Genomic DNA, 57,671 nt, shown 5'->3' with positions numbered 1-57,671 from the left:
GATTATTGTATTATTTGCAGGTCCAACAAACTTTATTATGAATTACTTCACTTCAACAATAGGTTCGTATATTCAGGAATTGCCAAGTATGAGTTTCCGTTTAAGTCCATTGGATGAAGGCGGAAATCAATGGATTCAGTCATGGACAATTTTCTATTGGGCATGGTGGATTGCATGGTCACCGTTCGTAGGTACGTTTATTGCTCGTGTTTCACGAGGTCGTACAATTCGTGAGTTTGTTATCGGTGTGTTACTTGTACCGACCGTAATCGGTGCGCTTTGGTTCTCCGTTTTCGGCGGGACTGGTATTCACATGGAGCTGTTTGGTGATGCACATATCTTTGAAAAAATTAAAGAGATGGGAACAGAAGTAGGATTGTTTGCTATGTTCGATCAGATGGGAAGCTTTGGATCAGCTTTATCTGTTTTAGCGATTCTTCTTATTTCTACATTCTTTATTACATCTGCAGACTCTGCAACATTTGTTTTAGGCATGTTAACGACACATGGTAGTTTAAACCCACCAAATCGTATTAAAATGATTTGGGGTATCGTTCTAGCCGCGATAGCTTCTACCTTATTATATATTGGCGGATTAGAAGCCTTACAAACGGCAGCTATCATTGCAGCATTCCCATTCGTCTTTGTTATTTTCTTTATGATGGCAGCATTATTTAAAGAGTTACAAAAAGAAGGACGTATGAAGCGTCATTAATAATAGAAGGAAAAGAGCTGATTTTATATCAGCTCTTTTTTTAATCCCTCTATTTGTCGGGCAGTAAGCCCCCCAACTCAAAAGTCAGCAAAAGCAAAGAAATCGGGCTGCCTGTAAAAGTCTGATTGGTGATGACTGATTAAAATCTCACTTTATATAGAAGGAATTTGAAATGCGGGTAGGGGAAATAAAATACTTTACCATATAAGTAGTATGCCTTTTATACGAAGAAAAAACGATAGGTTTCGACAATATTCGATCCCTTACGAATTCTATTCATATTTTTGACAAAAAATTGTCGGAAATGTGTTGTCACGTTTATATATATGTGCTATATTATTTCCTGTAAGCGATTTCAAATAGTTTTAAAGCGCATTCAAGGGGGACATCTAGAATAATGAAACGTTACGAAAGAAAGTGGAAGCATATTTGTTTGAAACGTGTGGCACATCGTAGTGTCCAAGAAAGCACGGAACCTAAGACTGAAACGCGCAAAGAACAGCAAGAGAAGCAATTGGTTCTACAAAAATAGCAATCACTTTTTCGTATATAAATGAAGGTCGATCGTTCGTTGGGGGATGGACGTGAAATTACTTTCAGCTAAGGGGTATTGTCTGATATATAATTTATACGGCAATAAATAAGCACAGAGCATACGGCGCTCTGTGCTTATTTTTATTATTTATCTTTTTTGAATCGAACTGTTTTATCCCAGCCAATGACTTGTTTCTTGCTCTTTGCACGTAAGTATAAGATTAAGCTACGAATAAATAAGTACGTAAAGAGCTGTGCGTACGTAAAGTACATAATAACGCTAATAAAAATATTAGTCGGTGTAAAGGTTCGTTCGACACTCTGGGCACTAAATAATTGAGAAACATATGTAATATATGCGACATACCACATAAATAGTAGCGGAATGCTATATTGAATTTGGAATATCCCGAGCAGCCCAATTACAAACCAAACGTTCGAAATGATTAGGAATAGCCAAAATACAACATACACTAGAACTTGTTGTAAGGAATGAACAAGCAGCTTTCCTTTAAAGAAACTTAATGATGAGAACATTTTTTCTAAAATATATAAATTTCCTTGGAGCCAACGTGTACGTTGTTTAATAAGAATTTTTAAATGCTCTGGTTCTTGTTCCCAAGTAACTGATTCTGGGACGATTGGTAAGAGATAACCTTTTTGTGTAATTCGTAATGTTAATTCAGCATCTTCTGCAATTGCGTAAGGGTCATAGCCACCAAGCTCTTCTAGTGCGGAGCGACGAAGAAGCATGTTTGTTCCTGTCAGCGAGCCCGTTTGGAATAGTAACCAGCGTCCAGATTGCATAAGGAGCTGGAAGATTTGGAATTCTAGCGAAATCATTCGCGTCAACCAGTTTCTTTTTTCGTTTACTGTACGAACGTGTCCAACAGCTCCAACAGCATCTTCAGTTGTTTCAGCGTGCTCTACAAGCATTCGCAGTGCGTGTGGTTCAGGTTGGTTATCTGCATCGTAAACACAGAAGTACTCACCATCTGAAATACTAAGCCCATAGTTTAGTACACGTGATTTACCCTTCGGTTCACCGGGAGGAACACGAATATGGCGAATATGAGCATAAGCTTTGTCGAAATCATCGCCGATTTCAGGTGTTTCATCTTGAGAGTTATCATTTAATAAATAAATAGTTAGCTTTCCTGGATATTCAATCTTTGCCATCGCCTCTAAAGTATCTTTAATAACGACGCCTTCATTATGGGCAGGTATGAAAATATCGACGCTCGGATAATGTTCTAGCGTACGATCTTTTCGTTTACTATTTCGGTGAATTAAGCCCGCGATTGTTAAGAAAGAGTAGTAAACGAGTAAGCCAGAGAATAGAAAGGCCGTAAAAATAAGTACATATTTAATTGAAAATGTGATACTAATCCAAAAAACGAGTACGCAAAACAGAAGGAATAAAAGAAGTATAACGAGAGTCATCATAACAGTGTCTGTCCTTTGTTTCCAATTTGCTCGCGTGAAATTTTTATATCTTTGATTGCTTTAGCAGCAAGCCATTGCTCCATTTTTGGTTTTAGGCGGTTCATTACAATGTCAGCACCAGCTTCATTTGTGTTTTGTAATAAAATAACTAGCGTATTATTATCATATTCAGCAGCAAGGTCAAAATCATTCCTTACCGTTTCAACTAATAAAGAAGCTACACGGTCCATAACACTTTCCTTTGTATATTTACTAAAGGAAGTGAAATCAAAGTAAACAATAATGCCTGTTTCATTACGACGATTCATTGCAGTCGTTAATAACGCTTGGCGTCTCTCAAATTCTTGTCTTGTTAGTAATTTGGATTCTCCAATATATTGTTCCAATGTTCTCACACGCTCAGTTAAAGCTTTATTTTCATGAACCACTTTTTTCAATAGGTGAGTTGTTATATATACAATGAAGAAGTTAGCTGCCATCAGGAAGTGGGTAATCATATATTGCCATTGATCTGATGTACTCCATAAGTGAAGCCATGCTTGATAGAACAAATAAAATACGGAAATAATGGTTCCTAGTATGAAGAAAACAAATGCTGTTTTGTCAGCTAAAAATAAGAATAGTACATTTACGATTACGTATATTATTGTAAAAATGAGAGCATGCTCATATTTCGTCACATATACAGTAGTAAAATAAAATACAATTTGTAAAATCCACATAGAGAGGATTTTATAGAACTTATCTTTCACAAAACTTTCCTCCTTAAAGCTATTTCATCAATAGATACTTGTAGTATGCGCAATTATTAAGAAATTGACTATGTCGTTAAACTCTTTTGAAGGGCAACAACAAGTAGTATCTCTATTTTCATAAGAAAAATAAAAAGACTTAAACATTATTGTATCATAATGTGCTTATATTTAGGATAAATTGATTAATAGATACATAAAAGACGTTTGGATTGCATGAAAAAAGTCTCCTCTTGTAGAAAGAGAAGACTCTATATAAGTTTATAGGAACATCATACCTGCAACTGCTGCGTTTAAGAAGTTCGCTAATGTACCAGCGATAACTGCTTTAATCCCTAATTGTGCAATTTGTTTACGGCGAGTAGGAGCTAACGTTCCTGTTACACCTAATTGAATTGCGATAGAAGAGAAGTTTGCAAATCCACAGATTGCAAATGTTAAAATTAGATTTGTTTTGTCAGAGAACTCTGCCATGTGTGGTCCTAAGTTTGCGTATGCAACGAATTCGTTGATTGCAAGTTTTTGACCGATAAAGCTTGCTGCTTGTATCGCTTCACCAGGAGAAACCCCAATTAAGATTGCGAATGGTGATAATAAGTAACCAAAGATTAAATCAAGGCTAAGTTTAATATCGAACAGAGAACCAACCCATCCTAATAATCCATTTAATAAAGCGATTAATGCGATGAAAGCCATTAACATTGCTGCTACGTTAATAACAAGTTGCATACCTTCAGATGCGCCGCGTGCAGCTGCATCAATAACATTTGCGTCTTCACGTTCTGTAGAAAGTTCAACGTTATTATCTACTTTTTCTGTCTCTGGCATGATTAGTTTCGCAATTAATAAGCTCGATGGAGCCGCCATAATTGCAGCTGCTAATAAGTGCTCTAACGGAATACCCATTGCTGCATAACCGACAAGAACGGATCCAGCAACAGCTGTCATACCGCTTACCATAATAGTGAAGAATTCACTATTTGTTAAGCGTGCTAAGTAAGGTTTAATTAAAATTGGAGCTTCAGTTTGTCCTAAAAATACAGTCGTTACTGAGTTTAGGCTTTCTGCTTTAGAAGTTCCAAGAAGTTTACTTAATGCACCACCAACGATGCTAACAAATTTCTGCATAATACCGAAATAATATAAGATTGCTACTAATGAACTAATAAATACGATTGGAAGTAGTGCTTGAATAAAGAATACAAATCCCCAAGGTCCCTTTGCGTTGACTAAATCCCCAGTAACGAACTTAATTCCCTCGTAAGAAAAATTAATTAATCCTTGAACACCGTCAGCAGCGTGTTTTAAACCTGCTTTACCAGCGTCCCATCGTAATACGATAAATGAAAATGACATTTGTAATGCTAGCGCAATTAAAATTGTGCGCCAATTAATAGCTTTGCGGTTGGAAGATAGTAAGAAAGCAATTGCTAATACTCCAATCACGCCGCCAATTCCCCATAAAAGATTCATGCAGTGTATGCTCCTTCCTCATAGTAAAAACAGTGTATAAACCAGTTGTCTATACGTTTGCGAATATAACATCTTTAGTAACTTATCATAATGGACATCGGAGGTCAAACGTCTAATGAAAAGTTTAAATAAAAAGAAAATTCTTCAAAAAAACACATATAAAATAAATAGACATGAAATAGGTTATGTTTTTTATGAAAATATATACATTATGATAACGTTATGCATTGTTTTTGCAGAATAAAGTGTATGAAATGGAAGAATGGATACATTATTTTTGTAGAGAGAAGGTAGGAGAAAGGGAGTAATATGTTGAACTCATAGCAAAAAAGCCTTCTAGTAAACTAGAAGGCTTTGAAACTATTAATTAAGGTGCTTTCGTGTATCCTAAGAAGTGGCTCTTCCAATAAGAGTTACTTAATGAAGCGATTGCGACACCCTTATCTCCAGCTTGGATAAACGATCCGCCTCCAAGGTAAATACCCATGTGTGAAGGACCAGATTTATAAGTGTTTTGGAAATAAATTAAGTCACCCGGTTGTGGACTTGAAGTTTTTGGTAGGCTACTCCAATATCCCGCAACACTTTGACGGCTAATGTTATGACCAAATTTCTTAAATACGTGGTAGATGTAGCCACTGCAGTCTACGCCGTTAGCAGAAGTTCCGCCCCAAACGTACGGTACACCTTGCATTGATTTTGCATATGCAAGTACGGAAGAACTGTCGCCGCTATTATTGCCTGTATTATTATTGTTGTTATTGTTTTGATTGTTATTTTGGTTATTGTTAGGCTTATTATCTACTGCGCCTCCAACTGGTGTTTTAGACAGGTAACGTGTTCCGATATAACCAGTTTGACCGTTGTAGTTAATTTTGCTCCATCCAGAGTTTTCAGAGATTACTTGAACCTTCTGTCCTTGTGGAAGTGCGCCTATGATTCTATAATTTGTACCTTCGCCGCTACGTACATTTAGTGCAGAAGCATTAATGTAGTAGTCGCCAATTGCACCTTGGTTAGGTTTTTCAGGTTGTTTTGGTTGCTCAGGAGTAGTAGTGCCACCTTTAACGAATTTCACAAATTCGCTACTAACAAAGCCTGTTTTTCCTTGGTAATTTACTTTAAACCAACCGTTTTCAGATCCAACTACGTTTAATGTTGTACCATTTAAAACGCCACCAATTACACTATGGTAAGCGGCAGGGCCTGTACGAACACGTAGAGATGTAGCGTTAACCACGTAAGAACCACCAGTTTGAATAGTTCCATTATTATTGTTTTGCTCTTGTTTGTTGCCTTCTGTAACGTTTTCGTTAGAACCGCCTTTTGTTACGTAGTCTTTGCTTACATAAGCAGTTTGTCCTGCGTAATTGATTTTGAACCAATCTTGAACTTCGCCAACAACTTGTACTACTTGTCCTTTTTTGACAGAACCTACAGTTGTATGAGAAGTGCTAGGACCTGTACGAACGCGAAGGGAAGATACATTTACTGTATAGTTTCCGCTTGCTGGTTTTACTTCTTGGTTGTTATTATTCGTATTGTTGTTTGAAGAACCTGCATTAGAAGAAACGCCAGATACGAATTCGCCACTTACATAACCTACTTGTCCATTATGGTTAATTTTCACCCAACCATTTTCTTGTCCAATTACGTTTAATGTTTGTCCTTCATATACACGCCCAGAAACAGAACTAGATGTGTTAGGAGCTGTACGTACACGTAATACATCAGCGGTAACTTTATTGTTTCCACCTGTACTTACATTGTTGTTTGCTGCGCCACTTTTTGATACAAATTCGCCACTAACAAAGCCTGTTTGTCCATTAATGTTAATTTTGAACCAACCGTTTTCTTCGCCAATCACGTTTAGTGATTGACCGTTATAAACGCGTGAGATGATGTCGTGAGAAGTGCTTGATCCCGCACGAACATGTAATACGCTCGCGTTTACCTTATAAGATGAGCTGTTTGATGCAGAAGCTTGGACAGTTGTAGCAGCTTTTTGTGTATTTTGTTCAGGTGCAGCTTGAACACTATCAAGTGTAGGTGCTGCTCCTCCTGCTACAGACACTGCCGCAAGACCGGCAAGATACTTTTTCATAATTTGTCGATTCCTTTCTGTCTGTAATGTAGTGAAGAAATATTTACCAACTGTTAAAAATTCTAAAGAGCATGTTGATTACTGTCAAGACTTATATAGGAATCTGAATATGACAAAAAGATTACAAGAAAAAAATCAAGGCATAAAATTACACCTTGATTTCCATTTAAATGCATATATTGAATATGAAAGGACAGAAATTATTCGTGTTTAAGAAGATGCCATATTGGATTGTAATAAGATTTGATTAAAAGATTTTTGCAGTTTTTTGGTGATAGGCCCAACTTGCCCATCTTGAATCGCGGTCCCATCAAGGTGGGTCATTGGTAAAATTTCAATCGTTGTGCCTGTAAAAAAGCATTCATCTGCTTGATAAACGTCACGAACGCTGAAAAGTTCTTCCTGCACAGGAATGTGAAGAGTATTCGCTAAAGAAAGGACATATTGACGAATAATGCCATTTAAAATAAGGTGATTGGCTGGATGTGTGTAAAGCGTTCCGTTTTTAATTAAAAAGAAGTTGGAATGGCTTCCTTCCGTTACAATACCGTTCCTTACGAGAAGTGCCTCTTTACAGCCTTTCCGTTCAGCTTTCGTAGCAGCTAGTACGTTTGGTAATAAATTTAATGATTTAATGTCACAGCGTAGCCATCGAGTATCGGGTTCTGATATAGCGCGTATACCATATTCAATCCATAAAGCTGGTCGTTCTTTTTTTGTAATATAGGCATAAATTGTCGGAGGGTTGTCATATGAAAATACATGTGTGCGAGCTTGTACACCACGAGATACTTGCAAATAAATGATGCCATCTTCGTGGAAATGGTTTCGTTCAATTAATTTGTAAAGTAAAGTGATGAGCTCAGCTTTTGAGAAAGGGAGCGATAATTCTACTTCTTCCATGGATCGATATAATCTCGTTATGTGCGGATCTAATAAATGAAAGTTCCCTTTATATAGGCGAATAACCTCATAGACACCATCTCCGAACTGCGAACCTCTCTCTTCAAGTTCTATGTACGTTTGTTGTTTTGTTGTATCAATAACTTCATCATTCCAAAGTACAAATTTTTCGTATGCCAATTTCCGTCCCATCCTTTCGTAAGTACGTAAGTAACGTGAAACTTCCATTCATGCGAGATAAAAATCACTATAGTAATTTTTATGTGAGCAATTCTCTACATATGACCGTATATGTATTTGTAAATCATAGAGAAATAAGGATGATTTACCCCGCATTAACGGTAGTAAAGCCCCTACTTACAAATTTGGGTAGAGCAAAGAAGTGAAGTGTGCGAATCACTGCCCGTAAATGCCCGATTGGTGAGGGCTGATTAAAGTTTCACTTTACAGCATTTTGTATATACAAATTCGAAAATAAGAAATGAGAATCCTGCTTTTAAATAAAAAAAAGCAACATTCTTATGGAATGCTGCACAAGGAGGGTAGCTATCTTTCATAGGGACATTGTCTCGTTGAATGCTTTGCGTATGGAAACAAAACAAGTTGAAAGACAATTATAAGAAAGTAGAAACAAAAGATTTACACATTTCTTTAAGGGATCTTACGAAAGATGAGAGATAAGAAATATGTAGAACCTCGTTTACATATTTTATTATAGAGATTCTTCATTAACACTATGTGAATATTTGGTAAAGGTTATGTAATTTTAAAGTTAATGAATATAAGTAGTTGTATGGAAGAAAATAAAAAAGAGGCTGAGATTACTCAGCGCTCTTCTTTTCTTCTTTAATAACTGTTTTTACTTCACCAGTTTTGATCTTATTACTTTCAGAGAAGCGAAGTAAGTCACCTTCAATGATTTTATCAGACATGTTCAATTCATTTTGGGCACGATCAATTAGTGGTTGAGATTCTTCTTTCGGTAATTGTACAACTTCACCAGTAGCACGGTCATAGAATGTACTGTTTGTGTACATGTATTTATCTGTAACGAAGCTACCGTCACGAAGAACAACAAATCCTTTATTATCAGGTGAGAATACATCATGACCGAATCGAACGTCATTTGTAGAATCTACACCAAGTAAGTTTAGAATAGTTGGTTTAATGTCAATTTCACCAGTTGGTTTCGAAATTGTTTTACCTTCTTTTTGACCTGGAACGTGAATAAACATCGGTGTTTTTTGTAAGTTCATATGGTCAAATGCAGTGATTTCTTCTTTTCCTAAGAACTGTGCCATTGCACGGTTATGGTTTTCAGAAATACCGTAGTGGTCACCGTAGAATACGATTACTGAGTTGTCGTAAATACCTTCTGCTTTTAGACGCTCAATAAAGTGTTTCATTGCTTCGTCTAAGTAACGAGCAGTTACCATGTAACGGTCAAATACTCCATCACCAGAATTATATTCGTCGATTAATTTTGTACTGTCATCGTAAGTGAATGGGTAATGATTCGTTAAAGTAAGGAAGCGAGTATAGAATGGTTGCTTCACTTGTTTTAACATATCAATAGATTGATCGAAGTATTCGATATCTTTTAATCCCCAATTTAATTTTGTTTCTGGCGTAATCTTGTAATCAAGCTCGTTGTAGTAACGATCATAACCAAGTGCTGGATACATAATGTTACGGTTCCAGAATGTTGCGTTGTTTGCGTGGAATACCGACGTGTGATACCCTTGCTGACGTAAAATTTCTGGAGTTGCTGTATATTCATTGTTACCGTGTGTAAAGAATACAGCACCGCGGTCTAGTGGATATAACGAAGTATCTACTAGGAATTCAGCATCAGATGTTTTACCTTGACCAGTTTGATGGAAGAAGTTATCAAAGTAATAACTTTCTTTCGTAAATTGGTTTAAGAATGGTGTAACTTCTTGTCCGTTAACTGTTGCACCAATTAAGAATGTTTGTAATGACTCAAGAGAGACAACAATTACGTTTTTCCCTTTTGCAGTACCGAACATATTTGGATCTGGTTTACTTTGTGTTGTTTTTACGTAGTTTTCTGTTTCTTGTAATTTACTACCGTCAGCGAACGCTTTTTGTGAACTTGATTTTGCTTGTAAGCCAAGATCGTATACTTGGTGTACATATAATCCTAAGTTTTTAACAAGCATAACGCGGTCGAATGAACGTGTTAATAGTTCTGGGCGTTCAGCTTCTGCAAGTCCTAAGTTTGCGAAGAAGATAGCAACTGTTGATACGAAGTATAGGGAACGCATCGGGCGTGCTACACGCTCTGTAGGTGCAAAGTTTTTCATTTTCTTCAACAGAACGAAGAATATGATAATGTCTGCAAATGCAAGGATAATTTTGTAGTTAAATAATTCTTTCACACTAGAACCTAAACTTCCGAAGTTAGATGTTTGTCCTAGCACCGGTAATGTAACGAAGTCATTGTAGAATCCGTAGAACATTACGTTACCAACAAGAACGATTGTTAAGACAAAATTAATTCCAAGTGCTATATAGTTACGTTTTTTCCCTTTTGCAAATAATGCAAGACCAACAAGCAGTAATGATGCTGCTAATGGGCTAAGGAATAAAATGAATTCTTGCATGAAAGATTCAAGTTTTAAATCAAAGCTTGTGCGTGTAATAAGGTAAGTTTTCAGCCATAAGGCTAAAGCTACGAATACAGTGAAACGCACATTTTGAAATTGTGATTTCAAGGTTTCTTTCATTCATTTCCACCCTTTCTCTATCAGGCTTGGTCGATTTTGGAGCGAAAAATGTTAAAATAAAAAATACATAGTTTTCTTGGCCATAATTAAAGGTTCTATATTCACCCATATACGACTATAACTATGCATACCCTTTTGGTTTCTTTTGTTGCTCATAAGCATAACGTCATTTCTGTATTATACAACAAAATTCATTTCTGAGAAACACTATAACATTTTACATTTTTTGTATAAGATTTGTCACTACCAGAGAAAACTTTAACATTCGTTTATATGTCCGTCAACTAGAAAATATAACAAAGGTAGAGCAGAATGTTAAGTGGAAGTGAAAATTTTCTTTGTTGAGAAATAAGAAATGAAGATGGGTAAGGGTTATCTAGAAATCTATTATATGAAGGAAATAGTGTGAAAATTAACGAACACTTGTTCTTTTTTAGTTTGTTTGTTACAATGAAAGTTCATTGATAGGTTTTGTGTAATTTCCATGAACTTTTACTGATAACATATTGTAGCTTATTTCTTTTTAAAAATAGGGAGGCTTTTACATGAAACAAAAATTTTCAGTTGAAGCGTTTTGGAAGAAAGTAAAACATGTTGCAAAGCAAGCAGGGCAGTCGGTCATTTATGCAAGTTTATTACTGTTTTACGTTTTACAAAGACCCGATGTTCCAAAACGAGTGAAAATTATTGTAATTGGAGCACTTGCTTATTTTATTGCACCGATTGATGCGATTCCAGATTTCATTGCTGGAATTGGCTATACGGATGATTTAGGGGCGTTAACGGCCGCACTAATACAGGTGTCGTTATACGTCAATGAAGATGTGAAAGATAAGGCACGTGTGAAGTTGGCAGAATGGTTTGGTTCGGATATAGACACAACATTTATCGATCAGAAATTAGGTCAATAGGTGAAATCTGTCATAAGGTGACAGGACGAACATAAGCGAGGAAGTGCATTATGCCATCAGGAAGAACGCATACGAAAATAAACTTAATATCCCTTCCGGTTGTTTTATTTTTGCTCTTTTCGTATGGATTAACAAATTTTGATTTTTTATTAACTTTTGCAATTGGTTTTTTAGTAGGTACTTCATTTTTAACACCAGATTTAGATACGTACAGTAATGCTTATAACAAATGGGGTTTCTTACGTATATTTTGGTATCCTTATAAGAAAGTAATGCCGCATCGATCTTTCTTTACGCATACGATTATACTTGGTGATGTGATTCGTATTGCGTACATGTTAATCGTCTTTTCTCCATTTTTATTACTATTAAATGTAATCGCACTGGATGGTAATTTAATAGAAATTGCGAAGAAGCATGAGGTTGAAATTGTAACGTTCTTAATGGGAATTGTTGTGGCAAGTACGCTCCACATTATAGCGGATAAAGTGAATACGCGCCGAAAGAAAATGATGAGAAAAAAGAAGAAACGCAGAAGATAAAGTGAACGAATTAGGAAAAGGGCCCCTTGCAAATTGCAAGGGGCCCTTTTTAAACAAACATTTGTTTAAAATTAAGCTTTCAGCACTTTAATTCCTTTTACAATGTTCCAGATGAAGTAGTATAAGCTGATGATTCCGCAAATAGCTAAGACAATCATTGATCCAATTCCAAGTGTTACATCTGGTTGATCAGATCCAAGACCCATAATTCCTAGAATAGTTACGCCAATGAATGTAGCGATACTTGGAATGATGTGTGTCCATAGAGCACGTTTTGCATGTGGTTTTGTTTCAGCGTCTCCCACGATCCAAACGATAATAGGGAATAAGATAGGGGCAAATAGTACACTAAAGTATGATAACGCAGCTAATATTTTATTTCCGTTCATATATATCACCTCATGAATAATTTCTGTTGTTATACTATTATTATGCAATAATTTTGGCAAACTTCCTATCGATGAACATTACAAGAACGTGACGATTTTGTAAGATTTTCTGTTAAATAATAAAATTTTCAAAAAAATCTTTTTTAATAGAAATTGTTATGGTACAGTATAAATGAAAGTTGTTGAAAACGTTTTCTTAAACGTTTTTTTATTTTAGGCTTAAAGGTATGATGACCTGATAGTCTATTGATGAGGTTATTCTATTTAAAAGGGGATTCTTTAGGGGGAGAGAACAATGAACACATGGACACAAGTTTATGATCCATTCGGAAACATTTGGATTTCGGCAGCGGTCGCACTTATTCCGATTATCTTTTTTTTCTTAGCTTTAGCAGTTTTCCGCATGAAGGGGTATGTGGCAGGATTTATTACAGTTGTACTTACAGTTTTAGTAGCGTTATTCGCTTATAAAATGCCGTTCACGATGGCAATGGCAGCAACCGGATACGGTTTTTTGTACGGGTTATGGCCAATTGCTTGGATTATCATTATGTCCGTATTTTTATATAAAATTTCTGTAAAAACAGGTCAATTTGATGTGATTCGTGCATCGGTATTATCGATTACGAACGATCATCGTCTACTCGTTATTTTAATTGGATTTTCATTTGGAGCATTTTTAGAAGGAGCGGCAGGATTTGGGGCACCAGTAGCGATTACAGCAGCGCTTCTTGCGGGTCTTGGGTTAAATCCTTTATACGCAGCAGGTCTTTGTTTGATTGCAAATACTGCACCAGTGGCGTTCGGAGCGATGGGAATTCCGATTACAGTTGCTGGACAAGTAACAGGTATTGATCCACATAAAATTGGACAAATGGCTGGGCATCAATTACCGTTCCTATCATTATTTGTTCCATTCTTTATCGTATTTTTAATGGATGGATTTAAAGGTATAAGACAAACGTGGCCTGCGTTACTTGTAGCGGGTAGTTCATTTGCGATTACGCAGTTCATTACAGCGACATTTTTAGGGCCGGAACTTCCGGATATTACATCGGCACTTGTAAGTTTAATTAGTTTAGCGCTGTTCTTAAAAGTTTGGCAGCCGAAAGAAACTTATCAATCCGGGCAAGCAAATAGTGAAGTAGCAGCAACAACGACAGTAGCATCGATGCCAAAATTAACGTTTGGAAAAGTAGTGAAGGCATGGTCCCCATTTATCGTATTAACGGTTATGGTAGTCATTTGGAGCCAAAGTTTCTTTAAGGCATTATTCGCTCCAGGAGGGGCTTTAGAAAGTCTTGTATTTAAGTTTGAAATTCCAGGTCTGCATAATCTAGTAATGAAAGCAGAGCCAATTGTAAATAAACCAACGCCTTACGAGGCAATTCTGAAGTTTGATGTATTATCGGCAACTGGAACAGCGATTTTAATTGCTTGTATCATTTCCATGTTTATTTTGAAAATGAATGTAAAAGATGCAGCAGTGACATTTAAAGAAACGTTAATCGAATTAAAAATGCCAATTCTATCTATCGGATTTGTACTAGGGTTTGCATTTATCGCAAACTATTCTGGTCTATCTTCTACGTTAGCGTTAGCATTAGCCGGAACTGGCGGACTATTCCCGTTCTTCTCACCATTCTTAGGCTGGATTGGCGTATTCCTAACAGGGTCTGATACGTCTGCGAATGCACTGTTCTCAAATTTACAAGCCATTACAGCGCAGCAAGTCGGCGTATCTGAAGTGCTTCTCGTTGCAGCAAATACAACAGGCGGTGTAACAGGGAAAATGATTTCCCCGCAGTCGATTGCAATCGCTTGTGCAGCAGTTGGTCTTGCTGGAAAAGAATCGGATTTGTTCCGTTTTACAGTGAAGCATAGCTTGTTCTTCGTCATAATTGTGGGGATTATGACTTATGTTCAGGCATATTATTTAAATTGGATGATTCCGTAAAGTGCAAAAGAAATAAACTTTTCATTTTTCAGATTATCGTGTATGATGGGAAAGTATTGAAAATTAAATCAGTGATAAACTAGGGGTGCCTAACGTATGCGTAGGCTGAGAGAGAAGCGCGTGAACTTCTTAACCCTTTGGACCTGATCTGGCTCGTACCAGCGTAGGGAAGTTAACGGCTTTACATAATGATGTCTTTATGAGCCAGGTCCTTATTTTTTTATGGACCTGGTTCTTTTTATTTTGGCATGCGCTGGCCATATCTCGTCCTTGTCACGAACAGGGGGGCAACAAAAATTATGAAACAATCTGTTTCAGCTGAGCAAATTGAATTGAAATCTAGTTTACCAGGGAGTAAGAAAGTATATGTGGATGGACCACGAGAAGGTATGAAAGTGCCGATGCGTGAGATTGAACAAAGTGAAACGAATGGCGTCCCAAATCCACCAATCCGTGTGTATGATACGAGCGGTCCTTATACAGATCCTGCGTATAAGGTCGAGTTGGAAAAAGGAATTCCAACGCCGCGCCACTCTTGGATTATGGGGCGTGGTGATGTAGAAGCATACGAAGGGCGTGAAGTGAAACCAGAGGATGACGGTGTGAAAGTAGCTTCGAAGCATACACCTGTTTTCCCGCAAATGGATCGCCAGCCGCTTAGAGCAAAGCAAGGTGCAAACGTTACGCAAATGCACTATGCACGTAATGGCATTATTACGTCTGAGATGGAATACGTTGCGATTCGTGAAGGGGTAGAGCCGGAGTTTGTTCGTAAGGAAATCGCAGAAGGCCGCGCTATTTTACCAGCGAATATTAATCATCCAGAAGCTGAACCGATGATCATCGGGCGTAATTTCCATGTGAAGGTAAATGCCAATATCGGAAACTCAGCTGTATCTTCTTCGATTGCAGAAGAAGTAGAGAAGATGACATGGGCAACGCGCTGGGGTGCAGATACGATTATGGATTTATCTACAGGTAAAAATATTCATACGACGCGGGAGTGGATTATTCGTAACGCGCCTGTACCAGTTGGAACTGTACCAATCTATCAAGCGCTGGAAAAAGTAAACGGAATTGCAGAAGATTTAACGTGGGAAGTATATCGTGATACGTTAATTGAGCAGGCGGAGCAAGGCGTTGATTACTTTACGATTCACGCTGGTGTATTGCTTCGTTACATTCCAATCACGGCAAAGCGTACGACAGGTATCGTTTCGCGCGGTGGTTCGATTATGGCGCAGTGGTGTCTATTCCATCATAAAGAAAACTTCCTATATACTCACTTTGAAGAGATTTGTGAAATTATGAAGCAGTACGATGTTTCGTTCTCTCTTGGAGATGGATTACGTCCAGGGTCTATTGCAGATGCCAATGACGAAGCACAGTTTTCTGAGCTTGAAACACTTGGTGAATTAACCAAAATTGCTTGGAAACATGATGTGCAAGTTATGATTGAAGGACCTGGACACGTACCGATGCACTTAATTAAAGAGAATATGGAGAAAGAGCTTGATATTTGTCAGGGCGCGCCGTTTTACACACTTGGGCCACTAACGACAGATATTGCACCAGGTTATGACCATATTACATCTGCAATTGGAGCTGCGATGATTGGCTGGTTTGGAACAGCGATGCTTTGTTATGTAACGCCGAAAGAACATTTAGGTTTGCCAAACAAAGATGATGTACGCACGGGTGTTATTACGTACAAAATTGCAGCGCATGCGGCTGATCTTGCGAAAGGACATAAAACGGCTCATCAGCGTGATGATGCACTTTCAAAAGCACGCTTCGAATTCCGTTGGCGCGATCAATTTAATTTATCTTTAGATCCTGAACGTGCGATGGAATATCATGATGAAACGTTGCCTGCAGAAGGGGCAAAGACAGCTCACTTCTGTTCAATGTGTGGACCGAAGTTTTGTAGTATGAGAATTTCACATGATATTCGTGAATATGCAAAAGAAAATGATTTAGAAACGACAGAAGCAATTGAAAAAGGAATGAAAGAGAAAGCAGAAGAATTTAAAGAAGCTGGTAGTCATTTATATCAATAACATGTTACACCTCTTTACTTGATTGATCACACTGTAGTACCTAACTTTATTATAGAAGAAGCCCCATTTGCTAAGACGGTAGCAAATGGGGCTTCTGTTGTTTATAAGGCGAAGAAGAGATGTACCCAGTAGAATAAGAGGAATAGTGTGACGACTGTTGTGAGCGGGATAACGATAAGGGATACACTTAAATAGTCTTTCCATTTTACTTTAATTTTGTTTTGTTTCAGAATATACATCCAAATGAGTGAAGCTAGCGTACCAATTGGTAGTAATAGTGAACCGATGTCACTACCAATGATGTTTGCAAGATAGATAGTTTTTAATGTGACTGGATCTAGTCCCATTTCTGTTAATGTGATTGTACCAATCATAAGGGCAGGATGGTTATTGAAGACGTTAGAGAGGATGGATACAAGTCCGCCCATCGCAAAGCTAGCATAGAGTAGATGCTGATTCACAAATGGCTCGAGCCATTGTACAAGTGCAGCTGTTAATCCTGCGTTGTGGAGTCCGTAAATAATGACGTACATAGAGAAGGCGAAAATTAAAATGTGCCACGGTGTCTTTTTCAAAATGTCGACAGGATTTGTTCGTAAGTAGTACCATCTCCAAATGAGCAGAACGAGTGAACCAAGTACCGCAACGATTTCAATTGGGATGGATAAGAAGGATGCAACGAATAGAAGACAGCGCATAAGGAAGACGAAACCTAATACTTTTAACATGAATCTTGTCCGTTTTTGTTTCGTATCAACAGAATTATTTCCTTTTAGTGGATGGAAGTTTTTCGTGAAGAAAATTTCTTCAATATCATATGAAGAAACAGGTAATTTTTTCGGAAGTTTTTTCTTCAAAACTGTATACATGAGCCATGACATAAATAATAAGCCTAATGTTGCAGGTACAAACATCATAGCAGTATGCATATAAAGAGTCATATGGACGATGTTTAATGCGATTAAATTTACGATATTACTTACACCAATTGGTGCACTAGATGCCGTAGCGATTAAAGCACCACTTAATAAATAAGGAATTTGTTGATGTGGTTTTAATTGAAGGTTTTTTAGAAGAAGAATTAAAATTGGAGTTGTAATTAAAATACTACCGTCGTTATTAAATAAAAGAGTCATAAGAAAACATAATAATTGAATATACCAGTATAAGCGGCGCCCAGAACCCTCTGCTAGATTTGCTAGTTTCGCTGCGGACCAATGGAAGAAGCCGAAGCTTTCTAATATAACTGCCATAACAATAGTTGCTAATATTGTTATGGAAGCACCGCCAATTTTACTTATAATATCCATGATGTCTGGTTTTGATACAAGTCCAGTAATTATGATGATACCAGCTCCGATTGCTGCTGGCCACGCCTCATTTAAACCTCTAGGCCGCCAAAAGATAACAATCATTGTTAAGAAGAATACAATAATAGTAATCCATATTTCAATGCTCATATTTTGCCTACCTTTCTATTTTCCCTTAAACAGATGTAGCTTGTCTCAAGTTTATATTGGTAGTATATTCAGCAAAAAATAAGAAGAACTAGACGTATAACGAGATGAAGTGAATATGTGTTTTTCAAGCTAAAGGACAAGTGTCACGAATAGTGAAATAACTATTATGAGAGGAGTCTATAAATTATTGGGGCAGTAAGATAGTAAATGAAATTTATATGGGCGATTATTGAGATATATTGGCGCAAGTTAAAATATATCAGCGATTATTGAGATATATCGGCGCAAGTTAAAATATATCAGCGATTATTGAAATATATCGGCGCAACTGAAAATATATCAGCGATTTTTAAAATGTATAGACTTATCGACAAAACATGAAAAAAGGAGCCTATCCCAAAATGCCTTTTGGAACAGACTCCAATGCTATATTATTTTTCCTTCAAAAAAGTACGATCCTTCAAGAATAAGTTCCAGAAGAAAATAAATCCTGGTAATAAAATTGCAATCCCAATTGCGTATAGAATGAGCAGTGCATAGAACGTTTCTTTCGTTGTAAAGCTTGTAAATACAGTTACGTCAGGATAAATAATATACGGTAAATGCGCGACCCCGTAAGCATAGCTTGCAAATGCATATTGAGCGACGACAGCTAAAACGGCAATGCGAGGGTATCCTAGTGTATTGTACTTTTTGTTTGTCCACCAAAGGGACGAGTATCCGATAACGAATAAAACAATAGAAACTGTAAACCACGGGAATTGCTTTATTAATCCTTGCATAAGCCAATGTGTTTCTGGATCCATTACAACGAGGGCAATAATTGCCGTAACGAGCGTTGCAGGACCAAGGATGATAGCATTTCTTCTATAAATTCTATACGTATCTTCTGAACTTTGTTCTCTCGAAAAATCAGCAAGAAAGAGAGAGGAGAGAAATAGTTCAGAAGTTAGTCCGAAGAGCATATAACAGTAGATAACTGGGCTAGAAAGAAGTTTTCCATATAGGAGTACTTCCTTTCCTTCAGACATTGTAATATAGGCTCCCTCTGTAACGGGTAAAACGGTAATTAATAGTGCTGGAATTAATAGACCAGTAATACCTGAAATAACCCGAAGAAGGTATTGATATTTTGGCAAGGAGTAAGCAAATACCATAAATGTACTACGTACTGCAATGAGCACTAAAATTAACATAACTGGTACGAACATTACTGTCGCAAGAGTAAAGGCCGCTTTCGGAAAGAAGCCGAGAAATGCGACAACGACGAAAACGAGAAACGTATTTGTTACTTCCCAAGTTGGTGATAAGTACCGATTCGCAAGTTTAGCAGCGAGCGTCGGATGTTTTGCGTATACCATGCCCCAAAAACCAGCGCCAAAATCAATGGACCCTAGTATACTGTATACGAAAATAAGGGCCCATAAGATGATGATTGCAATACTTTCCTCATGCATGAGAATCGCCTCCTTGGTGTTGTAAATCATTCTTTAATGGATGTCTTCTAAAGAATGTCCGTAGAACAATGACTGTTAAAATAGCGAGTCCAATATATAAAATGATGAACAAAACAAATAAAGGACCGACGAAATCGGCGTGTGTAGATGCATCGACGGTACGTTGCATACCATAAATTGTCCATGGTTGACGACCACTACAACTGAAAATCCATCCGAATTCAATACCGAGCATCATAATTGGTCCGCATGCGGCAGCCCCCAAAAGTAGCCACTTCGGTAGTTCTGTTCCTTTTTTTCGGTAAACGAAGTACCAATATAAGAGCGCAATTGCTGCAACAGCGAAGGTAAACGCAGCAGTGCCGACCATTAAGTTGAATAGTGTATGTGTATAAAATGGTGGCCATGTTTCTTGTGGGAATTCGTTTAGTCCTTTTACGACAGTGCTAGGGTCTAGTCCCACTAATAAGCTAAGCATGTTTGGAATTTCAAGTGCATAGTTTAGTTCAAGTGTATTAGGATCCACAACTCCACCAATGGATAGCGGTGCGTGTGATGTCGTTTCAAATAAAGCTTCAGCAGATGCAAGTTTTTCAGGTGAGTGTTTATGTAAGGCAATCGCTGATTCATGTCCTGAAAGCCACATCGTAGCGCCTGTAATAAATGTAACCACAAGCCCTAATAGCAGCCCTTTTTTATGATAAGCAATTTCACGTGTACTTAAATTTTTCTTCAATAATTTAAATCCAGCAATAGAAGCAATGACAGCCGCACCAGTTGCATAAGCCGTAATAACGACATGAAATGCACTTGTGCCAAAACTTGGATTAAAGAAAGCTTTCCACGGATCAACGTTAAAAACAGATCCATCTGGATTCATTGAAAAGCCTGCTGGTGTATTCATCCATGTATTTGCTGATGTAATAAGCACGGCGGATGCCGTGGCACCAAGCATGACGAAAAATAGCGAGATTAATCTCATAAATGGAGGAAGTTTATCGGCTGCATATACGTAAATCGACATGAATAAAGCCTCCAAAAAGAAGGCGAAAATCTCAATTTGGAAGGGAACAGAAATAACTTGCCCAACAATTTTGGCGAAACCAGGCCAAAGAAGTGAGATTTGCACACCAACAATTGTTCCAGTTGGAATTGCTACACCGAGAAGAATAGCAAACGCCTTTGTCCATCTTTTCGCCATAATGGCATAGTCGGAGTCTTTCTTCCAGTGATAGAGTATTTCGCTTATAAAAATCATCAATGAAAGTCCGACGCCAAGTGTTGCAAAAATAATGTGGAATGCTAATGAAGAACCAAAAAATGCTCTTGCTAATGTTACCGTATCCATATGTAAACTCCTCTTCTTTTTTGCCATTATTTTCTGATTGAATTGGAAGATTTATTCAAAAAAACTACCAAAAATATATATGTATTTAAAAAGTGAATATGATAATATAATGTTGTAATATTTCGAATAGAAAGAAATAAATAGTTTCTCATGTTTTGTTTGTTTTTTTTACAGGAATCTTTTATAATCTTTTATGCGAACATAAGTTCTGTTTTTCGGAAAGAAGAAATTTATGTGAAATGGAGAGGGTGTTTTATGTATCCTGAAGTCATTAAAAAGATGGCATTTTCAAAAGAGCATAGAGATTTATTATTGAAGCTATATAATAAAGAGATTACACGTCGTGAATATGATCGACTTGTACAATCGCTATATAAACCTTCTAAAGAGGTTTGCGAGGGATAGAAATGGGGGAGACAATCTAGTGGATTGTCTTTTTTAAATTTATGTATGTTCTGATAAAATTAAGGTTAGCCTTACTAGGGAGGTGAAAAGATTGCGGAAACGTTTATATATAGGGATTGGAGTTATCTTCTTAATCGCTTTAGGTGGAATTGTATTTTGGTCAGCTTTACAAGGAAACCGTACAGAAAATTTTATTTTAAGGCATATGGTGAATGACAATGGAACGCTTGCCACGTATCGTTTAGTAGATACTAAGGCAGGTACGGGTGAAGCAAAGGGACGTGAAGCTTTATCAGAATCAGCGGGATTATGGTTACAATATACACTTGATAAAGATGATCAGGCGTTATTTGATGAGCAAGTAAAGGTTATTCAAGATAATTTCGTATATAAGAATCATATCGTTTTATGGAAACTCTCTGAAAAGGGAGAGAGGCAGTCAGCTACAAATGCACTTATAGATGATCTTCGTATTATAGAACAATTATATCGTGCTTATGAAATGTATAAGGAAGAGCGTTATAAAAACCTTGCCGATCAATTAAGTGATGCTGTACTTCGTTATAATAAAAAAGATAATTATTATGTTGATTATTATGATGCAGATGTAGGGAAACAAAATAATTTTGTAACAACATCATACATAAATCCACGTGCATTCTCCTATATGAAGAAGTACGACAAAGTTTCTGCTCAGCAATACCAGGAAGTCGTTCAATTTTTAGCGGATTATCCAAGGCATGGCTGGGCATTCCCGAAAGAGTATAAAGAAGATGGTACATTTACGTACGATAAAGAAGTGAATCTTATTGACCAATCATACGTTGCATATCATCGAAGTTTAGGTGGTCTTTCATCAGCTGCTTATTTGGAATTTATAAAGAAGAAATTCCAGGAGGATGGAAAGCTATACGGTCGTTACAATTTAGAAACAGGAAAACAAACTGTGAATTATGAATCGCCAGCCGCATACGGATTAACGATTTTGTACGTACTACAAACAGGTGATAAAAAGTTTGCGAAAGAATTGTATGATCATATGGCCACATTCCGAAATGATAACGTATTTAGTAGATATTACGGTGGATATGTAACAGGTGAAAATAATAATACGCATATTTTTGATAATGTACTACCACTTTTAGCTGAAATGGAATTAAAAAAGAGTGAACAATAAAAGTTGCCACCATATGAGGGTGGCAACTTTTATTTGTTGATATAATTTTACGTCCTAATGTTGGAGAAGTAATCAATCACAAATTCACGGAATTGCTGAGCTGTTTTTGATAAGTAGCGTTTTTTTGACCAACTTAATCCGATGGTTCGCTGACAATTGGGTTCAATAATACGCAACTTGCTTGATGCTAAAGTAGAGTTTTTTAATAAAGTTAAACTTGGAACAAAAGCGATGCCGAGACCTTGCTTAATGAGGTCGCTAATCACGGTCGGTTCATCTACTTCAAAAGCAATATGCGGAGTGAAACCAGCTTCTTTGCAAAATCCATCCGTTAAGTGTCGAAATCCATAGCCAGTGTTCATACTAATAAACGGTTCGTTTTTTACTTCATGCAGGTGGATATTTTCTCGGCCTGATAAACGATGGCCTGAAGGGACGACTAAGAAAATTTCTTCTGTAATAAGTGGTTCCCAAACAATCTCCTCACCTTCAATTGGCACAGAGGAGATACAAAAGTCAATTTCTATATTATCTAGTTGTCGTTTCATAGAAGGAGTGGATGCAAGAAATTGTTGGAATCGAACGTTACGATGTTCTAGTAAAAAAGAGCCAAGTAGTTCTGGTAATATTCTCGGAATAGAAACGGCCAGCGTAATAGAGCTTTGTTGTAATTCGGCTAAATCTTTAATTTCTCGCTGCCCTTCGCTTAATTCATGAAAAATACGTTCTACTCGTTTTAAAAATACTTTTCCGAAAGAATTTAAAGTAATCTGTCGGCCTTGGCGATCAAATAAAGGGACTCCTAAATCCTTTTCGAGTCTAGCGATTGTTTTGCTGAGTGAAGGTTGCGCGATATGCAATTCTTCAGCTGCCTTTGTCATGTGTTCTAGTCGTGCAACTGTCTGAAAGTATTTTAACTGGAGCAGTTCCATTTCGAGTCTCCTTTCTATAGACCAAAAGGAATGAATTAATAATTAAAGATGTATTATACAGTATGTAAAGTGACGTGTATAGTAAATCTGTTAAACCATTCGAAGGGTGTTAAATTAGAAGAGGAGTATGTTTCATGAAGGGAATTAAACTTATATTTAAAGATTGGAAAGCGATGTGGCACCATAAACATGGACGTATCGCTTTAATTTTTTTATTAATCGTTCCGTTAATTTATTCAGGATTCTTTTTAGCTGGATATTGGGATCCGTACGGAAAATTAGATAAATTACCTGTTGCGGTTGTGAATTTAGATAAGGGCGCTGCGATGGATGAAAAAACAATTCATGCAGGAGACGATTTTGTTAAAAATTTAAAAGAAAATAAGGAATTGGCTTTTCATTTCGTATCAGAAAAAAATGCTGATGAAGGGTTAAAAGAAGATAAATATTATATGGTTGTTACGATTCCGGAAGATTTCTCTAAAAAGGTAAGTACACTTATGAATGAGAAACCAGAGCCAGCAAAGTTGCAGTACAAAGTAAATCCAGGTAAAAACTTTGTAGCGGCTCAAATTGGAACGACAGCTGTTGAAAATATGAAAACAAAAATCTCAAACAGTATTACGAAATCTTATACAGAAGGTGTCTTTTCAAAGTTTCAAGATTTGGCACAAGGGTTGAGTGATGCAAGTAACGGTGCGGGGAAATTACATGAAGGAACGACCGATGCAAAAAATGGAGCAAGTCAGCTTGCGAATGGTATTGATCGTTTAAGTGACGGGACATCGAAATTGAAAGAAGGAAGTGACAAGCTTGCGTCTAGCCAATCTGCCTTAACGGGGGGAGCAAATGAGCTGAGTCAAGGAGCGACATCACTTCATAGTGGTATGGAGTTATTAGCACAAGGTGAAAAAACGTTACAATCAGGAATTAGTGAATTAAGTGCTGGTACAAATGAATGGGTGAATGGAAATGAAAAACTTGCTGAAGGGCAAGCGAAAGCGGACAATGCGGCAAATAGTGTAAAACAACAATTAGAAGAGTACGTGAAAAATCATCCAGAAGTGCAGCAAGATCCCGCTTTTCAAAAAATTGTTGCTACGTCTAATGGACTAGCTAAAGCAACAAGTACTTTAAATAATAGCCAACAACAATTGACACAAGGTGCGAAGAAGCTAACTGATGGTCAACATAAGATTGAAGAAGGCATGAATACATTCGGATTTAAGTTAAATGAAGCTACTGCTGGAACGAAAAAGATAGCAGATGGTGCATCGAATTTGGCTGATGGATTTATGAAGTGGGGAAATGGATTTACATCCCTGCAAGAAGGTGTAAATCAGCTTGCGAGTGGTGGAACGGAGCTGAATAACGGTGCTAGTAAATTAACAAATGGACTTGTTAAACTTGATGATGGTGCGAAAGAACTTTCTACGAAATTAGGAGAGGGCGCAGAGAAGATAGCGGATGTTCGTAATGATGATGCACGCAATACGATGTTCTCAGAGCCAGTTCAGTTAGTGAAGTCAACAGTTTCTGACGTTCCTAACTACGGTTCAGGCATTGCACCATATTTCTTATCACTTGCATTTTATGTTGGCGGAATTATGGCATCGAATATTTTACCTCTTGGCCGCAGACAAAACATGAAGGTAAGCGGAACGGTACATTTTATTAATAAACTAGGATTGGTATATTTAATTGGGCTTATTCAAGCTCTACTCGTAGATGTAGTTGTGCTAGGTGTTATGAAATTAGAAGTCGCAAGTGTGCCACTCTTTGTTTTATCAAGTATTGTTATTTCCTTTACGTTTATGACATTTATTCTTATGCTAGTAACGGTATTTGGTCTTGTTGGAAAGTTCTTAGCGGTAACGCTTCTTGTCCTGCAATTAGCGACGAGCGGAGGTACTTTCCCAGGAGAATTAAACATAGCTGTTCTTAGCAAAATTGGACAGTTTCTCCCAATGTCTCATTCTCTTAGAGGATTACAAGATGTTATCTCTTTAGGAGATTGGTCGCAATTACAAATGCAAATTTTAATATTGTTATGTTATCTCGTTGTTGCCGGTGGAATTGCTTGGGTCACGAGCCATATACAGCATAGAGAAACGAATGCAGAACAAGTTTCTTAAAATGAAATAAGCTATCCGATTTTTTCGGATAGCTTATTTTTTATTTGCGTTCCATTACTGCAAAGTAATTATTTTCATTATCAGCAAAGTTGAATGCTCTACCAGTAGGTAAATCTACAACCTGTCCAACTGTGACATTTTTCTCAGAAAGATCTTTATATAGACGGTCTAAGTCATTTGAGAAGAACATAAGTGAAGGTGTATTTAGGTTTAGTTCAGGTTGCATCTTCGCGATTAACGCTTTATCGTGAAGGACGATGCTTGTTCCTGCTTCTTTCGCCGGTGCAATTTCAATCCAGCGGAATCCGTTTCCGTTATTTTCTTCCGCAATGATTTGGAACCCTACTTTTTCTGTCCAAAATTGTACTGTTTCGTCTTGGTTATTTACATATAGCATAATTTGTCCAACTTGATTAATCATAGGTGTCTCTCGCTTTCTTTTTATATGCGTATTATTATATCAAATATATGGCTTGAATAGTTTTTTATGATTTTTTCGTAATACAACCTTCGTCCATTTCATCTTTGTTGTAGGAGAAGGACCTGTAATCCAAGTATGAAATGGTATTGTGCTACAAATGACCATTGTTGAAATAGAGATAATAGCCGTTAACACAAATAGTAATAGGCTATATAATATAGTATTTTCTTGCAGCGTGAATAAGGAAAGAAGTTTTGTGCATAGTTGCAAGAAGAATAAATGAGCTAAATAAGCACCATACGTGTAATTTCCAATGAAACGTAACGTTTTATATAAGAAACCACGACGCTGTACTATCATAATAGATAACACATACAGTATGATAATTTCGCATACGATATATAAAAACATAGATGGTTTTAAATAGGTAGAAACAGTTAAATGAATAGAGTTTGCTCCGTAAAAACTAAACAACTCATAATTGATGAATAAAAATAAGATGAAAAATAATATTGTTATAAGCGGGATATGTTTCATGACGAATAGACGCCAAGTTTTTAGTGCTACAGCGGCAATGCCGCCCATAACGAAATAGAATGAGTAGAATAGAAATGATCGATCTGTATAATGTAAAATTGTTGAACTTGTTAATTTTTCTCCATTAAAAATATAGTGAGAAGAGAACCACATTAATAGAAAATATAGGCAAGCGAAAAAGGTCATATATTTATATATGTCTTTTTTATTTTCTGTTCGTTTTTGAAACCAATAAAAAAGTGTGCATAGTAAAGGGAACAATAAGTGAATTTGGAACATCATAATAACGTACCAAAGATGGGGCGCGGCTGTTCCGAGTAATAAACTTTTTATTCCACTTTGTAATGTAATAAGATCGTTTGTTGTTAATAAGTAAAGAATAGACCAAAAGAAATACGGAATGAGTAAGTGTATCGCTTTTTCAGAAATATATTCTTTATATACTAATTGCTTCGTATAGTGACGAATTAAGTGAAATCCAACGATAAATATGAATGCTGGTGCTGAGAATTTTGCAAGATTAAATAGCATGCCCATAATGAGGGATTCCTCAAGTAAGACATTTCCTTGATTCATTGTATATAATAAAGAACTTTGCAAAACGACAGCGAGAAATGCAATGCTTTGCAAAACTTTAAATTCTGGTGCGCTTTGAGTCATTAGATCCATCTCCTTTTCCATACATGATTATAGTACGGAGAATGGATAAGAGGTGTGGAATATTTGTGAAGGTTTTAACAAATTTGTGGCGGAATGGATTAACAACAAAGAAAGAGGATGCTCGTTTGGAGCATCCTCTTTCTATTTATTAAGCAAATTTGTTTTTGATCCAGTTCTTACCTTCTACAAGGCGAGCTGTCATTACGGCACAAGCGTTATCTGCTGTTACGTTTAACATCGTTGCAGGAGGATCAATGATTGTACTGATTGCTGCGATAATTGGCAATGCTTCTGGCGGGAAGCCATATAAAGAAACGATTAACATTTCACCAATCATACCGCCGCCTGGAATAGCGCCCATTACTGTTCCTACTAATAGAGAAACAACAAGTGCGATTGCTAATGTTTTCGGTCCTTCGAATTCCATGTTGAAAATACCGAATAAGAAAGCAATTTTTAATACGCCGCCTAAAACAGAGCCATCTTTATGAAGAGTAGAACCAAGAAGGACAACTGTTTCACGAACGTCTGAAGAAATACCCATTTTCTTTGTTGCTTCTAAGTTTGCTGGAATACTTGCGGCACTACTACAAGTTGCAAGTGATGTAACTGTAGGAGAGACCATGTTCTTCCAAAATACTTGTACACCTTGTTTGCGACCTGCAAGGTATGCATAGAATGTGAAGAATACAAAGAAATAAATTAGAGAAGCAGGATAGTATACCATTGCTGCTCGGAAGTAAGTTCCAAGAAGTTGTGGTCCGAATTCGCCAACTAATGCTGCGAAGTAAGCAGCAAGTCCGATTGGAGCGTAGTACATAATGAAAGATACAACCTTCATTGAAATCTCTGCACCAGCTTGTAGGAATGTAGCAAATGGCTTTCCTTTTTCGCCAACTGCTGAAGTTGCAATCCCCATTAAGATAGAGAAGAAAATAAGAGCTAACATATTTTCACGAGATAGTAACTTCGAGAAGTCAGATACTGTTAAAATACCGACGATTTGATCTGCAACACTAACAGCTTTACCGGCTTTGTCAGGTTGTGTTAGTTCTAGTACAACACCTTGTGCTGGCGGGAATACTTTCACGACAATAATCATAAAAATAGCAGCTAAAATACTTGTAAATAAGAAAGTCCCAGCCATACTAGACATAATTTTACCGAAACGTTTTAATCCATCCATATTAGCAATAGACGATGCGATGCTAAAGAACACTAGAGGTACAACAATCGTAAACATTAAGTTTAAGAAAATGTCACCAAGCGGCTTTAAAGCAACTGCATCGGCACCCATGAAATAACCAATGAAACCACCAATTAGGATAGAAGATAATAAAATAAGTGGAAAGCGATATGCCTTCATAAATATATCCTCCTATCAATTAAAAAAATCATACTGAATCATTATAGCGAGTTAGGGGTCTCTTTACTAGGAGAATACGGATAAATGGAATAGCGTGAAAATCAAGAAATTTTTGTTTTTAAGCTCGGCATACAGCAGGAAATCTAGACATATATATTTGTAACCTAGTGGTGGCAAGGAGTGCACCATAACTTAGGTAGAGAAAAAGGGGGAGGGAAGCGGGATGAATATTTTACTTTGCTGTGCAGCGGGAATGTCTTCCAGTTTGATTGTTACAAAGATGGAGAAAGCAGCAGAGGCAAGAGGGATAGAAGTAACAATCTGGGCAGTATCAGGTTCTGAAGTGAATAGTCATATTGATAAAGCTGATGTCCTTTTACTTGGACCGCAAGTACGTTATTTATTACCGAAAATGAAAGAATTATGTAAGGATAAAGGGATACCTGTTGATGTCATTCAATCTGTTCATTACGGACTTTGTAATGGAGAAGCTATCTTGCAAGCAGCTTTGTTAATGAAACCATGAGGAGAGTGGGATAGATGATACGGTTTTTAGAGAAGTATGTGATGCCGGTAGCAGGGAAGGTTGCAGAGCAGAGGCATTTACAAGCAATTCGAGATGGAATTATTTTAACGATGCCTTTCTTAATTATTGGATCGTTTTTCCTCATTATTAGTGCACTGCCGATACCGGGATATAACGATTTTATGGCAGGTTTGTTTGGGGAGAATTGGCAGCGAGCTTTAGGGTATCCAGTTAGTGCAACTTTTAATATAATGGCTTTAATAGCTGTTTTTGGAATCGCTTACAGACTTGGAGAGTATTATAAAGTAGATGCTTTAGCATCCGGGGCATTGTCGCTTGTGACGTTTTTACTTGCGACTCCATTTCAAGTTGCATATATTATACCAAGTACAAAAGAAAGTGTACTTGTAGAAGGAGCTATCCCAGCTGCATTAATGGGAAGCCAAGGGTTATTTGTAGCAATGATTATTGCACTTATATCTACTGAACTTTATCGGTTTATTGTACAAAAAAAGATAATTATAAAGATGCCAGAGACAGTTCCACCAGCTGTCACGCGTTCATTTGCAGCACTTGTTCCAGGATTTATTGTTGTAACAGTTATTTGGATTTTACGCTTAATTATAGAAAATACTTCTTTTGGCAGTATCCATAATATTGTAGGACAAATTTTACAGGAACCGCTTAGTGTACTTGGTGCTAGTCTTTGGGGCGCAATAATAGCAGTTATTCTCGTTCATGTTCTTTGGTCTTGTGGAATTCATGGTGCTACTATTGTTGGTGGTGTAATGAGCCCCGTTTGGTTGTCGTTAATGGATCAAAACCGAGTTGCTTTTCAAGCTGGGCAAGATGTACCAAATACGATTACGGCACAGTTTTTTGACTTATGGATTTATATGGGCGGTTCTGGTGCAACGCTTGCTCTAGTTGTCGGAATGTTACTATTTGCGCGAAGTCAACAATTAAAAAGTTTAGGGAGATTGTCAATTGCACCTGGTATATTTAATATTAATGAGATGGTAACTTTTGGTATGCCAATTGTGATGAACCCACTTTTACTAATTCCATTTATATTAGTTCCAGTCGTGCTAACAATTGTTTCTTACTTTGCAATGGAATGGGGATGGGTTGCACGTCCGAGTGGGGCCGCTGTACCTTGGACGACACCTATTCTTTTTAGTGGATATTTAGGATCGGGCGGGAAAATTTCAGGTGTTATTTTGCAACTTGTTAACTTTGCGCTAGCATTCTTCATTTATTTACCGTTCTTAAAAATATGGGATAAACAAAAACTGGCGGAAGAAAAGGGGGAGTAAAGAACTACAATGGATACGATAGAGACGAAAGCTTTTCATTTAATCTTGCATGGGGGAAACGCGAGAAGTTGTTCAATGGAAGCAATTGATTGTGCGAAGCGTGGGGAGTTTACAGAAGCTGAAGCTAAATTACAAGAAGCACTAGAGGAATTAAAGGAGGCGCACCGCGTACAAACGGAGCTTATCCAGAAAGAGGCTGGTGGCGAAAAGACCGAAGTTACTCTTTTAATGGTACACGCGCAAGACCATTTAATGAATGCAATTACGGTGAAAGAATTAGCGAGTGAGTTTGTAGAGTTATATAGGAAGATGTCGGTGGATGAATGAACCTTGCTTATGCAAGGTTTTTTTATTTCACTAAATAGTGGGTTAAAATAATGAATTATTTTTCATTGAAAAAGTTTTTTTAGTGTTTTTTCATATTAAACACAACTAGACGACTAAACACTAATCTATTTTCATACAGTTATGTGTTAAAAGCGTGTTGTTTTATAACACACTGTGTGTTTTTTGAACGACACACTAATTGAAAGCGTTAACACACAAAGGAAATGCTCGAAAAAGCACTGATTTTAGTGGTTTTAAAAAGTTGGCACGCTAATTGCATTAATAAATAGCGTAAAGAAAAATAAATAAACATAAATTTTTTATACTACACAAGGGGGATTTTCAAATGAATATTTTATTATGTTGTTCAGCAGGGATGTCTACAAGTTTACTAGTTACAAAAATGGAAGCGGCTGCAAAAGCTCGCGGTCTAGAAGGAAAGATTTGGGCTGTATCTGGGGATGCAGTAAAAAACAATATCGACCAAGCAGATGTATTATTACTAGGACCACAAGTTCGTTATATGCTCTCTTCAATGAAAACGCTTGCTGACGAGAAAAACGTTGGAATCGACGTTATCAATCCAATGCACTACGGCATGATGAATGGAGAAGCAGTTTTAGATCACGCATTAACACTTAAAAAATAATTAGGGGGGAAGCGAAATGCAAAAGTTTATTGCATTTATGGAGAAATATATTGTTCCTGTCGCTGGTAAAATCGGATCGCAACGTCACTTAGCTGCGATCCGTGACGGATTTATTGCAGTTATGCCACTTATTTTAGTTGGTGCACTGGCATCACTAATTAATGGTTTTCCATCTGAAGTTTTCCAAGATTTCATGAAAGGTTTGTTTGGTGAAACGTGGAAACAAGTCGGCGGCGGAATGTGGACTGGTTCTTTCGCGATTCTAGCACTAATCATAGCATTTACAACAAGTTATAACTTAGCAAAATCTTACGGCGTTGATGGTTTGTCAGCAGGTATTATTTCATTTGGTGCGTTAATTATTCTTACACCAACAACACCGAAAGAAGGCGGATTGAACTTAGCTTGGACAGGTGCACAAGGGTTATTTGTAGCAATTATTGTGGCACTCCTTGTTACTGAAGTATTCCGTTTCTTTGTACAAAGAAACATTACTTTTAAAATGCCTGATGGAGTACCACCAGCAGTTTTAAGATCTTTCGCAGCTATAGTTCCAGCATTTGTTATCTTAACAGTAGTTGCAGGTATTCAATTAGCAGTGAAATTATCTGGTACAAGTGTTCATGAATTTATTTTTAATACGATTCAATCACCACTGCAAAGTTTAGCAGGGACATTACCAAGTGCAATTATCATTGTAATCCTTGTTCATCTTCTTTGGTTCTTCGGTTTACATGGGCCTAATATCGTTGGTGGTATTATTGAGCCATTATACTTACCGGCATTAGAGAAAAATATGAATTTATTCAAAGGTGGTACATCTGCATTTGATGTTCCAAATATTATTACAAAACCATTCTTTGATACTTTCGTATACCTTGGTGGTTCTGGTGCGACATTAGCATTCTTAGTAGTGGTATTACTCGTAGCAAAAAGTGCACAATTACGTGGTGTATCTCGCTTATCAATTGGACCTGGTGCATTTAACATTAACGAACCAGTAATATTTGGTACACCAATTATTTTAAATCCAATTTTATTCTTACCTTTTATCCTAACACCAATTGTATTAGTAATTACTTCTTATACAGCTATATCTATGGGGTGGGTACCAAAAACAGTTGTGATGATTCCATGGGCAACACCACCAATTATTAGTGGTTATCTTGTAACAGGTGGACATATTTCTGGTGCAATTCTACAGTTATTCAACTTTGTAATTGCAATGGTAATTTATTATCCATTCGTTGTGTTATGTGACCGTTCAGTTGTTCGTACTGAAAAAGCAGCAGCGCAAGGTAATAGTAATTCTTTACCTATGTAATATAGTAATTGTTCTCATAGACAACGATACCTGTGAGAACAATTACCTTTATATCATGTTCAAAAAGATGAAAAACATCTATATGAACACTAAACTATCATTAATAAATTCATACTTTAATAGACATGTTCAAACTGAAGGGGTATTTAAATCGGTTGAACCTTATAGAGAGGGCGGTAATTATGATGACTACAGCAGAACAAATTCCATTCCAATTGATTTTAAATAGTGGTAACGCACGAAGCTTTGCGATGGAGGCACTTCAATTTGCCAAACAGGGGAAAATGGTAGAAGCAGATGAAGCGATGGTAAAGGCAAAAGAAGCGATTAATGAAGCGCATCATTTCCAAACAGAGCTCATACAATCAGAAGCAAGAGGAGAAAAAACAGAGGTTAGTGTTCTTTTAATTCACGCACAAGATCATTTAATGAATGCGATTACAGTGAAAGAATTAGCAGCAGAGTTTATCGATCTTTATAAAAAGCTTGAAGCGAAAGGGGAATAAAGCATGACTGGAATTAAAATTGCTACAATCGGCGGTGGATCTAGTTATACACCAGAGTTAATTGAAGGATTTATTAAGCGTTATGATGAGCTTCCTGTTCGTGAAATTTGGTTAGTAGATATTGAGGCAGGAAAAGAAAAGTTAGAAATCGTTGGTAACTTAGCAAAACGTATGGTGAAAAAATCAGGTTTACCAATCGAGGTACATTTAACACTTGATCGCCGTGAGGCATTAAAAGATGCTGACTTCGTAACAACACAACTTCGCGTTGGTTTATTAGAAGCACGTGCAAAAGATGAAGCAATCCCGTTAAAATATGATGTAATCGGTCAGGAAACAAATGGTCCTGGTGGTCTATTCAAAGCGTTGAGAACGATTCCTGTTATTTTAGATATTTGTAAAGATATGGAGGAGCTCTGTCCGAATGCATGGTTAATTAACTTTGCAAATCCAGCTGGTATGGTAACAGAGGCTGTCCTTCGTTATACAAATATTCAAAGAGTAGTTGGTCTATGTAACGTTCCAATCGGAATCCGCATGGGTCTTGCAAGATTACTTGAAGTAGATGCAAGTCGTGTCCACGTTGATTTCGCAGGTTTAAATCATATGGTATACGGACTAGATGTATACTTAGATGGCGTAAGTGTAATGGATCGTGTGTTAGAGCTTGTGACAGATCCAGAAAAGCAAATTACGATGGAAAATATCGCAGCGCTTAACTGGGAACCAGACTTTATTCGCGGCCTTCGTGCAATTCCATGTCCATACCATCGTTACTACTACAAAACACGTGAAATGTTAGAAGAAGAGAAAGAGGCTTCTGTTGAAAAAGGTACACGTGCAGAAGTAGTAAAACAATTAGAAAATGATTTATTTGAGTTATATAAAGACCCGAACTTAGATATTAAACCACCACAATTAGAAAAACGTGGCGGAGCTTATTATAGTGATGCAGCATGTAGCTTAATTACGTCTATTTACAATAATAAAGGTGATATCCAGCCTGTTAATACACGAAACAACGGAACAATTGCAAGCTTGCCACATGATTCAGCTGTTGAAGTGAACTGTATTATTACGAAAGAAGGTCCAAAACCAATTGCAGTTGGAGACCTTCCAGTACCAGTTCGCGGTTTAGTACAACAAATTAAATCATTCGAGCGCACAACAATTGAAGCTGCTGTTACAGGGGATTATCATAAGGCGCTGCTTGCTATGACAATCAATCCACTTGTACCATCAGATACAGTTGCAAAACAAATTTTAGATGAAATGTTGGAAGCACATAAAGAATATCTTCCACAGTTCTTTAAAAAGGTAGAGAAGTAAAAGCGGCGCTATTTAGCCCGCTTTTTTTATTCTATTAGGAGGTATTATGATGATTAAGTTAATTGTAAATGCAGATGATTTCGGTCTTACAGAAGGTACAAATTACGGCATTATTGATGGGCATATAAATGGACTTGTAAATTCAACGACGATGATGATGAATATGCCAGGAACAGAGCATGCGGTACGCTTAGCGAAAGAGTATAACCTACTCGGAGTAGGCGTACATCTCGTATTAACAGCAGGGGAACCACTTCTTGGAGACGTACCATCACTTGTAGGTAGCGACGGATCGTTTCATAAACAAAGTGTTGTAAGGGAAGGGAATATAAATCCAGAAGAAGTTGAGAGAGAGTGGACTGCTCAAATTGAGAAATTCCTATCTTACGGATTAACACCAACTCATTTAGATAGTCATCATCATGTACACGGATTACCGATCTTACACGATGTTCTTGAGAGATTAGCAGCTAAATATAATGTTCCAATTCGTCGTTGTGGGGAAGATAGAGCGGTGCATCCATTTTCTGATGTATTTTACAGTGACTTTTATGCGGATGGTGTGACGGAAGATTACTTTGTGAAGTTAAAAGAAAGAGTACAAGGTGAACAAACGGTAGAAATTATGGTTCATCCAGCCTATATTGATCCAGAGCTTGTGAAGCGTTCTTCTTACGTAATGGATCGTGTGAAGGAATTGCGTATTTTAACAGAGAGCGAATTACCAGAAGGAATAGAGCTTGTGAAGTTTTAATAGAAAAACGACGGCTACATCATGCCGTCGTTTTTTATTTATAAAATGGATAGAGCATATCCGCCAAATGCCCCGAGTATAACGATAACCCAAGGTGGTGTTTTCCAAAAAGCTAGTAAGCAAAAAAGAAGCGAAGCGAAAACGAAATCTGAAGCATTCATAACTGTACTCGTCCAAATGGGATCGTAAAAAGCGGCAATTAAAATACCGACAACAGCGGCATTGACTCCAAGTAGTGCGCCTTGTATGAATGATATTTTTCTCACGCTGTTCCAAAATGGTAAAACACCAATAACGAGTAAGAAAGCAGGGAGGAAAATCGCAATTGTTGCGAGTATTGCCCCAATCGTCCCGTTTAACACTGCTCCTATATACGAGGCGAATGTAAATAGTGGTCCTGGTACTGCTTGTGTTAATCCGTATCCAGCTAGGAACTGTTCTTTCGTCATCATGCCGTTTTGTACGAACTCACCTTCAAGAAGGGGCAGCACGACGTGTCCTCCTCCAAATACAAGTGCGCCAGAGCGATAGAAACTATCAAATAAAGCGATGTAATAAGAGAACGGTCTTAATATTGGTAGCAGTAGTAAGAGTCCAAAGAATAAGACGAGACAAGAAACTGCTATCTTTTTTGAAATAGGTACTTTTATATGTTGAGATTGGCTAATTGGTTGGTTGCGATATAAAAACCAGCTGATAAAGCCACATATTATAATGAGGATCACTTGCGTCCAGCTACTTGGCCATAATAAGGCGATTGCGGCAGTTACAATCGCAATCGTCGCACGGTTGCGATCTGGAGTTAACTTTTGCGCCATTCCCCATATGGCGTGAGCGACAATAGCGACTGCTACAAGTTTTAGTCCATGAATCCAGCCAGCACTCCCAAGATCGAACTGATTAAGGAATGAGGCGAAGAAAACTAAAACAAGGACAGACGGTAAAGTGAATCCAATCCATGAAATAATAGCTCCTAAAAGCCCGCCCCGTAATAATCCAACACCCATACCGACTTGGCTGCTGGCAGGGCCAGGAAGGAATTGACACAGTGCTACTAAGTCTCCATAACTTTTTTCATCCATCCATTTTCTTTTTTGCACGTATTCGTGGTGGAAATAACCAAGATGAGCGACAGGACCGCCGAATGAAGTAAGTCCTAATTTAAATGAGACGAGAAAAATCTCTAATAATGTGTGAAAGGTGTGTTTGTTTTTTTTCAAAATAACCTCCTAGAATGTTTTTGCTATGTGCATTATACAAGAAGTGGTAAAGCAAAAGGAACAAATCTAATGTAAAGATTTTGTGAATCTTTTCTTTGTAATTAAAATTGAAAAAGTCATAAATGATTATGTCTAAACCATAAAGTAGTAGAAGTAGTGCTGGGAAATTTATATAAGGAGAATGCCTTATGACAACACATTTCTTTGCCAGGTTAACAGGTAAGAGGGAAGTGCCTCCTGTAAATACAGAAGCTTTTGGGGTAGCAGAGTTTATTTTTAGTGATGATTTAACGAAATTGCATTACAGAGTAATACTAAAAAATATAGAAAAGGTTACATCGTGTCAAATTCATTTAGGGAAGTCTACTCAAATTGGTCCTGTTGTTTTATATTTGTATGGTCCACTGGAGCAAGGGATTAGCTTGAACGAGGGAAGTATTACTGGTGTAGTGAATGTGGAGGATTTTGAGGGACCTTTACAAGGGAAATCATTTGTACATTTACTTCAAGAAATTATTCAAGCAAATGTATATGTTAATGTCCATACGAAATCACAAAAAAGAGGAGAAATAAGAGGGCGAGTTAGAAAAGTAAAGAAATAGAGGAAAAGGCTGTCCATATGTTGGAACAGCCTTTTCTCATTATATAAGGTGCTAGTTTTAGCAATTATTGTCGGTAAATCGATATATTTTGAAAATCGCTGATATAATCTGAGTTGCGCCGATATATTTCAATAATCGCTGATATAACTCACGTTACGGTCGATATTTTTAAAAATTGCCTCAATTAATTTTTAACAGGCTGATTTTTAATAAAGAAGTCCATAACATAAAATACTTCGTCATCAGGTATTTGTATTTCAAATGTGTTTTCAATTGGTTGCAATGCTTTTTTTACTTTCATATACATCCAGTACTCATCTTGTCTTCTTTTCTCTTTATCAGGGTGAGGAAGAAGGCTTTCTCCTTTTTGAAGACGGTCAACCATACAGCTCATATGCAGAATAACACCCATTAAGCTATCAGGAGTTAGCTGTAAGGAAATTAATTCCTGAATTGTATTTAATGCGTAACGAATTGTTTTGATTAGTAATGCTCCATCGTTACGCTGCATTTGTTGTTCAAGAATATCCGCCATTTTTGCATATGTTTCTTCATACGTAATTAATTCTTGAATGGGCTGAATCGCTGTGTAGTTTACGATGTCTTGGAAATGATATGTTAAGCATGGTACTTGCACATCGAAATTCGTGACGATACAAATGATGTTACGCTCTTTTTTTATGTTCTCAATCATTTTCGTTAAATCTTTTTCATGGACGATACTAATCGGAATAATTTCAATTAAGTCTTTATCAAATCGTAAATAGTTCTCTAACATTTTTTGAATAGCTAAAGCACTTCCTTCACCAGTTAAGCAAGCTGTTAAAATAACAGATTTCATTGGAGAGAGAGGTTTTTTCTTTTCTTCTTGTACGTTTAAGTAAAATGGTGTTAAATTTTTTACTGTTTCATACAGCGCATCTAATGAATAACCGAGCTGAGCTTTTCGAGCTGCTTCTAGTGCGTGTGGTGTGCTCGTCATCGAGAGAACACGTACAGGGATTTTGAACTCCGTTTCTAATATGTCACCGATATAAGCAAGTGACCCCATATCGACAAGTAAGAGAAGCCCATTTACATTTTGTAGTGTTTTCATATACACTTTCACACGTTCCAAGAAATCTTTCGGTGATTCGTGTAACGGCATATCAATACCGGTTACTTCCTCAATGCCGAGAAGTTCGTTTGCGACGTTTGCCATTTCAGTTGCGATGCCATTACCGTGTGCTAATATTAATACTTTTACTTCTGTTTGTGAGGCAGGAATTGGATCAACAACGAAGAACATTGTTAAAAAGCCAGCTTCATCAATAGGCATTGTTATTTGTAATTCTTCCTCCAGTAGTTGAATGCATTGCATAGCTACGGAAAAAGCTTCTTTATATTTCGTACGAATTTGATTTAATTGTGGGTGATGTATTTGTTTTCCGCTTTGTAAACGTTGTAGAGTTGTCTGTACATGTAAACTTAAAGCGAGAAATACTTTTTCATCAAACGTCTTAGATAAATGCTTTTCAGCAAGTTCCGCTATTTTTTCACATACGGAAACGATATTACGATCCACAATTTTAAAAACATTTTCATGGCTTGTTTTTTTTGATATTTGGTTAAAATATTGTACGAAAAAGCTTTGAACATCATTTTCTATTAGTAATTCTAATTCTTCCTCTTCAATACCACGTGCTTGAAGTTCTTCGTATTTATAATCAATATAATCGTAAATAGAAGAGCGTTTTTCATCTTCTGTTTTATGATTACTCCAACCTTCCTCACCTGTAAATACAAATGTTTCATTTGGTATTTGGTATAAGTGACGGCTCTTCCTTTCAATGAACAATCCTTCTTTCATATACCAAGGTAAATCTGTACTTGAAACATAGACAGAATCACGTTTCTTTGTGACCAAATCAGAATAGGCTTTCGCACAGGCAATTTGAACATCTGTTTTTAATTGACCAATGTTATTGGGACAATTGTAAAAGACGAAAGCACGCATTGCATTTGGGCTAACGTGAATGTCTTTTCGCAGACGAATTGCTTCATTTGTGAAAAATAGCTGTAGTAAAGCAAAGCGCTCTTTATGTGTACGCTCACGAAGTGGTGGCAGCGTAACAGTCATCGGTATACGTCTTGTAAATGTTTTTAATAAAAATGAATTTGGTTCTTCTGTTGTTGCAGTAATGATTAATACTTGTGCTTTACGTTCGTTCTCTGTTTCTCCAAGGCGGCGGTATACTCCGCGGTCAATAAAGGTGAAAAGCATTTCTTGTCCCTCTGGAGGCAGGCGATGTACTTCATCTAAGAAAAGAATTCCTTCATGTGCTTTTTCAATTAACCCTTTTTGATCACTTGCTCCTGTATAAGCGCCTTTTTTAATCCCAAATAATTGCCCGAGTAGTAACTGTGGATTATTTGCATAATCAGCACAGTTAAAGACGATAAATGGTGCATCTTTGGGAAGCTGTTCAACTTCAATTGCATATTCGTGCATTAAAGAAGCAAACATAGACTTTCCGACCCCTGTTTCTCCCAGTAGTAAAGTATGCATACCGTTTGGAGGATAGAGAATAGAAGCTTTCGCTTTTTCAATTGCAATTTTAAGGCTCGTATTTTCAATTGCAAATGTATCTAATGAAGTTATGTCTTTTGAATGCGTTTCCAACGAAGTGTTCGTTTCTATGTAAAAACGAACAGGTCGCGTATTTGTTTTTAATAAACGTTTATCTTTTACAAGTTTGTTTAAATCGCTACTTACATTGGCGCGATCTAGTTGCAGAAATGTAGCGAGTTCTGATGCGGTAACACCTTCTGTATAATTGCCTTTTTGTATTGCGTTAAAAATGAGATCTATTCGTTTCATTTCTATTCACCTCGAAACTTCATCACTATTTAAAATTTTACACAAAAATGGGAAGGGTGGGAAGAGAAAAATAAAACAGCTTTAGCACATAGGCACTAAAGCTGTTACAATCTTGTGTCTTTCCAAAAATTCACCTTGAGATGAGAAGAAGGATTATAGGGAAGAAGTTTGTATCCTTGTGACTGTAAATAATCAATTACTTTTGGCAGTATTTGTACGGTTACACTCGAATCATGCATTAAAATGACTTCGATTTGTTCATCACTTTGATTACGTACTCTTTCGAGTATGGCAGAAGGATTGTCATAGCTTTTCCAGTCGTATGTATCGATCGTCCAATCCCACATTTTATACTGGGCCGATACAAGTGCGTCACGGTAATTCTTTTTTAAGTAAGGCATACTACCATATGGAACGCGAACGAGATGTGTATTTAATTTCGTAACTTGCTGGACAATGCTTTGTGTTTGCTCCATTTCTGCAATTAAAGTGGAAGGGTCACCAGTGTAAAGGCGTTTTACATCATGTGACATGCTGTGGAGCCCGATATAATGACCTTCTTTAATTAATCGTTGCATCGTTTTTGTGTAATGTGGCACTTTTCCGCCAATAACAAAGAAAGTTGCTTTTCCGTTCTTTTCTTTTAAGATGTTTAAAATCTGTGTAGTATATTTGTTTGGCCCGTCATCAAATGTTAAGTACGCAATTTTTTGTGTAGGAGAAGTTGTTTCAGTATTTGGATGATATTCAGCAGGAATAACAGTTGTTGCTTCAGTATTAGATGATACGTACATAGTAATCGTTAAAAATAAAATAATACATTGAAATACTCGCTTGATCATAACATTCACCCTCAGTTTGACAATCAAGATGTAAAAAAGAAAACTTGATACTTTTCTTATTATGTATATCTTTCTCCAATAGAGGAACTCTCAAACAATCTATATTTTGGAAATATAAAATGAGAATAAAAAATAGCATCCTCTTATAAGAAAGAGGATGCTATTTGAATATTTCATAATTGAAAAGGCTATACTACAATTAGTCTTCGCGTTTTTTCACTTTTTTATAAAAGGAAATGATTGGTTTGTAGCGTTCATGTACAAGCCCGATTATTTCAGCGATGATTTCTGTGAAGAAAATCAAAGCGAAAAGAAGAATAATGGATAACCATAACGTTGCACTAGTGAAAATAATGGCATTTACACTAAAGAAAATACCGAATGCGTATATAATTAGTACCGTTTTGCGATGAGAGAATCCCATTGCAAGTAAGCGGTGATGTAAATGCGATTTATCTGGTGCTGAAATAGGTTTTTTATTTACGATACGACGGATGATTGCAAATATCGTATCAAATATAGGTACACCTAAAATGATAATTGGAACGATAAAACTGAATAACGTTACACTTTTGTATAATCCAAGTAACGATATAACAGAAATACAGTATCCTAAAAATAGTGCTCCTGTATCTCCCATGAAAATTTTTGCTGGATGGAAGTTGTAGAATAAAAATCCAATTGTACTTGCTAATATAATTAATGCAAGTGGCAAGATAATAGCTGTTCCAGTACCCCATGGGCTAGTGAAGGCCATATATGCTAGCGTTGCAAGTACGATAGATGAAATCCCAGCAGATAATCCATCTAAGCCGTCAATTAAGTTGATTGCATTCGTAATACCTACAAGCCAAAATACTGTAATTGGATAAGCAAGCCATCCAAGTTCAGTATCCCCAAGGAATGGGATATATAATACTTGCACTAATAATCCACTTTTTACAATCATAATGGCAACTAACAGTTGTCCACCGAATTTTACTCTCGCAGATAACTCGTACATATCATCTAAAATTCCGATGATTACAATGATAATCGCACCTAGCGTTATCGATAACATTCTTTGTTCATATAAGCCGCCGACAACAAATCCTACAGCTACACCAATAAATATTGCCAACCCGCCAAGACGTGGCATAATCTTTTGGTGCACTTTACGTGCGTTTGGCTTATCTGTCGCTCCTATTTTAAAAGCTAATTTAATAACTAAAGGAGTAACGACGAGTACAGTGATGAATGATGCCAAAATGGCATAAATCACTTGTGAGTCCATTAATACCCCACCCTTTATAGTCTAACGTAATTTTTTTTTGAAAATATATTTATCTGAAAATTATGATGTTTATTTACAGGCTCATAACATATGGTATCACAAAAAGATTAGAATTCAATCTTTTTTTCTTTTTACGGTTAATGGAAGCGGATAGAATATATGACAATTGTATATAGAATGTTGAATCATATAAGAAGGTTAATCGTACTGGGCTTTGGAATGTAACATTTCCTCTTTTTCTTCAATAGTGAATACTTTTATTTCAGTATTATAAGTGTTGCACGTAGAAATGAGTAAGTTTCGTGTTAAAATGTGGGAATTTATCACGCGTGACCTGGCAGTCTGATTCTCACTGATTAAGTTTTACTTTATAGTGCATTTAATTTTACAAAAACTTAAAAAAAAGTAAGGGAAGTAATTCATATAATGAAGAAGGAAAAGGGTTTTCTCATTTTTAATATGAGAGGGGGAAGCGCAGGGAGAGTTCTATATTTCATATCTTTTCTATTGTAAATTCCTGTGCGAAAAGGAAATGAAAATTACGATAGTAGGTACTGGATATGTTGGATTGATTACAGGAGTAGGATTGGCAAAATTAGGGCATTCAGTTACATGTTTTGATATAGATGATGAAAAAATTGAACGGATAAAACAAGGGGATTTACCTATTTATGAGGCCAGATTACATGAATTAATAAATTATGCATATGAGAATAATGCTTTAACTTTTACATCAAATAAAGAAGAGGCATTTGATGATGTAGAGTTTATATTTATTGCAGTTGGAACACCACCTTTATTAGATGGGACGGCAGATTTAACGTATATTCAGAGTGCTTGCAACGATATTGGATTATATGCGACGAACGATATTATTGTTGTTACGAAAAGTACAGTTCCAGTAGGTACAAATGATGTAATGAAGGGATGGATTGAGGAGAAGTTAAAAGGGAGGCATACAGTACATATCGTATCGAATCCAGAGTTTTTGCGTGAAGGTTCAGGTATTTATGATTTCTTTCATGGAGATCGTATTGTAATTGGAGCGGATAGTGAAGAAGTAGCAAGAAGAGTAGAGAGTTTGTATAGTGAATTATGTTTAGAAACGTATGTTACAGATATTAAAAGTGCAGAGATGATTAAATACGCGTCGAATGCCTTTTTAGCTACAAAGATTAGTTTCATTAATGAAATTTCAAATATATGTGAGAAGGTAGGTGCGAATGTATTGGATGTTGCCAAAGGGATGGGAATGGATAAGAGAATCGGTGCATCTTTTTTAAATGCGGGCATTGGCTACGGAGGATCGTGTTTTCCGAAAGATACGAAAGCGCTGGTGCAAATTGCGGGAAATGTTGCTCATGATTTTCGTTTGTTAAAAGCAGTTATTGAAGTAAATAATAAGCAACAGCTGCTATTGATTGAAAAAGCGAAAAAAGTTATGAACATGAATAAAAAGCGAATTGCAGTTCTTGGCGCATCCTTTAAACCGAATACGGATGATATTAGAGAGGCATCATCTCTTATTATAATAGAAGCATTAATTAATATAGGTGCAGATATTGTTCTTTATGACCCAAAAGCAATTCAATATGTAAAGAATATATTTGGAGATGCTATACAATATAGTAGATGTATAGATGAATCGATTAGAGATGCGAGTGCGGTTTTTATCGTAACAGAATGGGGAGATATTCAAACTTATCCGTTAGAAAAGTACGTACAACTTATGAGGGAGCCTATTTTATTTGATGGGAGAAATTGTTATACTGATGAAGATGTTAAGAAACAAAAGATAGATTATTACTCGGTGGGAAGAAAAAGTATTTGTAATAGAAAAGTTTCTGTTATGCGTTAAAAAGGGATGTACTCATGCATATTTTTATATGTCATAATAGAAGCTGTAATTAGTGAAAGAAAAGAGGCAATCACATGACTGAACGTTTAAAAGTAATGACAATTTTCGGGACACGTCCAGAAGCAATTAAAATGGCACCTCTTGTATTAGAGTTGCAAAAACACCCAGAAAAAATTGAATCGATTGTGACTGTAACAGCACAACATCGCCAAATGTTAGATCAAGTATTAAGTATCTTTGGAATTACGCCAGATTTCGATTTAAATATTATGAAAGACCGCCAAACTTTAATTGATGTTACAACGCGTGGTTTAGAAGGTTTGGATAAAGTAATGAAAGAAGCGAAGCCGGATATTGTACTTGTACATGGTGATACAACAACAACATTTATTGCAAGTTTAGCTGCTTTTTATAATCAAATTCCAGTAGGGCATGTTGAGGCGGGCCTTCGTACATGGGATAAGTATTCTCCATACCCAGAAGAGATGAATCGTCAATTAACAGGTGTAATGGCGGATCTTCATTTCTCACCGACAGCAAAATCAGCAACGAACTTACAGAAGGAAAATAAAGATGAGTCACGTATTTTCATCACAGGAAACACAGCGATTGACGCGCTACAAACGACTGTAAAAGAAACATATAGTCATCCTGTACTAGAGAAACTTGGAAATGATCGTCTTGTACTTATGACAGCTCACCGCCGTGAAAACTTAGGTGAACCGATGCGTAATATGTTCCGTGCAATTAAGCGTCTTGTTGACAAACATGAAGATGTACAAGTTGTGTACCCTGTTCATATGAACCCTGTTGTTCGTGAAATAGCAAATGAAATTTTAGGTGAACATAACCGTATTCATTTAATTGAGCCGCTAGATGTAATTGATTTCCACAATGTTGCAGCTCGTTCATACTTAATGTTAACGGATTCTGGTGGTGTACAAGAAGAAGCTCCATCACTTGGTGTACCAGTTCTTGTTCTTCGTGATACAACAGAGCGCCCTGAAGGTATTGAAGCAGGTACGCTGAAATTAGCAGGAACAGACGAAGAGACAATCTTCGGCCTTGCTGATGAGTTGTTATCAGATAAAGAAGCTCATGATAAGATGGCGAAAGCATCTAACCCTTACGGTGATGGTCGTGCATCAGAGCGCATTGTAGAAGCAATTTTACAACACTTTAATAAGTAAATAAAAAGGGCCCAATCGCATAGATTGGGCCTTTTTGTTACGGCTGATTACGCATAATCCACTCTGCATGAGCATTTGTAGAAGGTGGCGGATCAGTTGGTGTTTTATTTTGTTTTGTTTCTTTTTTTGTTTGTTCGTTAGAATTAGAACTTGAATTTGAATTTGAATTTGAATTTGAATTTGAATTTGAATTTGAATTTGAATTTGAATCAGGATTTGAGTTGTTTTTTGTAGTTGGGTTTTTTGCTTTTTCTCCTAATTCTTTTTCAATTTCGTTACGCACCGTTTCTACACTGATTGGATCTGGAAGGAAGTAATAAATACCGCCTATCTTTTTGTCTTCGCCTTCAAGCTTTAACGTTTGCATTGTAGAAGGATCAAATCCAGAAAGTTTATTGTAAAGAGCAAGTCCGTCTGAAATAGGAATGTCGGTTTTTATATATTTTCCAACGACAGCTGTTAAATCTTTAATTTTAAATACAGTAGAGGTGGAGTTTAGCTTTTGGGCAACAGCGGCCAGTAATTGTCTTTGTCTAGCAGCTCGACCATAATCGCCATTTGGATCTTGCTTTCGCATACGGACATAAGCAAGTGCTTCTTCACCGTTTAAGTTTTGCTGTCCTTGCTTAAATTGAATTTTTTTGTAGTAATCCACGTCAGAGCGCTCCCAGAAATCGAAGGGTACGTCAACGGTAACGCCGCCAACAGCATCAACGATACCTTTAAAGCCTTGGAAATCAATTTTCAGATAATGGTCTACAGGAACTTTTAGAAAGCCTTCGACAGTTTTGATTGCCATTTCTTCTCCGCCGTAAGCATGGGCAGCGTTAATTTTGTCTTCCTTATTTTTGCCAACAATTTTAACTCGAGAATCACGAGGAATACTCATAAGTGAAATCTTTTGCGTTTTTGGATTGACTGTTGCGAACATTAATGAGTCTGTACGACCATTTTGACCATCTGTCGCATAATCTTCTATACCCATAATGAGAATTGTAAAAGGTTCCTTTGTAATTTCTACATCTTTGTTTCTTAAATCTGATTTTTCACGAGTAAAACCACTATACATCCCCATAAGAGAAGAGTAAGAATTTAACACATAAACTCCTATGCTGCCAAATAAAAATGCGAAAATAAGGAAGAAGAAAAGTTTCCTTCTTCGCTTCTTTTTTATTCTGCTATTTTGGAGATGATAATAACGTTCTTCCATATATAATCTCCTTAGTTCGTTAGTTCGTTAGTTCATTTGTAGGGAAGTAATTCACTACATTAATCTTTGAAGGTGATAAATGGGTTATGCTTAGATAACATCTTGTTCTAAGTACAACATATTTCCTTCTGTAATTGTACATTTCCCGTTTGTTAATTCAATCATCCAATCTGTAAATGCTTGTTTGCCGTCTTCTTCTACATACGTATCAAATGTGACATTTTCTAGATAATGTATATCTTTAATGGCATATTTTGAATTGCGTAATTCATTTTCCACTTTGCCAAGTAATGTGTAATCAATCTCGGTTTGCATCACACGCATTAGTTTTCGCTGGACAACACCGACATGATTAATGCCTTCGCTTGTACACTTTCCATATGCACGAATTAATCCACCTGCGCCAAGTTTAATGCCACCAAAATAGCGTGTTACGACAACAACGGTATCTTTTAGTCCACGTTTTTTAAGTACCTCTAGCATTGGTACGCCAGCTGTACCGCTAGGCTCGCCGTCATCATTTGCTTTTTGAATATGATCTTGTTCGCCAATTAAATAAGCGGAACAATTATGTGTTGCATTCCAATGTTGTTTTTTTATTTTTTGTATAAATTCTTGAGCCTCTTCCTCAGTCGTTGCTCGGCTAATATAACAAATAAATCTTGATTTTTGAATGACGATTTCGTGTTCGCCGTAGTCTTTGATTGTAAAATATTGTAATAGCACTTGTGTACGCCCCTATCTATCAAAATGACTAGTACTTTCCATTTTAAAAGCGAGCCTTTTTATATTCAAACATTTTTTCTAAATATGCTGAAGTTTTTGGTGAGTATTTTATCTTTTTGTTGTAATTTGTCGAGATGGTAGGTATAATTTCAACCGGCATTTTCATGTATGGATGCACCATTTGTAGTTTTCGTGTAAAATTAGGAAATAAAACTTTTTATAAGGCAGGTACGAAAATGAAAATAGCTATTGTTACTGATAGTACGGCATATATACCGAAGCAAATTCGTGATGAACTCAATATATATATGATTCCATTAAACGTTGTGTTTGGAACAGAATCTTATCAAGAAGAAGCTGAAATTTCAGCAGATGATTTTTATGTGAAAGTACGTGAACAAGAGGAACTTCCAAAAACTTCTCAACCAGCAATCGGAAAGTTTGTTGAGCTATATGAAGAACTAGCTAAAGATTATGATGCAGTTATTAGTATTCACCTATCAAGTGGAATTAGTGGTACATATCAAACATCAACGACAGCTGGACAGATGGTAGAGGGTATTGATGTATACACGTATGACTCTGAAATTAGTTGTGAAGTACAAGGATTTTATGTGCGTGAAGGTGCAAAGTTAGCAAGTGAAGGAAAGAACCCGAAAGAGATTATCGCTCGTTTTGATGAAATGAAGAAAACGATGGACGCCTATTTTGTAGTTGATGATTTACATCATTTACAGCGTGGTGGTCGATTGAATAGCGCGCAAGCTTTCATCGGCAGTCTGTTACAAGTGAAGCCAGTTTTATATTTTAGAGATAAAATCATTATTCCGTTTGAAAAGATTCGTACACGTAAAAAAGCATTAAAACGTATCATTGAAATTTTTGATGAGCAAGCAAGTAAAGGTGTACCTATGGAAGCAGTTATCATTCATGCGCAACGTGAAGAAGAAGCGAATGAATGGAAGAAAGAATTAGAAGCAAAATATCCTCACGTCACAATTCGTACAGGTTATTTTGGAGCTGTAATTGGTACGCACTTAGGTGAAGGTGCATTAGGTCTTGGATGGTATACGAAGTAATAAAGATATAAAAGCTCTCTTTTTAAGAGGGTTTTTTTACGGGTATGTTACGTTTAGTTGACAAGTTAATATTTGGAAATGGTAAAATGTACGTAAAATAAAATAATGAGGAAAGTTTTATAACTTACTTTTTACAAGAAACTATATTATAATAGAAGAGAGGTGAAACATATGGAGCATAATTCTTGTTTATGTCCAAAGTTTGAGTCAGCTTTTACTCTGCTTAGTAAGAAGTGGACTGGCTTAATTATTAAATCTTTGCTTGAAGAGTCGAAACGTTTTAGAGAAATCGCAGATATTATCCCAAATATGAGCGATCGTATGTTGTCAGAGCGTTTGAAGGAATTGGAAAGCGAGGGCATTGTAGTTCGTAATGTCTATCCAGAAGTACCAGTTCGAATCGAGTATGGCTTAACTGACAAGGGAAAAGCGTTAGAAAGTGTTATGGATGAGGTCCAAAATTGGGCTGAGAAATGGATGAAGTAGCATTTCATCTGTATTCGTATATTTAATAAAACGTAAGGAATTCCTTACGTTTTTTCTTTGTTTATAGAAGTGAGAAAAGTATATAAATTTCTACACATACATACAAAAATATACGCATTTTGCGCTAGAGCTACATATAATATTACATTTGTTTTACAAAAACGTAACATTAGCAAAAAAAATCCCGAATTATGGTATAAATTTTATAGGTTATATACGGAAAAAGAAAAAAGAAAGCGGTGTAAAAAATAAAATGAAAAAGCTAAAAATGGCATCTTGTGCATTAGTTGCAGGATTAATGTTTTCTGGGCTAACACCAAATGTATTTGCAGAAGATAAAATTTCTGATGTGAAATCACAAATTAACACGCAAAATGACACTTTACATAAACAACAACAAGAACGTGATGAATTACAAAAACAAATGAATGACTTAAACAAAACAATTCAAGGTTTAGATAAATCTGTTCAAGAGAATGCTGCAAAGCTTGATGAAACAATGAAAAAAGTTGCTGATACTGAGCAATTAATTGAAAAGAAAAATAAAGATATTGCAGAATTACAAACAAAGATTGCAAAACGTGAAGAGTTATTAAGAAAGCGTTTAGTTGCACTTCAAGAACAACCAAATACGAACGTTGTAACAGAAGTTCTTGTAAACTCTAAAAACGTTGCAGATTTAGTTGATCGTTTAACTTCTGTTTCTAAAATTCTTGAGTCTGATGAAGATATCATGAAAACACAACAAGAAGACCAAGCTAGTGTGAAAAAAGATGTTGCAACGGTAAAAGAAAAACAAAAAGAATTAAAAGAAGCACAAGCTCAAATTGAAACTGCTAAGAAAGAACTTGACGCTGAAAAAGAGAAAAAAGCAACAGCGGTAAACGATTTAAGCGGTAAAATGGATACAGTTGTAACTTCAATGACAAGTACGGAAGGTCAATTGAAAGAGCTTGAGAAACAAGCATTACAATTACAACGCATTGCCGAAGAAGAAGCACAAGCAAAAGCTGCACAAGAAGCTGCTGCTCAAAAACAAGCAGAGCAAGCTGCTAAAGCTGCGCAAGCTCAACCAGCACAAGCACCTGCAGAGCAAGCTGCACCAGCAAACAATGGTGGACAAGCTCAAAAAGAAGAGCCTAAAAAAGAAGAACCTAAAAAGGAAGAGCCTAAGAAAGAAGAGCCTAAAAAAGAAGCACCTAAACAAGAAGAGAAAAAACCAGCTCCAAATGTGGGTGGCGTAATTGGTAAAGCGCAAAGCTACTTAGGTTTACCATATGTTTGGGGAAGTGCATCTCCATCAAATGGTGGTTTTGACTGTAGTGGATTCATTTCTTACATCTTTGGTGTAGGTCGTCAAGACGTTAGGGGTTACTGGAACTCAGTTTCTAAAGTAGATAGCCCACAACCAGGAGACTTAGTATTCTTCCAAGGTACTTATAAAGCAGGTCCATCTCACATCGGTATTTACGTTGGTAATGGCCAAATGATCCATGCTAGCGATAAAGGAATTGCGTACGGTGATATTAACAGTTCGTATAACAAAAAACATTTCTTAGGATACGGTCGATTCTAGGATTTATAAAAGAATAAAAAACGTGTATAAAGTCGATAGCTTACTATTTTATAAGTAGGTTATCGGCTTTTTTAAGTTTTTACGAGATGATGAGAAAGGTTTATAGTAGTGCTAAATTGTGGAGAAAACATACTGGGACATGCAGTTTGGATCTTGTCTAAAATCGTAAAAAATACCACCTGATTGGCAGGGGAATCAATTGGAATTTCAATTGTGACATCTGAGAATTTTGGAGCTAACGGGGATGGCGGAATAGAAGGTAGCTTGAATACTGTCAAATGATTTTTACTAAAGGGTGATCCAAAAGAAGTGTTAAATTTTTATAAATACTTAACTATACATGTTGTTTAGAATGTGTGTATGGACAGTGTTATTCCTATTAAAACATAAAATTCAATCGAAAATATATCGTTTCTAACATTAATTCCTAATGAAGAAAAAAATAAATAGATGTAGCAATGTCGTATGAGTTCCTAAGTTTCATAATTTCTCCTTTAAAACTAGTAGTGTTAGTTCTAAGACTTAATCTATATATTATTATATAAAGTTTCTAACTCTGAAAGACTCTACCTTAGTATCGAATTATTTTTTAAACGGTGATATTTATAATAGTAGTTGTTTCTGAGAAAAATTAAGTGAACAAGATGTTCTGTTTCTTTCTGTAATAATATGTTACTATACGATTTATATATGGGGGAGTAATAGGGGTTATGTTTTCTAAGATAAAATTATTTATGAAATCGAAGTTAAGGAGGGAAGTCCCTACTGAATTTTTAATTAGTAAAGGGTTAAGGGTGGGGGAAAATTTTAAAAGGTTGGATCATTGTATTATAGACTATTCTCATTGTTGGCTAATTACCATTGGAGATAATGTTACATTTGCTCCTAGAGTACATATATTGGTGCATGATGCTAGTACAAAAACACATTTGAATTACACAAAATAAGTCTTGTAAGAATAGGGAATAATGTATTTATTGGCGCGAAAACAACCGTTCTTCCGAATGTGAAAATAGGAAATAATGTAGTAATTGGGGCTGGAAGTATAGTGACTAATGATATACCTGATAATTCATTAGCTGTTGGAAATCCAGCTCGTGTTATAGGAAGTACTGACGATTATTTAAAAAAAGAAAAAGATAAAATGAAAAGTAGAATGTTGTTTGATGAAAGTTGGACCGAAAGAGGTAATATATCTGAAGAAAAGAAAGAAGAGATGATTGAAAAACTAAAAGATGGAACAGGTTATGTAATTTAAACCATTAAATATAGAAAAAATTATTTTTAATAAAATATGGATTTTCAGAACGAAAAGAGTGGTTCTAATCTACTCTTTTTTATTTTCTGATATATTTTTTTGGAATTTACAATTAAAACGTAGTATGGAAACAAGAAGGGAGAAATATGAAATTCGTAAAAAAATTTAATTTGGGATTGAAAAGTAATTTTACATTAATAGTTTTATTATTTTTAGTTTTTAGCATAGTCGGATGTAACAAGGTAAAGGATGAAACACCTCTTCGTAAATATGCGTCCGATCATTCAGTGTTAATTGGAACGGCGATTAATACTTCTGCCTTTATGGAAGATGAAGAATATAAAAAAGTTGTAAAAAGAGAATTTAATGTAGTTACTTTAGAAAATGAGTTAAAATTCAAAAGTATACACCCTGAAATAGATAGATACGATTTTTCAAAATCTAATCGTCTAATAGATTTCGCTCTAGAAAATAACCAAAAGGTAAGAGGGCACACTTTAGTGTGGGGTAACACTCTCCCTGATTGGGTAACAAAAGGAGATTTTTCAAGGGAGCAACTCAAAGGAATCTTAAAAAAACATATTCAAACGGTGGTTGGTCAATATAAAGGGAAAGTGTATGCATGGGATGTTGTAAATGAAGCATTTAATGATGATGGAACACTGCGAGATAACTTTTTACTAAGGAAAATAGGACCAGAATATATCGAGTTATCATATCGATGGGCACATGAAGCAGATCCATCTGCTCTATTATTTTACAATGATGATAGAAATGATGAGTTGAATAAGAAATCTGATGCTATATATAATGTTTTTAAAGACTTTAAGCAGCGTAATGTGCCAATACATGGTATAGGATTCCAAATGCATAAGAGTATTGATAAGCCAATTAAGTATGAAGAGATTTCTAATAATATAAGACGATTAGCTAAAGTCGGTTTAAAAGTGGAAATAACTGAAATGGATGTTCAAGTTCAAAATAGTACTGGATCATTAGAGAAAACCTTAGAAAAACAAGCAGATATGTATAAGGATACCTTGAATGTCTGTCTTTCAAATGAAAATTGCAGTACGTTTGTAATGTGGGGTTTTACAGATAAATATACTTGGGTTCCTGAATATACAGGAAAAGATGATAAACCGCTTATTTTCGATGAAAATTACAATCCGAAACCAGCATATAAGGCAATTCAAGGTATGCTTTTGAAAAAATAGGTGATCTTTGAATAAAATATGACTTTTATAGATTAAGAGTAGTATGTAGCAATTTTTTTCTTTTTGTTTTGAAATGGAAAGTGTAAGGAAAATAAGCTGGAAAAATCAAAGATTCAAAACATGGAAATACACCTTGTAACTGTTAGGTATAAAATAATTATATTAGAAATGCTACACATTATATTGAAGATATGCATGCATGATAAAGAAAACATTTCTTAGGATACGGTCGATTCTAGGATTTATAAAAGAATAAAAAACGTGTATAAAGTCGATAGCTTACTATTTTATAAGTAGGTTATCGGCTTTTTTAAGTTTTTACGAGATGATGAGAAAGGTTTATAGTAGTGCTGGAGGTGATTGTTGATGCTATCGGGGAAACAGTTGCTATTAGAAGAACTTTCTTCAGATTTACAGAGGGAATTAAACGATTTGAAAAAGAAGGGAGAGATCGTATGTGTACAAGTTGTAAAAAAGAAGAATTCTAAATATATGTGCCAACGCTGTGGAAATGTAGATCGGCGGCTATTTGCATCGTTTTTATGTAAAAGGTGCAGTAAAGTGTGCACATATTGCCGGAAGTGTATAACGATGGGGAGAGTAAGTGAATGTGCTGTACTTGTTCGCGGGATTGCTGAAAGAAAGAGAGAAAAGAATTCAAATTTGTTACAGTGGAACGGGACGTTGTCTACTGGCCAGAATTTGGCGGCGCAAGGAGTTATAGAGGCTATTAAGCAAAAAGAATCATTTTTTATTTGGGCTGTATGCGGGGCTGGGAAAACAGAGATGTTGTTTTACGGAATTAACGAAGCGCTTCAAAAAGGAGAAAGAGTTTGTATCGCAACGCCGAGAACGGATGTTGTTCTGGAATTAGCACCGAGATTGCAAGAAGTATTTCCATATATACAGGTAGCGGCTTTATATGGAGGGAGTGTGGATAAAGAAAAAGATGCAGTACTAGTCGTTGCGACTACGCATCAATTATTACGTTATTATAGGGCGTTTCATGTCATGGTTGTAGATGAGATAGATGCTTTTCCATATTGTGCAGATCAAATGTTACAGTACGCGGTAAAACAAGCGATGAAAGAAAAAGCGGCGCGTATTTATTTAACTGCGACTCCAGATGAAACATGGAAGCGAAAACTTAAACAAGGTAAACAAAAAGGTGTTATTGTTTCTGGACGATATCATCGTCATCCTTTGCCAGTTCCTTTATTTTGTTGGTGCGGGAATTGGAAAAAAAACCTCATTCATAAAAGAATTCCTCGAGTTTTACTACAGTGGTTACAAACATACTTAAATAAAAAATTCCCTATTTTTTTATTCGTCCCCCATGTGCGATATATAGAAGAAATAAGCTTGTTGTTAAAACCATTAAACAATCGAATTGAAGGTGTACATGCAGAAGATCCGGAGAGAAAAGAAAAAGTAGCGGCTTTCAGAAAGGGAGAAATCCCATTATTAGTTACAACGACAATTTTAGAGCGAGGCGTAACGGTGAAAAATTTGCAAGTCGCAGTTTTAGGGGCGGAAGAAGAAATATTTTCAGAAAGTGCGCTCGTACAAATTGCGGGCCGAGCAGGGCGGAGCTTTGAAGCACCGTATGGAGAGGTCATTTATTTTCACTATGGCAAGACAGAGGCGATGGTGCGCGCGAAAAAACATATTCAAGGTATGAATAAAAATGCGAAAGAACAAGGATTGATCGATTAATGCATTGTTTACTTTGTGATGAGTGTTTTGTAGAAAAGATTAGTTGGTACACTTTTTTTGTAAAGTGTCATAGAAAATATATATGTGATAGATGTGAGCAGAAACTTTCCTATATTATAGGAGAAATTTGCATGGAGTGCGGGCGACCTTTAGAATTTGTTCCTGCCTCATTTCAAGAAGACGGTATTTGTATAGATTGTATAAGGTGGACGAAAGAGGAGAAGTATCGTTCTTTTAAAAACCGTTCGTTATATATGTATGATGATGAGATGAAAGAAATAGTAGCACAGTTTAAGTTTCGGGGGGATGCAGAGTTAGTGCACATTTTTTATCGTCCTTTTCGAAGTTTATTTCAAAAGTATTTTGCCAATGTTTCAACCGTTATCGCTGTTCCGCTTAGTAAGGAAAGGGAAATTGAACGTGGTTTTAATCAAGCTGAGTTATTAGCAACTTGTTTGCCTGTCAAAATTTCTTATCCATCATTAAGAAGAAGGGAAACAGAAAAGCAAAGTAAGAAGACACGTAAAGAAAGGGTGTCAGGAAGCAATCCTTTTTATTTTCAGGGAGAAGAGATGTTTTCTGGGCAACATATTTTACTCGTTGATGACGTGTATACGACAGGGATTACAGTTAGGCAAATCGGAAGTTTGTTATATGAAAGAGGGGCAAGGGAAGTATCTAGTTTGACACTTTGTAGAAGTTAATATGGAAGTGTCGAAAGGGATAATAAAAAGGCGATAAGTCTTCTTTGACTTCATATGTTGTCATTCGTTATAGTCAAAATATGGGGCGAATGCCCTGATTTTTAGAGTGAAGGGAATGGAATGAACATGCAAGGAAGAGTGAAATGGTTCAATGCAGAAAAGGGATTTGGGTTTATTGAGCGTGAAGATGGTGACGATGTATTTGTCCATTTTTCTGCTATTCAACAAGATGGATATAAGTCATTAGAAGAAGGGCAACAAGTAGAGTTTGACATTGTAGATGGAGCACGTGGACCACAAGCAGCTAATGTTGTGAAACTGTAGGGTATATTGTTTTTGGAAGAGAAAGCTGCATTTGTGGCAACGTTATATATAGTAGAACCTCTTGTTTTTCGCAAGGGGTTTTTGTTGTAGGATAAGTTGTCAAAAAGTTGTTTCTTTTCTGTAACGAATTGTCCACAGAAATATTCGTTATTCACGATGTTAATAGGATAAAATAAAGATAGAAACGATGCATCTTTTCATTTCAACAAAAAACGATAAAAAAATCGCAATTCCACTAATTTTTTTAAAAAAGTTAGAAGGAGTTTTTAAGCCAATGTCGAAATTATAATACATAGGCTTGAAAGGAGGAATTCATCTATGAAATTCAACATTCGTGGTGAAAATATTGAAGTAACTCCAGCATTAAAGGAATATGTAGAGAAAAAACTAAGTAAGTTAGAGCGTTATTTTGATACATTCCCAGAGATTAAAGTTAATTTAAAAGTATACTCTGACAAGCAACGTGTCGAAGTAACAATACCATTTACTGATTTATTACTTCGTGCAGAAGAAACTAATAGCGATATGTACGCTGCTATCGATTTAGTAGTTGATAAAATTGAGCGACAAATTCGTAAACATAAAACAAAAGTCAATCGTAAGTTACGTGAGAAAGGTTCTATGAAAACGAACTTTATCCTTCCAGAAGCAGTAGCTGTTTTGGATGAGGTAGAAGAAGATGAATTAGAACTTGTACGTACAAAACGATTCGATTTAAAACCGATGGACGTTGAAGAGGCAATCCTACAAATGGATATGCTAGGACATAATTTCTTCGTCTTCACAAATGCTGATACAAACGAAACTAATGTTGTATATGGCCGTAAAGATGGGAAATACGGTTTAATCGAAACTAAATAATAATTCGAAAGCGCAGCCGAAATGGCTGCGCTTTTTTTGTATTTTTCGCAGCAAGGTTAAAAAAGTTTTATAAGTAGCCGATTTCATTAAGAAGTGATTTTTAGGCGGTATTTCCTCAAAACAGCAGGAGAAAATTCGAAACTTAGAGAGGTGAGTTACTCTTTATTATTTGGAACAAGCATAGGAATGTAGCTACCTTTACAAGTAATTCTTTGCTAGGGATATAGTATTGTTTTTAAAAATTTAACGAAATGTTCGCAAGTGTAAAAGTAATATTAAATATTCTGAAATCCATTGAAGGTGTGTTGAGGTGTTGTTACCATAATATTGTATTATATTGATTTTATTCATTCAGTGGAAAAATACAATCAATATAATGCTACAAATTATCGGAGGTGCTTTTAGTGAGCATTAAGAAAAAAAGTCGTTTTATGTTTGGATCTGTTTTATCGTTAGGTATTTTAGCTAGTACTTTCGCTTTAACCGAACCGGCTAAGGCTAGTACAAGGGATGACCATGTGAATTTTACCTTTAGACTTTGGAGTCCATATGATTATACTAATGCACGTCCTAAAGAGACGCCTACCTCTATGTATATGCGTGTGAAGAGCAGTGAGAAGGGCGGAGGTTCTTTCAATGTTTGGACAGAAGCAGATAAAAATAAAAATGCAGAAGATAGAAAATGGGTAAATGTTTCAGGTAAGCATGAAGGAACAGTGATACCAGGTAGAACATATCTTTTTCAAAATTATGCATATGAAAACCATGGGAAAAATGTGCCTGTGAGATTTGGTGGTTATTCTAGAGAAAATAATGCTTATCCTACTGCTTGGAGTCCTGATAGTGTAAGACCTAGTGGACCTTACATTGAATATTGATTTAGAAATTATAAATTGAAATTATTTATTTTATAGTGCTAGAAAAAGTCGTATAGTTTCAAATCCGGATTATACGACTTTTCCTGTTATTTCATTTTTAAAATAGGAGGAGCTGTAATGAGGTTTATTTCAAAAAATATTTTAGTTTGTTTTTTTATATTGAGTATTAGTTTCTTAGTTTCTTGTCAAAAGAAAGTAGATGAACCTATTGTACATATTGAAGATACTTTAACGGAAAAAGATAATTTGAAAAGTATTGAATTAAAAGGAATTAACAAAAATACTATTTTTGAACAAGTGTTTTTGGAAAGTGAAAATGGTGATGATTTCTTTCAAGGACAAATAGAAAAAAATGATAGTTTAATAGAGGATAAGCTTTCAAATAAAAAATTGAAATTAGGAGTTATACCAGAAAATTATTATGTTTTTTTGACGGGTGTTACGAATAAGAAAAAACCAACGTATCTCTTGGGACGGATTGAACAAACTGATGGAGAAGTAATTCAGTGGAAACAAGAAGTTAAGAGTGTAAAAAGAAAAGGCACAAATGATGTTTATCAGTATGAAGTTGAGTTTCCTAAATTTGAAGGAGAGAGAGCAAATGTTTCTTTTCGTTACATTTGGTT

General features: G+C 36.2%; 50 protein-coding genes, 1 pseudogene and 1 riboswitch (2 of these 52 running past the window's edge). Of the genes and pseudogenes, 31 read left to right on the top strand and 20 right to left on the bottom strand.

Translation table 11 applies throughout. The features are described 5' to 3' along the window. Window positions 1-715: the 3' end of a glycine betaine transporter OpuD gene (gene opuD, locus ACTFRY_RS21440; protein WP_001229104.1), read on the top strand. 800 nt of this gene lie to the left of the window's left edge; the window shows 715 of its 1,515 coding nt (coding positions 801-1,515); the start codon falls outside the window, past its left edge; its stop codon occupies window positions 713-715. Window positions 716-1,393: 678 nt separating this feature from the next. On the opposite strand, the gene ACTFRY_RS21435 is transcribed toward opuD, so the two are convergent. The 6 genes from ACTFRY_RS21435 to ACTFRY_RS21410 all read right to left on the bottom strand — a co-directional run bounded on the left by ACTFRY_RS21435 (window position 1,394) and on the right by ACTFRY_RS21410 (window position 10,677). Beyond that, window positions 1,394-2,695 carry a glycosyltransferase family 2 protein gene (locus ACTFRY_RS21435; RefSeq protein WP_000988751.1) on the bottom strand — a complete coding sequence of 434 codons (1,302 nt, stop codon included), beginning with the start codon at window positions 2,693-2,695 and terminating at the stop codon, window positions 1,394-1,396. Further along, window positions 2,692-3,447, bottom strand: a complete 756-nt coding sequence (locus ACTFRY_RS21430) for a diguanylate cyclase domain-containing protein (RefSeq protein ID WP_074624915.1) — start codon at window positions 3,445-3,447, stop codon at window positions 2,692-2,694. Before ACTFRY_RS21430 ends, ACTFRY_RS21435 begins: the two co-directional genes overlap by 4 nt. A 261-nt stretch (window positions 3,448-3,708) precedes the next feature. Beyond that, window positions 3,709-4,920, bottom strand: a complete 1,212-nt coding sequence (locus ACTFRY_RS21425) for a NupC/NupG family nucleoside CNT transporter (RefSeq protein ID WP_001051029.1) — start codon at window positions 4,918-4,920, stop codon at window positions 3,709-3,711. A 367-nt stretch (window positions 4,921-5,287) separates the two neighbouring features. Beyond that, window positions 5,288-7,024, bottom strand: coding sequence for a C40 family peptidase (locus ACTFRY_RS21420; RefSeq protein ID WP_000760292.1), 1,737 nt, complete (start codon window positions 7,022-7,024; stop codon window positions 5,288-5,290). A 210-nt stretch (window positions 7,025-7,234) separates the two neighbouring features. Then, a complete protein-coding gene (locus ACTFRY_RS21415) occupies window positions 7,235-8,119 on the bottom strand; it encodes a D-amino-acid transaminase (RefSeq protein ID WP_080119342.1) in 885 nt (294 codons plus the stop codon). Window positions 8,120-8,748: 629 nt separating this feature from the next. Beyond that, window positions 8,749-10,677 (bottom strand): LTA synthase family protein, encoded by a 1,929-nt coding sequence (locus ACTFRY_RS21410; RefSeq protein WP_000665350.1) that lies wholly within the window; start codon window positions 10,675-10,677, stop codon window positions 8,749-8,751. 545 nt (window positions 10,678-11,222) lie between these two features. Between ACTFRY_RS21410 and ACTFRY_RS21405 the strand changes: the two genes are divergently transcribed. Beyond that, a complete protein-coding gene (locus ACTFRY_RS21405; RefSeq protein WP_000810369.1) occupies window positions 11,223-11,588 on the top strand; it encodes a YkvA family protein in 366 nt (121 codons plus the stop codon). A 50-nt stretch (window positions 11,589-11,638) separates the two neighbouring features. Further along, a complete protein-coding gene (locus ACTFRY_RS21400; protein ID WP_001139060.1) occupies window positions 11,639-12,130 on the top strand; it encodes a metal-binding protein in 492 nt (163 codons plus the stop codon). A gap of 71 nt (window positions 12,131-12,201) precedes the next feature. Here ACTFRY_RS21400 and ACTFRY_RS21395 read toward each other — a convergent pair whose 3' ends face one another. Then, the gene (locus tag ACTFRY_RS21395) at window positions 12,202-12,519 is read right to left on the bottom strand and encodes a DUF4870 domain-containing protein (RefSeq protein WP_001014099.1); all 318 of its coding nucleotides are present in this window, start codon (window positions 12,517-12,519) and stop codon (window positions 12,202-12,204) included. 295 nt (window positions 12,520-12,814) lie between these two features. Here ACTFRY_RS21395 and lldP point away from each other — a divergent pair, with 295 nt between their 5' ends. Beyond that, window positions 12,815-14,476 carry an L-lactate permease gene (gene lldP, locus ACTFRY_RS21390; protein ID WP_098616227.1) on the top strand — a complete coding sequence of 554 codons (1,662 nt, stop codon included), beginning with the start codon at window positions 12,815-12,817 and terminating at the stop codon, window positions 14,474-14,476. 71 nt (window positions 14,477-14,547) lie between these two features. Further along, window positions 14,548-14,663, top strand: a riboswitch (TPP riboswitch). 112 nt (window positions 14,664-14,775) lie between these two features. After that, window positions 14,776-16,536 carry a phosphomethylpyrimidine synthase ThiC gene (thiC, locus tag ACTFRY_RS21385; protein WP_000814479.1) on the top strand — a complete coding sequence of 587 codons (1,761 nt, stop codon included), beginning with the start codon at window positions 14,776-14,778 and terminating at the stop codon, window positions 16,534-16,536. Window positions 16,537-16,637: 101 nt separating this feature from the next. Here the strand turns inward: thiC and ACTFRY_RS21380 are convergent, their stop codons facing one another. The 3 genes from ACTFRY_RS21380 to cydA form a co-directional block, all read right to left on the bottom strand. Next, on the bottom strand, window positions 16,638-17,996 hold the full coding sequence (locus ACTFRY_RS21380; RefSeq protein WP_098616228.1) for an arsenic transporter: 1,359 nt from the start codon (window positions 17,994-17,996) through the stop codon (window positions 16,638-16,640). Between the two features lie 431 nt (window positions 17,997-18,427). Beyond that, window positions 18,428-19,453 carry a cytochrome d ubiquinol oxidase subunit II gene (locus tag ACTFRY_RS21375; protein ID WP_000544169.1) on the bottom strand — a complete coding sequence of 342 codons (1,026 nt, stop codon included), beginning with the start codon at window positions 19,451-19,453 and terminating at the stop codon, window positions 18,428-18,430. Beyond that, window positions 19,446-20,801, bottom strand: coding sequence for a cytochrome ubiquinol oxidase subunit I (cydA, locus tag ACTFRY_RS21370; RefSeq protein ID WP_098616229.1), 1,356 nt, complete (start codon window positions 20,799-20,801; stop codon window positions 19,446-19,448). Before cydA ends, ACTFRY_RS21375 begins: the two co-directional genes overlap by 8 nt. Before the next feature lie 255 nt (window positions 20,802-21,056). Here cydA and ACTFRY_RS21365 point away from each other — a divergent pair, with 255 nt between their 5' ends. Both ACTFRY_RS21365 and ACTFRY_RS21360 read left to right on the top strand, forming a co-directional pair. Further along, window positions 21,057-21,206: a hypothetical protein gene (locus ACTFRY_RS21365; RefSeq protein ID WP_000283179.1), complete on the top strand. Its 150-nt coding sequence runs from the start codon at window positions 21,057-21,059 to the stop codon at window positions 21,204-21,206. A gap of 91 nt (window positions 21,207-21,297) precedes the next feature. After that, window positions 21,298-22,383 (top strand): hypothetical protein, encoded by a 1,086-nt coding sequence (locus tag ACTFRY_RS21360; RefSeq protein ID WP_044796204.1) that lies wholly within the window; start codon window positions 21,298-21,300, stop codon window positions 22,381-22,383. A gap of 47 nt (window positions 22,384-22,430) precedes the next feature. Here the strand turns inward: ACTFRY_RS21360 and ACTFRY_RS21355 are convergent, their stop codons facing one another. Continuing rightward, window positions 22,431-23,315, bottom strand: a complete 885-nt coding sequence (locus ACTFRY_RS21355) for a LysR family transcriptional regulator (RefSeq protein WP_000421942.1) — start codon at window positions 23,313-23,315, stop codon at window positions 22,431-22,433. Window positions 23,316-23,449: 134 nt separating this feature from the next. Between ACTFRY_RS21355 and ACTFRY_RS21350 the strand changes: the two genes are divergently transcribed. Then, window positions 23,450-25,450, top strand: a complete 2,001-nt coding sequence (locus tag ACTFRY_RS21350) for a YhgE/Pip domain-containing protein (protein ID WP_000676209.1) — start codon at window positions 23,450-23,452, stop codon at window positions 25,448-25,450. 40 nt (window positions 25,451-25,490) lie between these two features. On the opposite strand, the gene ACTFRY_RS21345 is transcribed toward ACTFRY_RS21350, so the two are convergent. From ACTFRY_RS21345 to ACTFRY_RS21335, 3 genes are all read right to left on the bottom strand, one after another. Then, window positions 25,491-25,871 carry a VOC family protein gene (locus ACTFRY_RS21345; protein WP_000610162.1) on the bottom strand — a complete coding sequence of 127 codons (381 nt, stop codon included), beginning with the start codon at window positions 25,869-25,871 and terminating at the stop codon, window positions 25,491-25,493. A gap of 39 nt (window positions 25,872-25,910) precedes the next feature. Then, entirely contained in the window at window positions 25,911-27,068 is a 1,158-nt protein-coding gene (locus ACTFRY_RS21340; protein WP_000194295.1) for an acyltransferase, read from the bottom strand. A gap of 148 nt (window positions 27,069-27,216) precedes the next feature. Continuing rightward, window positions 27,217-28,434 (bottom strand): dicarboxylate/amino acid:cation symporter, encoded by a 1,218-nt coding sequence (locus tag ACTFRY_RS21335; RefSeq protein WP_000649376.1) that lies wholly within the window; start codon window positions 28,432-28,434, stop codon window positions 27,217-27,219. A 223-nt stretch (window positions 28,435-28,657) separates the two neighbouring features. Here ACTFRY_RS21335 and ACTFRY_RS21330 point away from each other — a divergent pair, with 223 nt between their 5' ends. From ACTFRY_RS21330 to chbG, 8 genes are all read left to right on the top strand, one after another. Continuing rightward, the gene (locus ACTFRY_RS21330; RefSeq protein WP_001023554.1) at window positions 28,658-28,960 is read left to right on the top strand and encodes a PTS sugar transporter subunit IIB; all 303 of its coding nucleotides are present in this window, start codon (window positions 28,658-28,660) and stop codon (window positions 28,958-28,960) included. Between the two features lie 14 nt (window positions 28,961-28,974). Then, window positions 28,975-30,276 (top strand): PTS cellobiose transporter subunit IIC, encoded by a 1,302-nt coding sequence (gene celB / locus ACTFRY_RS21325; RefSeq protein ID WP_000617782.1) that lies wholly within the window; start codon window positions 28,975-28,977, stop codon window positions 30,274-30,276. Window positions 30,277-30,285: 9 nt separating this feature from the next. Continuing rightward, the gene (locus ACTFRY_RS21320) at window positions 30,286-30,603 is read left to right on the top strand and encodes a PTS lactose/cellobiose transporter subunit IIA (protein ID WP_000379645.1); all 318 of its coding nucleotides are present in this window, start codon (window positions 30,286-30,288) and stop codon (window positions 30,601-30,603) included. Between the two features lie 346 nt (window positions 30,604-30,949). Further along, entirely contained in the window at window positions 30,950-31,252 is a 303-nt protein-coding gene (locus ACTFRY_RS21315; protein ID WP_001023563.1) for a PTS sugar transporter subunit IIB, read from the top strand. A gap of 16 nt (window positions 31,253-31,268) precedes the next feature. Further along, entirely contained in the window at window positions 31,269-32,576 is a 1,308-nt protein-coding gene (gene celB / locus ACTFRY_RS21310; protein ID WP_001168837.1) for a PTS cellobiose transporter subunit IIC, read from the top strand. Window positions 32,577-32,758: 182 nt separating this feature from the next. Next, window positions 32,759-33,082, top strand: a complete 324-nt coding sequence (locus ACTFRY_RS21305; RefSeq protein WP_000989059.1) for a PTS lactose/cellobiose transporter subunit IIA — start codon at window positions 32,759-32,761, stop codon at window positions 33,080-33,082. A gap of 3 nt (window positions 33,083-33,085) precedes the next feature. Beyond that, window positions 33,086-34,411 (top strand): 6-phospho-beta-glucosidase, encoded by a 1,326-nt coding sequence (gene celF / locus ACTFRY_RS21300; RefSeq protein WP_000145763.1) that lies wholly within the window; start codon window positions 33,086-33,088, stop codon window positions 34,409-34,411. 49 nt (window positions 34,412-34,460) lie between these two features. Continuing rightward, complete coding sequence (chbG, locus tag ACTFRY_RS21295) at window positions 34,461-35,165, top strand: chitin disaccharide deacetylase (protein ID WP_000593488.1); 705 nt, start codon at window positions 34,461-34,463, stop codon at window positions 35,163-35,165. Window positions 35,166-35,203: 38 nt separating this feature from the next. Here the strand turns inward: chbG and ACTFRY_RS21290 are convergent, their stop codons facing one another. After that, entirely contained in the window at window positions 35,204-36,385 is a 1,182-nt protein-coding gene (locus tag ACTFRY_RS21290) for a chromate transporter (RefSeq protein ID WP_016118902.1), read from the bottom strand. Window positions 36,386-36,573: 188 nt separating this feature from the next. On the opposite strand from ACTFRY_RS21290, the gene exsM reads away from it, so the two are divergent. Continuing rightward, entirely contained in the window at window positions 36,574-36,987 is a 414-nt protein-coding gene (gene exsM, locus ACTFRY_RS21285; RefSeq protein WP_000207046.1) for an exosporium regulatory protein ExsM, read from the top strand. Between the two features lie 184 nt (window positions 36,988-37,171). On the opposite strand, the gene ACTFRY_RS21280 is transcribed toward exsM, so the two are convergent. The 3 genes from ACTFRY_RS21280 to ACTFRY_RS21270 form a co-directional block, all read right to left on the bottom strand. After that, complete coding sequence (locus ACTFRY_RS21280; protein ID WP_000820967.1) at window positions 37,172-39,847, bottom strand: PRD domain-containing protein; 2,676 nt, start codon at window positions 39,845-39,847, stop codon at window positions 37,172-37,174. 104 nt (window positions 39,848-39,951) lie between these two features. Then, window positions 39,952-40,689, bottom strand: a complete 738-nt coding sequence (locus tag ACTFRY_RS21275; protein WP_016118900.1) for a polysaccharide deacetylase family protein — start codon at window positions 40,687-40,689, stop codon at window positions 39,952-39,954. A 199-nt stretch (window positions 40,690-40,888) separates the two neighbouring features. Further along, window positions 40,889-41,962: a glycosyltransferase family 4 protein gene (locus ACTFRY_RS21270; RefSeq protein ID WP_000378319.1), complete on the bottom strand. Its 1,074-nt coding sequence runs from the start codon at window positions 41,960-41,962 to the stop codon at window positions 40,889-40,891. A gap of 532 nt (window positions 41,963-42,494) precedes the next feature. Between ACTFRY_RS21270 and ACTFRY_RS21265 the strand changes: the two genes are divergently transcribed. Then, window positions 42,495-43,820, top strand: coding sequence for a UDP-glucose dehydrogenase family protein (locus ACTFRY_RS21265; protein ID WP_000704918.1), 1,326 nt, complete (start codon window positions 42,495-42,497; stop codon window positions 43,818-43,820). Between the two features lie 74 nt (window positions 43,821-43,894). Next, window positions 43,895-45,010 carry a non-hydrolyzing UDP-N-acetylglucosamine 2-epimerase gene (gene wecB / locus ACTFRY_RS21260; RefSeq protein WP_000140145.1) on the top strand — a complete coding sequence of 372 codons (1,116 nt, stop codon included), beginning with the start codon at window positions 43,895-43,897 and terminating at the stop codon, window positions 45,008-45,010. Window positions 45,011-45,047: 37 nt separating this feature from the next. Here the strand turns inward: wecB and ACTFRY_RS21255 are convergent, their stop codons facing one another. After that, on the bottom strand, window positions 45,048-46,220 hold the full coding sequence (locus tag ACTFRY_RS21255; protein ID WP_440032420.1) for an LCP family protein: 1,173 nt from the start codon (window positions 46,218-46,220) through the stop codon (window positions 45,048-45,050). A 90-nt stretch (window positions 46,221-46,310) separates the two neighbouring features. Then, a complete protein-coding gene (locus ACTFRY_RS21250; RefSeq protein ID WP_098616231.1) occupies window positions 46,311-46,946 on the bottom strand; it encodes a YigZ family protein in 636 nt (211 codons plus the stop codon). A gap of 236 nt (window positions 46,947-47,182) precedes the next feature. Here ACTFRY_RS21250 and ACTFRY_RS21245 point away from each other — a divergent pair, with 236 nt between their 5' ends. The 12 genes and pseudogenes from ACTFRY_RS21245 to ACTFRY_RS21190 all read left to right on the top strand — a co-directional run. Further along, window positions 47,183-48,025 carry a DegV family protein gene (locus ACTFRY_RS21245; protein WP_000684725.1) on the top strand — a complete coding sequence of 281 codons (843 nt, stop codon included), beginning with the start codon at window positions 47,183-47,185 and terminating at the stop codon, window positions 48,023-48,025. 171 nt (window positions 48,026-48,196) lie between these two features. Continuing rightward, entirely contained in the window at window positions 48,197-48,511 is a 315-nt protein-coding gene (locus ACTFRY_RS21240) for a winged helix-turn-helix transcriptional regulator (protein ID WP_000400857.1), read from the top strand. Between the two features lie 148 nt (window positions 48,512-48,659). Further along, the gene (locus ACTFRY_RS21235) at window positions 48,660-50,087 is read left to right on the top strand and encodes a C40 family peptidase (RefSeq protein ID WP_141541450.1); all 1,428 of its coding nucleotides are present in this window, start codon (window positions 48,660-48,662) and stop codon (window positions 50,085-50,087) included. A gap of 943 nt (window positions 50,088-51,030) precedes the next feature. After that, window positions 51,031-51,096: pseudogene (locus tag ACTFRY_RS21230) on the top strand (hypothetical protein); the annotation flags it as partial. A 39-nt stretch (window positions 51,097-51,135) separates the two neighbouring features. Continuing rightward, on the top strand, window positions 51,136-51,345 hold the full coding sequence (locus ACTFRY_RS21225) for a hypothetical protein (protein WP_269769369.1): 210 nt from the start codon (window positions 51,136-51,138) through the stop codon (window positions 51,343-51,345). Between the two features lie 146 nt (window positions 51,346-51,491). Further along, on the top strand, window positions 51,492-52,562 hold the full coding sequence (locus ACTFRY_RS21220) for an endo-1,4-beta-xylanase (RefSeq protein WP_061139627.1): 1,071 nt from the start codon (window positions 51,492-51,494) through the stop codon (window positions 52,560-52,562). Window positions 52,563-52,928: 366 nt separating this feature from the next. Beyond that, the gene (gene comFA / locus ACTFRY_RS21215; protein ID WP_098616232.1) at window positions 52,929-54,278 is read left to right on the top strand and encodes an ATP-dependent helicase ComFA; all 1,350 of its coding nucleotides are present in this window, start codon (window positions 52,929-52,931) and stop codon (window positions 54,276-54,278) included. Further along, a complete protein-coding gene (locus ACTFRY_RS21210; protein WP_033683590.1) occupies window positions 54,278-54,982 on the top strand; it encodes a ComF family protein in 705 nt (234 codons plus the stop codon). Before comFA ends, ACTFRY_RS21210 begins: the two co-directional genes overlap by 1 nt. A gap of 126 nt (window positions 54,983-55,108) precedes the next feature. Continuing rightward, window positions 55,109-55,306: a cold shock protein CspC gene (cspC, locus tag ACTFRY_RS21205; protein WP_001990088.1), complete on the top strand. Its 198-nt coding sequence runs from the start codon at window positions 55,109-55,111 to the stop codon at window positions 55,304-55,306. Between the two features lie 318 nt (window positions 55,307-55,624). Further along, window positions 55,625-56,167 (top strand): ribosome hibernation-promoting factor, HPF/YfiA family, encoded by a 543-nt coding sequence (hpf, locus tag ACTFRY_RS21200; protein ID WP_000671186.1) that lies wholly within the window; start codon window positions 55,625-55,627, stop codon window positions 56,165-56,167. Window positions 56,168-56,571: 404 nt separating this feature from the next. Continuing rightward, window positions 56,572-57,045 carry a hypothetical protein gene (locus tag ACTFRY_RS21195; protein WP_000023377.1) on the top strand — a complete coding sequence of 158 codons (474 nt, stop codon included), beginning with the start codon at window positions 56,572-56,574 and terminating at the stop codon, window positions 57,043-57,045. A gap of 117 nt (window positions 57,046-57,162) precedes the next feature. Beyond that, on the top strand, window positions 57,163-57,671 hold the 5' portion of the coding sequence (locus tag ACTFRY_RS21190; RefSeq protein WP_061664408.1) for a hypothetical protein. It continues 61 nt past the right edge of the window; 509 of the gene's 570 nt are visible here — the first part of the coding sequence; the start codon lies at window positions 57,163-57,165; the stop codon falls past the right edge of the window.

It is taken from the genome of Bacillus cereus group sp. MYBK195-1 (assembly GCF_051916605.1).
Lineage (GTDB): Bacteria > Bacillota > Bacilli > Bacillales > Bacillaceae_G > Bacillus_A > Bacillus_A cereus.
The sequence above is the reverse complement of the archived record's forward strand: the minus strand, read 5'-3'. Positions and strand labels throughout refer to the sequence as shown.

Coding starts and splice junctions, on each gene's coding strand:
- ACTFRY_RS21435 (WP_000988751.1), bottom strand. CDS start 2,695: ATGATGACTCTCGTTATACTTCTTTTATTCCTTCTGTTTTGCGTACTC.
- ACTFRY_RS21425 (WP_001051029.1), bottom strand. CDS start 4,920: ATGAATCTTTTATGGGGAATTGGCGGCGTGATTGGAGTATTAGCAATT.
- ACTFRY_RS21420 (WP_000760292.1), bottom strand. CDS start 7,024: ATGAAAAAGTATCTTGCCGGTCTTGCGGCAGTGTCTGTAGCAGGAGGA.
- ACTFRY_RS21415 (WP_080119342.1), bottom strand. CDS start 8,119: ATGGGACGGAAATTGGCATACGAAAAATTTGTACTTTGGAATGATGAA.
- ACTFRY_RS21410 (WP_000665350.1), bottom strand. CDS start 10,677: ATGAAAGAAACCTTGAAATCACAATTTCAAAATGTGCGTTTCACTGTA.
- ACTFRY_RS21405 (WP_000810369.1), top strand. CDS start 11,223: ATGAAACAAAAATTTTCAGTTGAAGCGTTTTGGAAGAAAGTAAAACAT.
- ACTFRY_RS21400 (WP_001139060.1), top strand. CDS start 11,639: ATGCCATCAGGAAGAACGCATACGAAAATAAACTTAATATCCCTTCCG.
- ACTFRY_RS21395 (WP_001014099.1), bottom strand. CDS start 12,519: ATGAACGGAAATAAAATATTAGCTGCGTTATCATACTTTAGTGTACTA.
- lldP (WP_098616227.1), top strand. CDS start 12,815: ATGAACACATGGACACAAGTTTATGATCCATTCGGAAACATTTGGATT.
- thiC (WP_000814479.1), top strand. CDS start 14,776: ATGAAACAATCTGTTTCAGCTGAGCAAATTGAATTGAAATCTAGTTTA.
- ACTFRY_RS21380 (WP_098616228.1), bottom strand. CDS start 17,996: ATGAGCATTGAAATATGGATTACTATTATTGTATTCTTCTTAACAATG.
- ACTFRY_RS21375 (WP_000544169.1), bottom strand. CDS start 19,453: ATGCATGAGGAAAGTATTGCAATCATCATCTTATGGGCCCTTATTTTC.
- cydA (WP_098616229.1), bottom strand. CDS start 20,801: ATGGATACGGTAACATTAGCAAGAGCATTTTTTGGTTCTTCATTAGCA.
- ACTFRY_RS21365 (WP_000283179.1), top strand. CDS start 21,057: ATGTATCCTGAAGTCATTAAAAAGATGGCATTTTCAAAAGAGCATAGA.
- ACTFRY_RS21355 (WP_000421942.1), bottom strand. CDS start 23,315: ATGGAACTGCTCCAGTTAAAATACTTTCAGACAGTTGCACGACTAGAA.
- ACTFRY_RS21350 (WP_000676209.1), top strand. CDS start 23,450: ATGAAGGGAATTAAACTTATATTTAAAGATTGGAAAGCGATGTGGCAC.
- ACTFRY_RS21345 (WP_000610162.1), bottom strand. CDS start 25,871: ATGATTAATCAAGTTGGACAAATTATGCTATATGTAAATAACCAAGAC.
- ACTFRY_RS21340 (WP_000194295.1), bottom strand. CDS start 27,068: ATGACTCAAAGCGCACCAGAATTTAAAGTTTTGCAAAGCATTGCATTT.
- ACTFRY_RS21335 (WP_000649376.1), bottom strand. CDS start 28,434: ATGAAGGCATATCGCTTTCCACTTATTTTATTATCTTCTATCCTAATT.
- ACTFRY_RS21330 (WP_001023554.1), top strand. CDS start 28,658: ATGAATATTTTACTTTGCTGTGCAGCGGGAATGTCTTCCAGTTTGATT.
- celB (WP_000617782.1), top strand. CDS start 28,975: ATGATACGGTTTTTAGAGAAGTATGTGATGCCGGTAGCAGGGAAGGTT.
- ACTFRY_RS21320 (WP_000379645.1), top strand. CDS start 30,286: ATGGATACGATAGAGACGAAAGCTTTTCATTTAATCTTGCATGGGGGA.
- ACTFRY_RS21315 (WP_001023563.1), top strand. CDS start 30,950: ATGAATATTTTATTATGTTGTTCAGCAGGGATGTCTACAAGTTTACTA.
- celB (WP_001168837.1), top strand. CDS start 31,269: ATGCAAAAGTTTATTGCATTTATGGAGAAATATATTGTTCCTGTCGCT.
- ACTFRY_RS21305 (WP_000989059.1), top strand. CDS start 32,759: ATGATGACTACAGCAGAACAAATTCCATTCCAATTGATTTTAAATAGT.
- celF (WP_000145763.1), top strand. CDS start 33,086: ATGACTGGAATTAAAATTGCTACAATCGGCGGTGGATCTAGTTATACA.
- chbG (WP_000593488.1), top strand. CDS start 34,461: ATGATTAAGTTAATTGTAAATGCAGATGATTTCGGTCTTACAGAAGGT.
- exsM (WP_000207046.1), top strand. CDS start 36,574: ATGACAACACATTTCTTTGCCAGGTTAACAGGTAAGAGGGAAGTGCCT.
- ACTFRY_RS21280 (WP_000820967.1), bottom strand. CDS start 39,847: ATGAAACGAATAGATCTCATTTTTAACGCAATACAAAAAGGCAATTAT.
- ACTFRY_RS21275 (WP_016118900.1), bottom strand. CDS start 40,689: ATGATCAAGCGAGTATTTCAATGTATTATTTTATTTTTAACGATTACT.
- ACTFRY_RS21270 (WP_000378319.1), bottom strand. CDS start 41,962: ATGGACTCACAAGTGATTTATGCCATTTTGGCATCATTCATCACTGTA.
- ACTFRY_RS21265 (WP_000704918.1), top strand. CDS start 42,495: ATGAAAATTACGATAGTAGGTACTGGATATGTTGGATTGATTACAGGA.
- wecB (WP_000140145.1), top strand. CDS start 43,895: ATGACTGAACGTTTAAAAGTAATGACAATTTTCGGGACACGTCCAGAA.
- ACTFRY_RS21255 (WP_440032420.1), bottom strand. CDS start 46,220: ATGGAAGAACGTTATTATCATCTCCAAAATAGCAGAATAAAAAAGAAG.
- ACTFRY_RS21245 (WP_000684725.1), top strand. CDS start 47,183: ATGAAAATAGCTATTGTTACTGATAGTACGGCATATATACCGAAGCAA.
- ACTFRY_RS21240 (WP_000400857.1), top strand. CDS start 48,197: ATGGAGCATAATTCTTGTTTATGTCCAAAGTTTGAGTCAGCTTTTACT.
- ACTFRY_RS21220 (WP_061139627.1), top strand. CDS start 51,492: ATGAAATTCGTAAAAAAATTTAATTTGGGATTGAAAAGTAATTTTACA.
- comFA (WP_098616232.1), top strand. CDS start 52,929: ATGCTATCGGGGAAACAGTTGCTATTAGAAGAACTTTCTTCAGATTTA.
- ACTFRY_RS21210 (WP_033683590.1), top strand. CDS start 54,278: ATGCATTGTTTACTTTGTGATGAGTGTTTTGTAGAAAAGATTAGTTGG.
- cspC (WP_001990088.1), top strand. CDS start 55,109: ATGCAAGGAAGAGTGAAATGGTTCAATGCAGAAAAGGGATTTGGGTTT.
- hpf (WP_000671186.1), top strand. CDS start 55,625: ATGAAATTCAACATTCGTGGTGAAAATATTGAAGTAACTCCAGCATTA.